Source organism: Lysinibacillus sp. RU7, assembly GCF_057837305.1.
In genome coordinates, this window is the sequence record NZ_JBYQFK010000027.1 from 1 (window position 1) to 57,671 (window position 57,671).

64 protein-coding genes and 1 pseudogene (2 of these 65 only partly in view) are annotated in these 57,671 nt (G+C 37.0%); 20 read left to right on the forward strand and 45 right to left on the reverse strand.

Features of this window, described 5'->3' with window-relative positions; genetic code table 11:
* Positions 1-565 precede the first annotated feature (565 nt).
* The 3 genes from purU to AC3II9_RS17135 form a co-directional block, all read right to left on the reverse strand.
* Positions 566-1,459 (reverse strand): formyltetrahydrofolate deformylase, encoded by an 894-nt coding sequence (gene purU, locus AC3II9_RS17125; protein WP_489157390.1) that lies wholly within the window; start codon positions 1,457-1,459, stop codon positions 566-568.
* A gap of 6 nt (positions 1,460-1,465) precedes the next feature.
* The gene (locus AC3II9_RS17130) at positions 1,466-2,044 is read right to left on the reverse strand and encodes a hypothetical protein (RefSeq protein ID WP_489157392.1); all 579 of its coding nucleotides are present in this window, start codon (positions 2,042-2,044) and stop codon (positions 1,466-1,468) included.
* 177 nt (positions 2,045-2,221) lie between these two features.
* A complete protein-coding gene (locus tag AC3II9_RS17135) occupies positions 2,222-3,205 on the reverse strand; it encodes a diaminopimelate dehydrogenase (protein ID WP_489157394.1) in 984 nt (327 codons plus the stop codon).
* A gap of 253 nt (positions 3,206-3,458) precedes the next feature.
* Between AC3II9_RS17135 and AC3II9_RS17140 the strand changes: the two genes are divergently transcribed.
* From AC3II9_RS17140 to AC3II9_RS17150, 3 genes are all read left to right on the forward strand, one after another.
* Positions 3,459-3,938: a hypothetical protein gene (locus AC3II9_RS17140; protein WP_489157396.1), complete on the forward strand. Its 480-nt coding sequence runs from the start codon at positions 3,459-3,461 to the stop codon at positions 3,936-3,938.
* A complete protein-coding gene (locus AC3II9_RS17145; protein WP_391370618.1) occupies positions 3,926-4,222 on the forward strand; it encodes a DUF2653 family protein in 297 nt (98 codons plus the stop codon). Before AC3II9_RS17140 ends, AC3II9_RS17145 begins: the two co-directional genes overlap by 13 nt.
* Positions 4,223-4,315: 93 nt before the next feature.
* Positions 4,316-4,639, forward strand: coding sequence for a nucleoside triphosphate pyrophosphohydrolase (locus AC3II9_RS17150; protein ID WP_489157398.1), 324 nt, complete (start codon positions 4,316-4,318; stop codon positions 4,637-4,639).
* A 59-nt stretch (positions 4,640-4,698) separates the two neighbouring features.
* Here the strand turns inward: AC3II9_RS17150 and AC3II9_RS17155 are convergent, their stop codons facing one another.
* The 6 genes from AC3II9_RS17155 to AC3II9_RS17180 all read right to left on the reverse strand — a co-directional run bounded on the left by AC3II9_RS17155 (position 4,699) and on the right by AC3II9_RS17180 (position 14,570).
* Positions 4,699-4,956, reverse strand: coding sequence for a hypothetical protein (locus tag AC3II9_RS17155; RefSeq protein WP_391370613.1), 258 nt, complete (start codon positions 4,954-4,956; stop codon positions 4,699-4,701).
* A 196-nt stretch (positions 4,957-5,152) separates the two neighbouring features.
* Positions 5,153-7,384, reverse strand: a complete 2,232-nt coding sequence (locus AC3II9_RS17160) for a 5'-nucleotidase C-terminal domain-containing protein (protein ID WP_489157400.1) — start codon at positions 7,382-7,384, stop codon at positions 5,153-5,155.
* A gap of 599 nt (positions 7,385-7,983) precedes the next feature.
* Positions 7,984-10,692, reverse strand: coding sequence for an aconitate hydratase AcnA (gene acnA, locus AC3II9_RS17165; protein WP_391370607.1), 2,709 nt, complete (start codon positions 10,690-10,692; stop codon positions 7,984-7,986).
* A 318-nt stretch (positions 10,693-11,010) separates the two neighbouring features.
* Positions 11,011-11,844 carry a DUF2785 domain-containing protein gene (locus AC3II9_RS17170; protein ID WP_489157402.1) on the reverse strand — a complete coding sequence of 278 codons (834 nt, stop codon included), beginning with the start codon at positions 11,842-11,844 and terminating at the stop codon, positions 11,011-11,013.
* Positions 11,845-11,912: 68 nt separating this feature from the next.
* On the reverse strand, positions 11,913-13,403 hold the full coding sequence (locus AC3II9_RS17175) for a vWA domain-containing protein (protein ID WP_489157404.1): 1,491 nt from the start codon (positions 13,401-13,403) through the stop codon (positions 11,913-11,915).
* Between the two features lie 54 nt (positions 13,404-13,457).
* The gene (locus AC3II9_RS17180) at positions 13,458-14,570 is read right to left on the reverse strand and encodes an AAA family ATPase (protein ID WP_489157496.1); all 1,113 of its coding nucleotides are present in this window, start codon (positions 14,568-14,570) and stop codon (positions 13,458-13,460) included.
* A 383-nt stretch (positions 14,571-14,953) separates the two neighbouring features.
* Here AC3II9_RS17180 and AC3II9_RS17185 point away from each other — a divergent pair, with 383 nt between their 5' ends.
* Positions 14,954-16,891, forward strand: coding sequence for a right-handed parallel beta-helix repeat-containing protein (locus tag AC3II9_RS17185; protein WP_489157406.1), 1,938 nt, complete (start codon positions 14,954-14,956; stop codon positions 16,889-16,891).
* A gap of 66 nt (positions 16,892-16,957) precedes the next feature.
* Here the strand turns inward: AC3II9_RS17185 and AC3II9_RS17190 are convergent, their stop codons facing one another.
* The 5 genes from AC3II9_RS17190 to AC3II9_RS17210 form a co-directional block, all read right to left on the reverse strand.
* The gene (locus AC3II9_RS17190; RefSeq protein WP_489157408.1) at positions 16,958-17,452 is read right to left on the reverse strand and encodes a hypothetical protein; all 495 of its coding nucleotides are present in this window, start codon (positions 17,450-17,452) and stop codon (positions 16,958-16,960) included.
* A 147-nt stretch (positions 17,453-17,599) separates the two neighbouring features.
* Positions 17,600-18,034, reverse strand: a complete 435-nt coding sequence (locus AC3II9_RS17195; protein ID WP_489157409.1) for a DUF2975 domain-containing protein — start codon at positions 18,032-18,034, stop codon at positions 17,600-17,602.
* Positions 18,035-18,430: 396 nt separating this feature from the next.
* Positions 18,431-18,625, reverse strand: coding sequence for a YrdB family protein (locus tag AC3II9_RS17200; protein ID WP_489157411.1), 195 nt, complete (start codon positions 18,623-18,625; stop codon positions 18,431-18,433).
* Between the two features lie 71 nt (positions 18,626-18,696).
* Positions 18,697-19,122, reverse strand: a complete 426-nt coding sequence (locus AC3II9_RS17205; RefSeq protein ID WP_489157413.1) for a MerR family transcriptional regulator — start codon at positions 19,120-19,122, stop codon at positions 18,697-18,699.
* Between the two features lie 292 nt (positions 19,123-19,414).
* The gene (locus AC3II9_RS17210) at positions 19,415-19,786 is read right to left on the reverse strand and encodes a cupin domain-containing protein (RefSeq protein WP_489157415.1); all 372 of its coding nucleotides are present in this window, start codon (positions 19,784-19,786) and stop codon (positions 19,415-19,417) included.
* A gap of 1,086 nt (positions 19,787-20,872) precedes the next feature.
* Here AC3II9_RS17210 and AC3II9_RS17215 point away from each other — a divergent pair.
* The gene (locus AC3II9_RS17215; RefSeq protein ID WP_489157416.1) at positions 20,873-21,838 is read left to right on the forward strand and encodes a c-type cytochrome; all 966 of its coding nucleotides are present in this window, start codon (positions 20,873-20,875) and stop codon (positions 21,836-21,838) included.
* A 70-nt stretch (positions 21,839-21,908) separates the two neighbouring features.
* Here the strand turns inward: AC3II9_RS17215 and AC3II9_RS17220 are convergent, their stop codons facing one another.
* Positions 21,909-22,595, reverse strand: a complete 687-nt coding sequence (locus tag AC3II9_RS17220; RefSeq protein WP_489157418.1) for a response regulator transcription factor — start codon at positions 22,593-22,595, stop codon at positions 21,909-21,911.
* A 1,149-nt stretch (positions 22,596-23,744) separates the two neighbouring features.
* Here AC3II9_RS17220 and AC3II9_RS17225 point away from each other — a divergent pair.
* Positions 23,745-24,056, forward strand: coding sequence for a YunC family protein (locus AC3II9_RS17225; RefSeq protein WP_391370574.1), 312 nt, complete (start codon positions 23,745-23,747; stop codon positions 24,054-24,056).
* Positions 24,057-24,238: 182 nt separating this feature from the next.
* Here AC3II9_RS17225 and AC3II9_RS17230 read toward each other — a convergent pair whose 3' ends face one another.
* From AC3II9_RS17230 to AC3II9_RS17240, 3 genes are all read right to left on the reverse strand, one after another.
* A complete protein-coding gene (locus tag AC3II9_RS17230; RefSeq protein ID WP_489157420.1) occupies positions 24,239-24,556 on the reverse strand; it encodes a hypothetical protein in 318 nt (105 codons plus the stop codon).
* A 150-nt stretch (positions 24,557-24,706) separates the two neighbouring features.
* The gene (locus tag AC3II9_RS17235; protein WP_489157422.1) at positions 24,707-25,039 is read right to left on the reverse strand and encodes a DoxX family protein; all 333 of its coding nucleotides are present in this window, start codon (positions 25,037-25,039) and stop codon (positions 24,707-24,709) included.
* A 100-nt stretch (positions 25,040-25,139) separates the two neighbouring features.
* On the reverse strand, positions 25,140-25,982 hold the full coding sequence (locus AC3II9_RS17240) for a DUF2268 domain-containing putative Zn-dependent protease (RefSeq protein WP_489157423.1): 843 nt from the start codon (positions 25,980-25,982) through the stop codon (positions 25,140-25,142).
* 105 nt (positions 25,983-26,087) lie between these two features.
* On the opposite strand from AC3II9_RS17240, the gene AC3II9_RS17245 reads away from it, so the two are divergent.
* Positions 26,088-26,348 carry a hypothetical protein gene (locus AC3II9_RS17245; protein ID WP_489157425.1) on the forward strand — a complete coding sequence of 87 codons (261 nt, stop codon included), beginning with the start codon at positions 26,088-26,090 and terminating at the stop codon, positions 26,346-26,348.
* Positions 26,349-26,628: 280 nt separating this feature from the next.
* Here the strand turns inward: AC3II9_RS17245 and AC3II9_RS17250 are convergent.
* Positions 26,629-26,754: pseudogene (locus tag AC3II9_RS17250) on the reverse strand (glutathione-dependent formaldehyde dehydrogenase); the annotation flags it as partial.
* A 143-nt stretch (positions 26,755-26,897) separates the two neighbouring features.
* Here AC3II9_RS17250 and AC3II9_RS17255 point away from each other — a divergent pair.
* From AC3II9_RS17255 to AC3II9_RS17275, 5 genes are all read left to right on the forward strand, one after another.
* Positions 26,898-27,746, forward strand: coding sequence for an MBL fold metallo-hydrolase (locus tag AC3II9_RS17255; RefSeq protein ID WP_489157427.1), 849 nt, complete (start codon positions 26,898-26,900; stop codon positions 27,744-27,746).
* Between the two features lie 138 nt (positions 27,747-27,884).
* Positions 27,885-28,967: a type III polyketide synthase gene (locus tag AC3II9_RS17260; protein WP_489157429.1), complete on the forward strand. Its 1,083-nt coding sequence runs from the start codon at positions 27,885-27,887 to the stop codon at positions 28,965-28,967.
* A gap of 1 nt (position 28,968) precedes the next feature.
* Positions 28,969-29,511, forward strand: a complete 543-nt coding sequence (locus tag AC3II9_RS17265; RefSeq protein WP_489157430.1) for an isoprenylcysteine carboxyl methyltransferase family protein — start codon at positions 28,969-28,971, stop codon at positions 29,509-29,511.
* A 236-nt stretch (positions 29,512-29,747) separates the two neighbouring features.
* Positions 29,748-30,356 (forward strand): Yip1 family protein, encoded by a 609-nt coding sequence (locus tag AC3II9_RS17270; RefSeq protein ID WP_489157432.1) that lies wholly within the window; start codon positions 29,748-29,750, stop codon positions 30,354-30,356.
* Between the two features lie 122 nt (positions 30,357-30,478).
* Complete coding sequence (locus tag AC3II9_RS17275; protein ID WP_489157434.1) at positions 30,479-30,769, forward strand: hypothetical protein; 291 nt, start codon at positions 30,479-30,481, stop codon at positions 30,767-30,769.
* 53 nt (positions 30,770-30,822) lie between these two features.
* Here AC3II9_RS17275 and AC3II9_RS17280 read toward each other — a convergent pair whose 3' ends face one another.
* From AC3II9_RS17280 to AC3II9_RS17300, 5 genes are all read right to left on the reverse strand, one after another.
* On the reverse strand, positions 30,823-31,533 hold the full coding sequence (locus AC3II9_RS17280) for an ABC transporter permease (RefSeq protein WP_489157435.1): 711 nt from the start codon (positions 31,531-31,533) through the stop codon (positions 30,823-30,825).
* Between the two features lie 24 nt (positions 31,534-31,557).
* A complete protein-coding gene (locus AC3II9_RS17285; protein ID WP_489157437.1) occupies positions 31,558-32,436 on the reverse strand; it encodes an ABC transporter ATP-binding protein in 879 nt (292 codons plus the stop codon).
* Positions 32,437-32,516: 80 nt separating this feature from the next.
* Positions 32,517-32,735 carry a hypothetical protein gene (locus AC3II9_RS17290; protein WP_489157438.1) on the reverse strand — a complete coding sequence of 73 codons (219 nt, stop codon included), beginning with the start codon at positions 32,733-32,735 and terminating at the stop codon, positions 32,517-32,519.
* 54 nt (positions 32,736-32,789) lie between these two features.
* Complete coding sequence (locus AC3II9_RS17295) at positions 32,790-33,617, reverse strand: MBL fold metallo-hydrolase (protein ID WP_489157439.1); 828 nt, start codon at positions 33,615-33,617, stop codon at positions 32,790-32,792.
* 28 nt (positions 33,618-33,645) lie between these two features.
* Entirely contained in the window at positions 33,646-34,032 is a 387-nt protein-coding gene (locus tag AC3II9_RS17300; protein WP_489157441.1) for a hypothetical protein, read from the reverse strand.
* 180 nt (positions 34,033-34,212) lie between these two features.
* Here AC3II9_RS17300 and AC3II9_RS17305 point away from each other — a divergent pair, with 180 nt between their 5' ends.
* From AC3II9_RS17305 to AC3II9_RS17315, 3 genes are all read left to right on the forward strand, one after another.
* On the forward strand, positions 34,213-34,626 hold the full coding sequence (locus AC3II9_RS17305) for an acyl-CoA thioesterase (RefSeq protein WP_489157443.1): 414 nt from the start codon (positions 34,213-34,215) through the stop codon (positions 34,624-34,626).
* A gap of 114 nt (positions 34,627-34,740) precedes the next feature.
* Complete coding sequence (locus AC3II9_RS17310; protein WP_489157444.1) at positions 34,741-35,175, forward strand: YugN family protein; 435 nt, start codon at positions 34,741-34,743, stop codon at positions 35,173-35,175.
* A gap of 115 nt (positions 35,176-35,290) precedes the next feature.
* Positions 35,291-36,193, forward strand: coding sequence for a hypothetical protein (locus AC3II9_RS17315; RefSeq protein WP_489157445.1), 903 nt, complete (start codon positions 35,291-35,293; stop codon positions 36,191-36,193).
* A gap of 56 nt (positions 36,194-36,249) precedes the next feature.
* On the opposite strand, the gene AC3II9_RS17320 is transcribed toward AC3II9_RS17315, so the two are convergent.
* Positions 36,250-37,425, reverse strand: a complete 1,176-nt coding sequence (locus tag AC3II9_RS17320) for an FtsW/RodA/SpoVE family cell cycle protein (RefSeq protein ID WP_489157447.1) — start codon at positions 37,423-37,425, stop codon at positions 36,250-36,252.
* Positions 37,426-37,765: 340 nt separating this feature from the next.
* On the opposite strand from AC3II9_RS17320, the gene AC3II9_RS17325 reads away from it, so the two are divergent.
* Positions 37,766-38,251: a DUF4306 domain-containing protein gene (locus AC3II9_RS17325; RefSeq protein WP_489157448.1), complete on the forward strand. Its 486-nt coding sequence runs from the start codon at positions 37,766-37,768 to the stop codon at positions 38,249-38,251.
* A gap of 132 nt (positions 38,252-38,383) precedes the next feature.
* Here the strand turns inward: AC3II9_RS17325 and AC3II9_RS17330 are convergent, their stop codons facing one another.
* From AC3II9_RS17330 to AC3II9_RS17360, 7 genes are all read right to left on the reverse strand, one after another.
* Positions 38,384-39,070, reverse strand: coding sequence for a TraR/DksA C4-type zinc finger protein (locus AC3II9_RS17330; protein ID WP_489157450.1), 687 nt, complete (start codon positions 39,068-39,070; stop codon positions 38,384-38,386).
* A gap of 53 nt (positions 39,071-39,123) precedes the next feature.
* Entirely contained in the window at positions 39,124-39,306 is a 183-nt protein-coding gene (locus AC3II9_RS17335; protein ID WP_489157452.1) for a hypothetical protein, read from the reverse strand.
* A 76-nt stretch (positions 39,307-39,382) separates the two neighbouring features.
* On the reverse strand, positions 39,383-39,838 hold the full coding sequence (locus tag AC3II9_RS17340; protein ID WP_489157454.1) for a GNAT family N-acetyltransferase: 456 nt from the start codon (positions 39,836-39,838) through the stop codon (positions 39,383-39,385).
* Positions 39,839-40,048: 210 nt separating this feature from the next.
* Positions 40,049-44,638: an S-layer homology domain-containing protein gene (locus tag AC3II9_RS17345; protein WP_489157456.1), complete on the reverse strand. Its 4,590-nt coding sequence runs from the start codon at positions 44,636-44,638 to the stop codon at positions 40,049-40,051.
* Between the two features lie 50 nt (positions 44,639-44,688).
* Positions 44,689-45,207 carry a phage tail protein gene (locus AC3II9_RS17350; protein WP_489157458.1) on the reverse strand — a complete coding sequence of 173 codons (519 nt, stop codon included), beginning with the start codon at positions 45,205-45,207 and terminating at the stop codon, positions 44,689-44,691.
* Positions 45,208-45,228: 21 nt separating this feature from the next.
* Positions 45,229-45,729 carry a phage tail protein gene (locus AC3II9_RS17355; RefSeq protein ID WP_489157459.1) on the reverse strand — a complete coding sequence of 167 codons (501 nt, stop codon included), beginning with the start codon at positions 45,727-45,729 and terminating at the stop codon, positions 45,229-45,231.
* A gap of 16 nt (positions 45,730-45,745) precedes the next feature.
* Positions 45,746-46,255: a phage tail protein gene (locus AC3II9_RS17360; protein ID WP_489157461.1), complete on the reverse strand. Its 510-nt coding sequence runs from the start codon at positions 46,253-46,255 to the stop codon at positions 45,746-45,748.
* A gap of 899 nt (positions 46,256-47,154) precedes the next feature.
* Here AC3II9_RS17360 and AC3II9_RS17365 point away from each other — a divergent pair.
* Positions 47,155-47,763 (forward strand): serine/threonine-protein kinase, encoded by a 609-nt coding sequence (locus tag AC3II9_RS17365; RefSeq protein WP_391370499.1) that lies wholly within the window; start codon positions 47,155-47,157, stop codon positions 47,761-47,763.
* 60 nt (positions 47,764-47,823) lie between these two features.
* Here the strand turns inward: AC3II9_RS17365 and AC3II9_RS17370 are convergent, their stop codons facing one another.
* From AC3II9_RS17370 to AC3II9_RS17415, 10 genes are all read right to left on the reverse strand, one after another.
* Complete coding sequence (locus AC3II9_RS17370; RefSeq protein ID WP_489157463.1) at positions 47,824-48,390, reverse strand: hypothetical protein; 567 nt, start codon at positions 48,388-48,390, stop codon at positions 47,824-47,826.
* Entirely contained in the window at positions 48,390-49,181 is a 792-nt protein-coding gene (locus tag AC3II9_RS17375) for a hypothetical protein (protein WP_489157465.1), read from the reverse strand. Before AC3II9_RS17375 ends, AC3II9_RS17370 begins: the two co-directional genes overlap by 1 nt.
* Positions 49,182-49,510: 329 nt before the next feature.
* On the reverse strand, positions 49,511-50,008 hold the full coding sequence (locus AC3II9_RS17380; protein ID WP_489157466.1) for a GNAT family N-acetyltransferase: 498 nt from the start codon (positions 50,006-50,008) through the stop codon (positions 49,511-49,513).
* A gap of 140 nt (positions 50,009-50,148) precedes the next feature.
* Positions 50,149-50,292: a hypothetical protein gene (locus tag AC3II9_RS17385; RefSeq protein ID WP_431026898.1), complete on the reverse strand. Its 144-nt coding sequence runs from the start codon at positions 50,290-50,292 to the stop codon at positions 50,149-50,151.
* A gap of 691 nt (positions 50,293-50,983) precedes the next feature.
* Positions 50,984-51,967: an MBL fold metallo-hydrolase gene (locus AC3II9_RS17390; protein ID WP_489157468.1), complete on the reverse strand. Its 984-nt coding sequence runs from the start codon at positions 51,965-51,967 to the stop codon at positions 50,984-50,986.
* A gap of 75 nt (positions 51,968-52,042) precedes the next feature.
* Positions 52,043-52,420, reverse strand: a complete 378-nt coding sequence (locus tag AC3II9_RS17395) for a hotdog domain-containing protein (RefSeq protein ID WP_489157470.1) — start codon at positions 52,418-52,420, stop codon at positions 52,043-52,045.
* A gap of 592 nt (positions 52,421-53,012) precedes the next feature.
* On the reverse strand, positions 53,013-53,789 hold the full coding sequence (locus AC3II9_RS17400; protein ID WP_489157472.1) for a polysaccharide deacetylase family protein: 777 nt from the start codon (positions 53,787-53,789) through the stop codon (positions 53,013-53,015).
* Between the two features lie 320 nt (positions 53,790-54,109).
* The gene (locus AC3II9_RS17405; protein ID WP_489157498.1) at positions 54,110-54,607 is read right to left on the reverse strand and encodes an IS630 family transposase; all 498 of its coding nucleotides are present in this window, start codon (positions 54,605-54,607) and stop codon (positions 54,110-54,112) included.
* A gap of 9 nt (positions 54,608-54,616) precedes the next feature.
* Positions 54,617-54,805, reverse strand: coding sequence for a helix-turn-helix domain-containing protein (locus tag AC3II9_RS17410; protein ID WP_489157474.1), 189 nt, complete (start codon positions 54,803-54,805; stop codon positions 54,617-54,619).
* A 17-nt stretch (positions 54,806-54,822) separates the two neighbouring features.
* Complete coding sequence (locus tag AC3II9_RS17415; RefSeq protein WP_489157476.1) at positions 54,823-54,987, reverse strand: hypothetical protein; 165 nt, start codon at positions 54,985-54,987, stop codon at positions 54,823-54,825.
* A 255-nt stretch (positions 54,988-55,242) separates the two neighbouring features.
* Here AC3II9_RS17415 and AC3II9_RS17420 point away from each other — a divergent pair, with 255 nt between their 5' ends.
* From AC3II9_RS17420 to AC3II9_RS17430, 3 genes are all read left to right on the forward strand, one after another.
* Positions 55,243-55,662 carry a DUF4183 domain-containing protein gene (locus tag AC3II9_RS17420; RefSeq protein ID WP_489157478.1) on the forward strand — a complete coding sequence of 140 codons (420 nt, stop codon included), beginning with the start codon at positions 55,243-55,245 and terminating at the stop codon, positions 55,660-55,662.
* A gap of 28 nt (positions 55,663-55,690) precedes the next feature.
* Complete coding sequence (locus AC3II9_RS17425; protein WP_489157480.1) at positions 55,691-56,011, forward strand: DUF4183 domain-containing protein; 321 nt, start codon at positions 55,691-55,693, stop codon at positions 56,009-56,011.
* Between the two features lie 319 nt (positions 56,012-56,330).
* Complete coding sequence (locus tag AC3II9_RS17430; RefSeq protein ID WP_489157482.1) at positions 56,331-56,729, forward strand: hypothetical protein; 399 nt, start codon at positions 56,331-56,333, stop codon at positions 56,727-56,729.
* A 298-nt stretch (positions 56,730-57,027) separates the two neighbouring features.
* On the opposite strand, the gene AC3II9_RS17435 is transcribed toward AC3II9_RS17430, so the two are convergent.
* Positions 57,028-57,357 (reverse strand): transposase, encoded by a 330-nt coding sequence (locus AC3II9_RS17435; RefSeq protein WP_489157484.1) that lies wholly within the window; start codon positions 57,355-57,357, stop codon positions 57,028-57,030.
* A 93-nt stretch (positions 57,358-57,450) separates the two neighbouring features.
* Positions 57,451-57,671: the 3' portion of a transposase gene (locus AC3II9_RS17440; RefSeq protein WP_489157500.1), read on the reverse strand. It continues 25 nt past the right edge of the window; 221 of the gene's 246 nt are visible here — the last part of the coding sequence; the start codon falls outside the window, past its right edge; it ends in the stop codon at positions 57,451-57,453.
* On the reverse strand, positions 57,639-57,671 hold the 3' portion of the coding sequence (locus AC3II9_RS17445; RefSeq protein ID WP_489157486.1) for a hypothetical protein. 255 nt of this gene lie beyond the right edge of the window; the window shows 33 of its 288 coding nt (coding positions 256-288); the start codon falls outside the window, past its right edge — the gene reads right to left on this strand; it ends in the stop codon at positions 57,639-57,641. Before AC3II9_RS17445 ends, AC3II9_RS17440 begins: the two co-directional genes overlap by 58 nt.

Here is a 57,671-nt window from a genome sequence, read left to right on the forward strand (position 1 = left end):
TTCAGTTCATTTTGAACGCTAGTTGCCTTTTTTTGATTGTTCATTTAAAAAAATGTAAGTTTTTCAGTGCCCTCATTCTTCGCTCCTACGGGGTCTCAACTTTCTCGCTTTTCCCGCTGGAGTCGCCGCCCTTCACTCCATGTGCTTTTAGAATCCTATATTTTTAAATCAAGAACATATTTTGGTATTGAACCATTATTTACCCTATATTTTTTTCACCGGTGTTGCCTTTTACCTAATAAATTCATGGTTTCCTTCACTATAAGTGGTTTAGATAATCAATAAAACTGTTAATGACATCGCTACAAGTATATTCATAGTTGTATCAAATGAACCATATTTAAAAATAATAATTAGTAGAAAAGTGACTATAGGAAACATCTACAATGTACGAATCATTTTTCTACGATAAGATAATTTTGCATATATCAATGTAAAGACCTTATCCACTTTTTCTCTACCTCTAATAAAAATAAAGAATATTGACATAACTATAGCCTCTTTCAGCTATATACGCTCTCCACTATAAAAAAACACCCTAACAATCCGTTAGAGTGCTGTCATATTATTGGAATACAATTGTTTTATTACCTTCTACAATGATGCGATTTTCTAAATGCCATTTTACCGCTTTTACGAGCACGCGACGTTCAATTTTTTGTCCGATTTTCTTTAATGTCGCTACATCATCACGATGATCGACACGTTCTACATCTTGCTCAATAATCGGTCCTTCATCAAGGTCATTTGTAACGTAGTGGCTTGTTGCACCGATTAGTTTCACACCACGATTGAACGCTCGTGCATATGGATTTGCTCCGATAAATGCCGGTAAAAATGAATGATGAATATTAATAATACGGCTTTCAAAATGCGCCACAAAGTTTGGTGTTAAAATTTGCATATAACGCGCTAAAATTAGAAGATCCACTTTAAACTCTTCCATTAAACGAATTTGCTGTGCCTCTACTTGCTCGCGAATATCTTTGTTTGCTGGAATGTAGTAGTACGGAATACCAAGCGCCTCTACCATTGGACGGGCAACATCTGAGTTACTAATGACCACGGCGATATCCATATCTAAATCTCCGTTTTGCCACTCCCATAAAAGCTCCATTAAGCAGTGTGTCTCTTTGGATACGTAAATCGCTGCACGTTCACGAATCGCCTTATAATGGAAGCTATACGTCATATCATGCGTTTTTGCCAGTTGTGCAAACTCTTTTTCCATCGCATCACGCTTACCTACTAAATTTTCACAATGATACTCGATACGGATAAAGAATGTACCGTTTTCTGGATCACTTGAATATTGATTTGATTCAATAATATTTGCATTATGCGTATGTAAAAATGACGATAATAGTGAGACAATGCCTGGTTTGTCAGGACATTTTACTAAAATGCGTGCACGGTTTTGTAATTGCTGATCCTTTTTTAAAGCTGTTGATGTACTCATTTTCTCTTACTCCTTTTCTGCGATACCAATCATCGGTGCAATTTTCTCCATATCTTTCAAAATATGATCTTGTTGTTTCATGATACCTTCAAACCAATTATTGATAACGGCTACGACTTGTTCAGTTGGTGCATTGCCCGCTGCATGTGCGGCTACTAATTTATTCATCATCGTTGCTCGTTCTTCATAAAACTGCTCACGTTTTTTCATGTCAGTTCCGACATCTTCATTGAAGATTTTGCCTAAGTTTAGAATGCCTGTAACCATTAGTTTCTCGGCAAATAAGGAGGATGTTACAATACGTAGTTTGTACTCATACGATGTGTTTAATGACTCAAAATAATGCTGCATCATATCTTTTACACCACTTACTATCGCACGTAATTTTTCCCCTTGTGTCACTGTTAACACTTTTGTCTGTGTAAACATAGGCATGATGGCATTGATTGAATCAAAATAATCTTTTACCGTTGCCAGTTGTGCACTTTCTTCCTCTAATCGGCCCTTTACTTGTTCTGCTACGAAAAGGCGCTGTACATAGGAGGCTAATAAAAGCATCCCGTTATATTGAATTTTTGCTGTCACGTGAAATGACCACCCTTTCTTCCTCGTCATTTCCACCGAAAATCTGAAGTTTATCGTGTAGAGCGTATCATATTTTCAATATTTTGAAAAGGCAAGCTTGCGTTAGAGTTGAGCGATAAATAGATTTTCTCCATAAAAGGAAAGGCAAAACCGCATCATACGATTTTGCCTTGACCATTATAGTAACTCTTTACGTAAGTCTGCTGGCGATTTTGGTGATAGTAAACCGAATGGAATATCGAATACTGTTTTAGCACCACGGTCGCCTGCTTGTGATAACTTATGCGCTGCACGTGCATACGCAACAAGTACACTGGATGTAAACATTGGGTTAGACTCTAACTTCAGTGAAAATTCAAGAATTTGCTTATCGCCCACACCTGATTCACCAGAGCGAATGACGAATCCACCATGTGGCATACCTGAATGATTAGCTTTTAACTCTTCTTCTGAAATAAAGTTCACTGTTGTGTCATAGTCTGCAAAATAGTTTGGCATTTCTTTAATTTCTTTTTCAATGGCCGCTGCATCTGCACCATCCTCTAATACTACCCAACATTCACGCGCATGCTTTTCACGCGTTGATAATTCTGGATTTTCACCAGCACGTACACGGTCTACCGCCTCACGAATTGGCAGTGTATATTGTACCCCATTTTTAACGCCTTGAATGCGACGAACTGCATCCGAATGGCCTTGGCTTAAGCCGTCACCCCAGAATGTATATGTATTCCCTACCGGAAGAACTGTCTCACCTAGTAAACGATTTAATGAAAATAAGCCTGGATCCCAACCTACTGAAATAATCGAGACTGTCCCGTTTTCTGTTGCTACTTTATCTGCTACATCAAAAAATTCTGGGATTTTTGCATGTGTATCAAATGAATCGATTGTGTTAAACCATTGTGCAAAGTGAGGTACTTGTTCTGGTAAATCTGTTGCCGAACCACCACAAAGAATCATAACATCAATTTTGTCTTTAAAGTTTTGTGCTTCGTCTACTAAATAAACGCCTACACCTTCAGCACCGATTTGTACTGTCGATGGATCACGACGTGTAAATACCGCTACCAATTCCATATCAGGGTTTTGTGAAATCGCCGCTTCAACGCCGCGCCCTAAATTTCCATACCCAACAATACCAATTCGAATTTTACTCATATATTATCCTCCTACATCGGAACTAAAAAAATCACATACTAATGTGATTTCTGAATTCCCACTAAATTTAATATTTATTCTAACGTTTAGTATAAAAATACACAAGTATTTTTCGTCTTATTCGATTCGATATGAAAAATAAATATGAAACTTTTTTTAAGCCCATTCGTACATATAGTAAGCATCTTTCTTAGACTTTAAGTCAAAATTTGCTATACTTAAAAAGTGAAAATTTATTTATTGGAGGAACAACATGAAGAAGTTAACAGCAGTATTTTTAGCCTTTGCACTTGTCTTCTCAAGTGTCGGCACAGTATTCCCTATGTTTGATCATCATCAAGTCGAAGCAAAATCCTACAAATCAGGGAAAAAGGGCTTCAACTCAAACAATAACACGTCAAACATGCAAAACAAAGACAATGATACAAACACAAATAACAACGGTACGGTTACAAATAACAACAACACAACGAATAAAAACAATACAACAGACACAACAGCGAAAAAAGGTGGCTTCTCTGCTGGTGGCTTAATGAAAGGTTTATTCATCGGTGGTTTAGCCGGTTTACTATTCGGTAGTCTATTCAGTAATTTAGGCGTACTTGGTTCGATCCTTGGCTTCCTAATTAATGTAGGTGCGATTCTACTAATTGTCTTCTTAGTAGTAAAAATCGTTCGAATGATTACACGTAAAAAAGAGAAAGAACAAGAGGCAACACAATGGAAAAGCTAGTTTTACAGGAACAAGATTTAATCAATGCTGTTTGCTTCTTCCATGCAAAATTCAAGCAAACACAGCCTGAACACATTGAAGTAGAGCTTTGCTATGATGATGAAGTCGGATATAGTGCAGAAGCATACTATAACGGTGTAATGGACGAGTATAAACAAGCCCATTTCATTACAGCTATTCGTCTTTATATTGACGAACAACTTCATCAAGATTCGATGGCAGCCCGCATTCACCTTGATATTGATGACGAGCTTGGGATGATCGCCCACGTAGAATGGTCATAATTTAACAAGAAACTTATTTTATTAATTTAAAAAGACGTCTTTCAGGCGTCTTTTTTTCATAGTACACTATAGATCAATAAAGGAGGCTATCCCATGGTTGAATTAAATAAATTAGTTCGCGATAAAGTACCTTCACTCGTAACAAAGGATGGCGGAAGCTACTCATTAAAGTTACTTTCCCCTCTCGAACACCAACATGAAATTACGAAAAAAATGTATGAAGAGTTAGATGAATATCATGCAGCCCAATCGAAAGATGAAGCCATTGAAGAATTAGTCGATATGGTAGAATTAATCTATGCAGCTATTAAACTACATGATGTCTCACCCGAAGATTTTGAAGCGATTCGTCTTGAAAAAAAGAAGAAAAAAGGTGGATTTGAAAAGGGAATTTACTTAAATAGTATATCGCAATAAATTCTCATTCTACTCTCCTAAATCAAAGAAGTTCAAAGGTATAAATGCCTTTGAACTTCTTATATTATAGAATCGAAATGCACAAATTCCTTTTTCGACGTTTTTAAATCTTTTAAATGATAGTACTTTACATTTTTTATAAGCATTTCTAAGAAGAAGCTCATTTCTTTATGTGTCTCTAGTGGCCATTCTGCTAATGCTTCCAGTCCTTTGGTCGTTGGAAATTGATATAAACATTCTAGTATTTCCTGTCGATCAAACCGGAATAAGAAATGAGGACCACTATGGAGTTTTGCTAGTAGTACATACCTCGCCATCTTATAAACCCCTTTCATTTATTTTCCCTTATTTTACATTATGTATTATTAAAACAAAAGATTTATACTAGAAATATAAAATAGACTCATAGTTAACTTTTTACTACAAAAGAACAGAATCTCTTCTATAAACTACCTACACATTATCGCCTTAAAAAATCCATTTCGAGAAAATTTCTCGAAATGGATTTCAACCTTATTTTGCTGCTTTGTCAATAATGCGACCTGCGATTTCAGTTGGAATTGTTTTCAAACCTTTTAAATGTTCTGCGAAGTTTTCCCAATCTGATAAACCTAAATCAGTCACACGGCCTTCAGCGTATGCTTTCGCAAACATATCAAAGCCGTCTCCACCTTTAGCGGTAAACGCATTTGTTGCAACTGTATACGTTTTATTTGCTTCAATGGCAGTATACGTACCATCTGCATTTAATAATTCAATGGATACAACTCGTTCACCTGTTGGTTTAGATGAATCGTATGTTACACGAGCACCTGATACGTGCAGGAATCCACCGTTCTCTTTCGGTGCATTTTTCAGCGATACTTCAAATGCCGCTTGTAGCTCGGCACCTGTAGCATCCATTAATGCTAACGTATTACCGAATGGCAGTACTGTAATTACTTGACCAACCGTTACATTACCTGCCGGGATAGCTGCACGAATACCGCCACCGTTTTGAAGAGCCATTACGACTTTTTTATCTGTGAATTTTTGTGCTTTGGCGCGCATACCATCTGTAATTAAGTTCCCAAGAATCGTTTCGTTTGCACGTACGGATTCACCTGGCGTATCACTTTCAGAAGACTGACGTGGATTTGTTAGTTCCGCTTTTAATGTTACACCAATTTCATTAGTTGCTACTTTATCCACTTGCTCTTTGAATGGCGCTAATATTTTTAATGCTTCTTCATCTTCTACTACATCCGCAAGCTTGATTAATTCACCCGCGTATTCTATCACAACGCCTTCTTCATTAAATGTTACATCTAATGTCCCAAGATAGTCGGCATATTGGTACGCTTGTACAATTAATGTTGCATCTTTTGCTACCCCAACCGTATTTGTATCAACGATGATTGGCTCGTCTAATTGTGTATGCGTGTGACCACCCACAATTACATCGATACCTTCTACATTTTTGGCAAGCTCGATATCATTGTCTACTAATGGATTATCATCATAACCGATATGTGTTAAAGCGATAATTTTATTCACACCTTGCGCTTCAAACGCTGCTACTGCTTCTTCAGCTGCTTCTAGGTAATTTGTTAAATCTACATCACCAGTAGATGAAATATCTTCTGTTTCTTCTGTTGTTAAACCAAAGATCCCGACTTTTTCACCGTTTACTTCTTTAATAATCCCTTTGTAAAGGTTCCCATCGACATAGTCAGCCGTATGTTCATAGTTTGCAATATCAGCAAACTTCGCATCTTTTGTAAAATCTGCATTTGCACTTAATACTGGGAAATTCGCACCTTTAATGAAATCTACTAATGCTTGATGACCTTTTTCTGAGCTTCCTAAGTCAAATTCATGGTTTCCAAGTGTCATCGCGTCAAAATTCATTAATTTCATTAACGCTAAGTCTGCTTTACCGTGGAATTCGTTAAAATATAACGTACCGCTAAACACGTCACCCGCATGTAATAATAGCGCATTTTCATTTTGTGCACGATATTCTTTTGCAGCTGTTACAAGCTTCGGTAATTTAGCTACATTTGCATGTGTATCATTCACATGTAGAATGGATAAATCAAATGTGTTTTCCTCTGCCGGTTGCTCTGGTTTTTCAGTTGGCTCTTCTGGTTCTTCAACAGTTGCTTCTAGCCATGCTAAACCACGTACGATAAAGGAAGCTAATTGTCCACGTGTGACATTCGCATCTGGGCTATACGTTTTTGCAGTAGTACCAGTTGTTAAGCCATTTTCATATAGTGCTATAATTGCCTCATAGTATTCGCTAGAAGATGCAACATCCGTAAATGGATTAGTCCCTTTGCCTGTAACTTTTAAAATATTTGTAACCATTTTAGCAAATTGACCGCGTGTAATTTCTTCTGCTGGTTTAAATGAGCCATCAGCATATCCTTTAATGAAACCATAGCTAGCTAAAATTTCAATTGCTTCAGCATATTCGTTCGATGCTGGAACATCTGTAAATGATGCTGTTCCTGGCCCTTTTGTTAAGCCAAATGCATTCACTAACATTTTCGCAGCTTGACCGCGTGTTACAGCCTTGCTAGGTTTAAATGTACCATCTGCATAACCGTTAATAACACCTGCTTCATGTAATGTTAAAATGTTCTCATAGTGTGAGTTTTTCGCATCTACATCTGTAAACCCTGCAGCAGATACACCTGAAACTGCTACTAAACTAGCTGTTGCTGCACCTACTGTAGCAAATAATTTGCGTTTATTCATTGTGAGACCTCCATCTATTTAATAACTACTACTTAATTGTACAAAATTTGACAAATATTATCTATATTTACCTTTATTAATTTTCTGATTACTATGTTTAAGATAGTGTGTAGTTTATTAATAAATTGTTAATGGGTATATTTTCCTTCAAAAACTTATACGTTGTGTCACACGTGTTGATTTCCGCAGGAGTCGAGTCGCCTCCGCTCCAATCAACGAGCAAGCGCCTTTTTATTAATCATCTCACTAAAAAAGCACCCTTAATGATTTACTAGTATTTGTATAATCAATACTAACGACTCCCTTTACTCATGCAATCTAATTGTTGGAAAAGTTCTTTACATAAAAAGGTACCATCAAAAGAAATTTGCAAAGCCTTTTTATCTTACATGTGATTATTTTACAGCTATAACAAGTAATATGATACAGATTGGAAAATTAATAATACCAGTGCATTAGCAGTTAGGAAAATTGGAACACAACCAATGCGGAATCGTTCTATCTAGTTACTACTAGGATGATGTTAGGCGGACAAAAATAGCAAATAAAAAGAAGGCAAAGTCCTTTATTGGACCTTGCCTTCTTTTGGTATGTGCAAATTAAGCTTCTTGAGCTTTGTTACGTAATACCATTTGTAGGATACCACCGTGACGGTAGTAGTCTACTTCTACTTCTGAGTCGAAACGAGCTAATGCTTTGAACTCAGTTACTTTACCTTCTGGAGAAGTTGCAGTAACAGTTAGGATATCACGTGGTTTCACATCGTCAGTTAAGTTAACAGCGATTGTTTCGTCACCTTTTAATCCTAAAGTATCAGCTGATTCGCCAGCCATGAATTGTAATGGTAATACACCCATCATTACTAAGTTAGAACGGTGGATACGCTCATAAGATTGTGCGATTACAGTTTTAACACCTAGTAAGAATGTACCTTTCGCAGCCCAGTCACGAGATGAACCCATACCGTAGTCGTTACCAGCTAATACTACTAAGCCAGTACCTTGTTCTTGGTACTTCATACATGCATCGTAAATGTACTCAACTTCACCAGTTGGCCAGTAAGTAGTGAAACCACCTTCTGTACCTGGTGCAACTTGGTTACGGATACGGATGTTCGCGAATGTACCACGCATCATTACTTCGTGGTTACCACGACGAGAACCGTAAGAGTTGAAGTCACGGATTGCTACGCCGTTTTCGATTAAATATTTACCTGCTGGTGTATCTTTACCGATTGAACCAGCTGGAGAAATGTGGTCAGTCGTAATTGAATCACCGAACTTAGCCATTACACGTAATCCTTCTAAAGTTTGGATCGCACCTGGCTCTTTAGAAAGACCAGTGAAGAATGGTGGGTTTTGGATATAAGTTGATTTGTCATCGAATGTGTATAGAGATTCAGTTGAAGTCTCGATAGCATTCCATTTTTCGTTAGCAGTGAATACTGTTTCATATTCTTTTTGGAATAATTCACGAGTAACTACTTGGTTTAATACTTCGTTTACTTCTTCAGTTGAAGGCCAGATGTCAGCGAAGAATACATCGTTACCATCTTTGTCTTTACCTAAAGAATCTTTTTGTAGATCGATATCTACAGTACCAGCTAAAGCGTAAGCTACAACTAGTGGTGGTGATGCTAAGAAGTTAGCTTTTACTAATGGGTGTACACGACCTTCGAAGTTACGGTTACCAGAAAGTACTGAAGTTACGAATAAGTCGTTACGTTTAATTGCATCTTCGATTTCAGGTAATAATGGACCTGAGTTACCGATACATGTTGTACATCCGTAACCAACTGTGTTGAAGCCGATTTCGTCGAAGTACTTTTGTAAGCCAGAAGCTTCTAAGTAACCAGTTACTACTTTAGAACCTGGTGCTAAAGAAGTTTTTACCCACTTAGCAGGTTTGATACCTTTTTCTACCGCTTTTTTCGCTACTAAACCAGCCGCTAAAAGAACGTATGGGTTAGAAGTGTTTGTACAAGAAGTAATCGCAGCGATTGCTACAGCACCAGCTGGAATTTCTACTGCACCTTCAGCGAATTCAGCAGTTGACGTTTTAGTAAACTCTTCTTCAGTTAAACCGAAGCCTTGTGTACCTTGTGGTGCAACTACTGCATTGCGGTAAGTTTCTTTCATTTGTGATAATGGAATTAAGTCTTGTGGACGTTTTGGACCAGAAAGGTTCGCTTCGATGTCAGCAAGGTTTAATTCAATTACATCTGTGTAAACTGGCTCAAGGCTTGGGTTGAACCACATATCGTTCGCTTTTAAGTAAGCTTCTACTACTGCGATGTGCTCTTCGTCACGACCAGTTAAACGCATATAGTTTAATGACTCTTCGTCGATTGCGAAGAAACCACATGTTGCACCGTATTCAGGCGCCATGTTTGAGATTGTTGCACGGTCAGCAAGTGGTAATTTAGATACACCAGGACCGAAGAACTCAACGAATTTACCTACTACGCCGCGTTGACGTAATACTTGTGTTACTTTAAGCGCTAAGTCAGTAGCTGTTGTTCCGTTTGGAAGCTCGCCTACTAATTTCACACCGATTACTTCTGGAATTGGGAAGTAAGATGGTTGACCAAGCATACCTGCTTCAGCCTCGATACCACCTACACCCCATCCAAGAACGCCGATACCATTGATCATTGTTGTATGTGAGTCAGTACCTACTACTGAATCTGGGAATGCTTCGAAAGTGCCATCAGCAGTTTCTTTTACGTGTACGATTGGAGCTAAATACTCTAAGTTAACTTGGTGTACGATACCAGTTGCTGGTGGTACAGCGCGGAAGTTATCATAAGCAGTTTGCGCCCATTTTAAGAAGTTATAACGCTCAGCATTGCGCTCGAACTCAAGGTCCATGTTCGCTTGTAATGCAGATGCGTTACCGTATTTGTCAACTTGTACAGAGTGGTCAATTACAAGGTCAACAGGGATTGCTGGGTTGATTTTCGCTGGATCGCCACCCATTTCTTTCATTGCTGAACGTAAAGAAGCTAAGTCTACTACTACTGGTACACCAGTGAAGTCTTGTAAAACTACGCGAGATGGTTTGAATGGTACTTCCGCTTCTGCGTCTGCGCCAGCGCCCCATTTTGCTAATTCGTTTACGTGCTCTTCTTTGATTACGTATGCATCATATTGACGTAAAACTGATTCTAATAATACTTTGATTGAGTAAGGAAGGCGTGATACGTTTGCAATACCAGCTTCTTCGATTGCAGCTAAACGGTAGTAGTTGTACTGTTTACCGTTAACTTCGAAAGATGCACGGCTATTGTGTAAATTCTCTTGTGCCATTTGTAAATCCCCCTATTTTTTCATAATTGAAAAGGCTGTTATGTAAGCTTCTTTTCTCCAAAAACTATCATATCTCATTTTTTAACATAAGTAAATTACATTAATATTATCTTTTGCAATAAGTTTAATTTATGACCTAGCACAAATGCGACATTTTTCTACAATAACGAGCAGATTTGGTATAGTAAAATTTTCTTTTTCTAAAATACGATTTCTTATCGTTTGATTTTTGTCTCGTACTACTAAGACCTGTTCATAACAAACACTTTTTTAAATTGCCCATAAAGACTATAAAATATACAATGACTTCGCTTTCATTTAAGAAAGTTTCAGCCAACGCTGGATAAAGATCGATGTCACCCCGCGTAATTTATCGTAGCGATTTGAAAACTTCAGCGTGAAATAAAGATTCTTCATAAAATGCAAAATGTTCGTTCGTACTTTAAACCACTCCTGTGTATAGCCGCCCTCATACGCACTCATTTCTAATCTGTCAAATACTTGTTCCACCCATTCCACTAAAACATCCTCTTCAAATCCTTTTGATATGATGGCTTCTACTATTTTTGTAAAACGTTCTTCCTCATCATCTACAAATACATACCCTTTCCAAAACGCCGCCTTAATCCCTTGTAGCAATTGCGGGGCGCTATGCATACTAAAATCAGGATGTTGAATGAGTGCAACAGCTAAATCACTCACATGGGCTACACTATGTGCCCAGCCATGTGCGTCACTGACAAAGCTACGTAAATCACGCTCTCTTTGGAATAGCTTTACCGCGCTCATCGTAATCGCTTGAATTGTGTCGCTAGACAAAATGCGGAGTTGGCGATCCGCATGTAAAATCGCCGTTAACCAAAGTGCTGCAAATGAACGCGTATACACAGCGTCTGTATTGACTTCCTCTAAACCGTACAACAATCCCGCTTCCTGCACTAATGTTAATGCCATGTTTTGCAATTGTTCATGTGGAATTTGATTAGCGGATAATAGTTCAATAAATAAACGATAATTTAACTGATCCCGAAGCTCACCATTGGGGTCACCAATATGCGCTAACATGTCTTGTAATAGAGTTGGGTGCTCGTTTATGTATGCTTGACGCTCCTCTAAAGATTGGGCAAGCACCATTTGTAATGTTTCTCTCAAAAAATATTCCTCCTCATCAAATCATTATTGTCATTTTAAGAGACAACAACCGATTTGACTAGGAGGAACTATCCGCCGATTGAAAATGCGTCTTCTGCATCTAGTAATGTATTCACTTCAATCACTTTATCCGAAAAGCGTTTCACAAGTTCTACATCTACCGTATTGATTAAATTCGTTAGTATAACAGCTATACATTCAAACTTACGCTTTTGCTTGATTACATTAAATTCCTCTAAAAAACGGCTTGGTAAAAAGCTTGATCCATCTGTTACAAATAAAATATCCGCATGATTAAATTCACTTGTTGTTAAAATATCGAGCGAGGCACGTAAAGGCTTCTCATAATTTGTACCGCCCCCTAAAAAACGACGATTAAATGCTAACACCTCATCCACTGTTGATCGTCCTTTTGGAAACACCATCATTTCCCCGACATCACTAGCAAATGGTACGATGGCTAAATCACGCTTTTGCTTCCGTGCGATTGCTAATAGTGCTAAACAAAAAGCTTTACTCTCTGCTTTGATTAATGTCATAGAGCTGCTTTCATCGATGCAAATAATAATCGGTCCGCGTCCTTTATGCTCTTTTCCTTGTGTATCAAAGACAAGCGTCTGTTGTTCTGCATAGCGGCGTAAAAAGTCAAGCTTTGCATGAGGCATAATAAAATGTGCTAGCTCCATCGGCAAAAGCCTTCCTACTTCTTGACCTAACGTAATGTTTTGACGCTCCATCGTCATTTTATGTTTGATTTTTTGTTTTTTCTTAGCAATACGTTTAAAACGTCCTACTAATTCTGCAATTTTTTGTAACATGTCCTGTTGCCTAATTTCCTCTGCTAGTTGGAACTGCTCCGTTATTGGCACCGTGTTTAACTTTTTACCACATAGAGCGCCCATTTCTGCTACTGTTTGCTTAGTTTCCCTTACTTCTTTTCGCGAATGAGCAAGCATTAAACTCAACTGCCCCTTCGATAAGTCCTGCATCGTATTTTGCAATTCTTTTAATGCTTGTTGCTTTTCTTGTTGTGAAGCCACTAACTGTTTTTCATTCCATTCTATTTGTAGCTGGATACGCCTTTTTTCTTGCACGGAGGCACTCGAATCCCCTTGCAATACTTGAAGCTCTTTTATTCGGTCATGTACACGCTGCTCCATTCGTTCAGCACGTTCTCGCTTCCATTGTGTATCACGTACTGCCCGATTGTCTTTGAACCATGCTTTTAGCTGTTCCCCTATTGATACTGTCGTTAATACCGCTAATAAATCATCCGCTACTGTTAACTGTTGCCATTTTATAAATTCCTCTGTCTGCATGAGATGCTCAACTACATCGTACTGAATAGGAAGTTGTTTTTGCATATTAGACTGCAACTGCGGCTCACATGTATAAAAAGCATACCAAATATCCCCGAGGAGATGAGTAAAGCCCGTATATATTTTTTCACCTTCCTCACAAGTCTCTTGCAGCATTTTAGCTAATCCCATTAGTTCATTAAACCGTTCAAATTGCCGCTCAGAAGGAGATAAAACCGTTTGACTATATACATATTTCATGCTTTCACCTACACAAAAAGGCGCCTACACTAGCCGCCTTAAATTTATGAAAAATTAAAAACCAATCACATCCGTCGTGATTTGTAATAATCGTTTGTGCATATCCTGTTTTAACTGAATGAGCTCTTCCCGATTAGGTGCTTGTCGATGCATCGCTTGCACCTCTAAAAATAGCGATTTCCCTTGTATCAATAATTCACTTACTGTTGCGTGTGAATTAGGTGTACGACGAATCATAGCATTTCGCGCATTGACAATAACGTCCTCAAACTCCGGTACAATTCGTTCAATAAATGCCTCTACTGTATCATGGCAAATATCGTGCAAAACTTCTTCTGTTTTTCCCTTCTGATCAATCGTTTCCCATAATGTATGTTTCAGTAATGTTATATCCGTACGTGTCACTTCAAAACGGCCTTCTAAATACGCTTTCGCTTGCAACAAGGATAGCGACTGTTTGAAACGGCGGTCCGATGGGCGAATGCCCTCATCTCGTAGTTTACTACGTACTTTAGCAAGAGTTTGATAAATGGCATCCGAAATGAACACCGATTTCACACGACTCTGATGAAAAGTGAGCTCATCTAATGTTAATGTCGGCATAGTCATTTCTCGTTCATCTTTTAGCATTGAAATAAAGGAATCTTCCTCTCGAATATACTCTACCTCATACCGAAGTAAAAATCGGTCAAATAATGCTTCTAACCCTTCCTCTTCTTCAATATATTCATTAGAAGAACCAACTAACGTCATAAGCGGTGAAGTAACGGGCACGCCGTTATTATAATAAATACGTTCATTTATAAGCGTTAACAAAGAGTTTAATATAGCAGAGTTTGCTTTAAAGATTTCATCTATAAACGCAAAGTGAGCTTCTGGGAGCATTCCTTCTATATTGCGCTTATAAATGCCTTGCTCTAAATCTTTTAGTGATAACACACCAAATAACTCTTCTGGTGTACTAAAAGGTGTTAATAAATGTTGAAAGTATCGGCTACCTTCTACTATTTTACCAAGCATGGAAGATAAAGCGCTTTTTCCTGTACCAGCTGGACCGATGAACACTATATGTTGGCGTGACAGAAGAGCTGTCATCAGCGCCTCAATTTCAGCCTCACGGTCATAAAACTTACGATTTAAACACTGTTGTATTTGCTGCAACTTCATATAGGACACATTTCGCTCTCCCTTCTTCTAACCTAATTTTATGTTTTATTTTTTGAGAATATCATCGGCGTCCATTATTTCTTATTAGCATCTTTCACTTTTGGTAATTTTTTAAACATTGTTCTGTCGATAATCGTTTGTAATCAATAAATTTTGCTAACACACCTTAAGACTTTGAGAGCTAAATTCATTGCATTAAACTTTCAAAATAACATTTGCCCTAGCCGCATAAACTGCCTCAGAATGGCGCATGCGGCGTTGCAAGTAATGAATTCATCTTACTTTAAATATGCATAATCCATCAGCACGTTTTTATATAGCTACATCTTGTAACTATTTTTTATTATGTAATGTCACTGTGATTATTAGTTAGGAGGGTTTTTATGGCAATCATTAAAGTGTCGACCTCAATTTTTTCTGCCATTAGAACTATTGAACGCGCATTAGCGAAAGCAAAGTTAGATGATGAGATTCAATTAGCATCTGGCTTATATAAAGAGTCGATTCAGTTTGAAAAAACAGTGTCCGTTGTAGGACGAAATGGCGAAGAGACCATTATCGAAGGGTTACTCATTATTCCGAAAAATGTAACGGTGACATTTGAGCAAATTACGTTTATTCCGACTGCTCAAATATATATTGAAGGAAAAGCGATTTTTAAAGACTGTCATTTCCAAGGAAAAAAGACGAGTGCCATTCTCTCGTTAAATAAAGGTAAAGCTGAACTGGAAGATTGTACATTGATGAATGCGACAGATGTAGGGATCGCAATTTTTAATGAAAGCTCTGCAACAATTAAAAATTGTCTACTTGAAAGTAACGGGAAATCTCAAATATTACTCGAATCTTCTCATCTATTGATTGACAACTGTGAACTTACACAAGCTACACACGGTATTTGGCTAAAGAAGAATGCAACCGTTCATAGTCATAACAATTATATTCACCATCATAGTGGTACCCAAATGATCGTTCAAGAGAACTCTACATGGATTGATGCTACCAGTACAATCGAACACGGAGAAGGAAACGGTATTTACGCTTCTAAACATGCGAATGTCGAGCTAAGCAGCACGACTATCCAGCATCACAAGCTTCCACAAATTTGGATGCAAGAAAGCAATCTCTCCCTATCCAACAGTACAGTCAAACATGGGAACGAATCTGGTATTATGCTACGCGAATATGCAACAGCAGAAATCGAACAATGCACAATCGCCAATCATCGTATAGCGAATATCCAAACGACTTTAGAATCTAGATTAAATATTAATAGCTCACAGTTATATAGCTGTGACGGCGTCGGTGTTCAAGTCCGTGAGAAATCCATTGCGAATTTTAACGATACAACCTTTTCCGCACACGTCTTGTCTCAGTTATTTGTCACAGAACAATCGATTACGTCATTAAAAAATTGTACCTTCAAGGAAGGAAAACAAGTGGGCATTTTAATCGAAAAGCAAGGCAATTGCACCATTGTGGAAAGCACGTTAAAGCATCACGAAAACACGGCCATTACGGTAATAGATGGTGAATTAATGATCATTGGTTGCGAAATTACAGACAACGAAGGGAATGGTATTTTAGCTGTCACCAAAGCTACTGTCACGATTGAAAACAGTTGCTTTTATGGCAATGAAATGCCCCATATTGCTGGAAAAAGTGAAGTGAATATTCAACTACATCAAAGTGAATTATATGATGGAAAAGGCTTATACGTACTGGATCAATCTCAACTGACCGTCATAGACTGTAAAATTTATGATGGTGACGGCGTTCAAGTAGAAATTAGCGATCAAACGAAGGCAAAATTCGATAATTGTATCATTTCTGGTGGGAAGACAAATGGATTAAAAGCCTATCGCGATTCTTCCTTGCTCATTCTCAATTGTCAAATTTTAAAACATGCTATGCCACAAATTGTCTTAAATGATAGCTCCCTTATTATGAAAGATACAGAATTACTAGAGGGCGAACGAAATGGTCTTATCGTTGAAAATAATAGCGAGGCATTTATACAAGACACCTTTATCTCAAAACATGCTTTCCCGCAAATCTGGATTGACCTAGAATCTAATGTAGAACTGAAATCGGCACAAATAACGGAAGGCGAAGAATCAGATATTTATGTCCAAAATAAGTCGACTCTCCATGCTTCAAACTGCATTATTCGTAACGACAAGTTTCAATTTAACGTGCAAGCTGTGAATCATTCTAGCATTACACTAGAAGAAACCATTGTTGATAATTATGTAGGTGAAAAGTTTTATAGTGAAAATAATAGTACCATTACAAATCTATTGGATGAAGTGAATGATTAGAAAGGCGTATCTGGACCAAAATAAGCTCCCCTAGCTTTTTATACTAGTGGAGCTTTTCGATTTACTTTAATCATCTGCATGGATTAGCATGCTAAAGTGGAATTTCACACCGAGTTTTTCTAATTCAGTTGTTGCCTCTGCAACAAGCGCCTCTGCTTGTTTCCGTTTCGCCGCATCTAATTCTTCAAACATTTTATCTTGATGGTTTGGCAATACCACACCTAATTCTTTGCATTTTTCAGCGGCTTGCTCTTTTGTTAATTGACCATCTTTCATTTGTTGTTTAATTTCTTTTATTTTTGCCTTTGTCTCTTCATCTAACGCCTCAAACTTATCGTGCATTTCCTCAGGGTCTGGGAATGTTACACCAAGCGTCACTAATTCCTTTTTTAAGTTGATGAGGATGTCATCAACTTTTTCTCTCGTTTCTGCATCAAGCTTGTGCATTTCGTGACCATGCACGAAATAGTCGTTTGCCTGTATGGCCGGCGTCACTGCACTCGCCGTAATGCTCACTGCTAATGCTCCCGCTGCAATATATGTTGTCAGTAATTTTTTCATCTTCTCCGCCTCCTTTGAATAGTTCCCTTTTATTCACGGTAGCATCGATAGTTTTTCCTGTTTGGCATAAAACATACGCAGATGCTATTTGAAGAAGTTCTAAGCGATTAACAAAAAATACAATATATTCAAATATTAAAAGCTACCCTAAATAGAGCACTGCTTTTGAAGCATAGCTGAAATTCGCGCAACGGCAAAAGTTATTAGCATAATTAATAAACCTAATAAAGCAATTCCAGGATGCATTGCATGTTGACTTGTCAAAAAAGCAAAACCGATACTATACAAAATAATGATTGTAATTGCACAAGCTTTTATCATGCTTAATAATTTTACTGCTACAGCTGCTTTTTTAGTTTCTATCGTTTTTATAAATGCTAATGCTTGATAAAGCGCAAAGTAAAATGGGATAGTCGTTGCATACATACCAAGTAACACAGGGTACTTTAAATGGGCATACTCCGGATACATGTTCGCTGAAATGGAAGCCATTTGCGGTAGCCAGCCTATACAGAGTAGGAAAATGATACTACTAAACAGATAAATCCCGGCTTTCAAAATGTTTATACTAATTCCCCACATTTTCATTGCTCCTTTCTTTTTGAAAGTTCTTCCTTTTCACAGTGGACGTTCAATTATTATGTAAGTTTCCATTATTGACCGTTTTTGAGTCTTAACTCTATAGGATGGATGGTAAGCATACCAAGTATTCCTAATAATCAAAATGATTATTACTAACGCGAAACGGCAACGCTACATTTATATCCCCCTAATTAAAAGCAGCTAATTCATCCATGAGAATTAGCTGCTTTTTGCTTTACTTATTACAACAATGATCGTTCAGTAAAACTAATTAAAAAAGTATATTAAGAAACGATTTATACTAACGAATATCACAAACACAATAGCCATTGTTGGTTTTAATGTGGTCCATAATATAACAGCTGCTATGCCAAATATGAAAAACTCCAACGTTAGTCAACTCATCCCCTTAAGCGCTAAAGGAGCTTTAGGCGCACCAAATGTAGCCCAAATACTTATGGTGACAACCAGGAGTCCTACACAAAATAAGATTTTTGTTAAATAACTATTTCCCTGCTGTAAACCCCAGTAGCAAATAATAGCTAAAGTAGCTATCTCTAGAAGAAAACGTAGCAGTAAGTTTAATATCATTTATTTAATCCCCCATCCAAACCATGAACTTTATTAAGTATTCGGACTTAATTTCATTTTACAAATAGACTTTAATCCATTTGCTTTGTTAGTTTTTTGTACATTCCCTCTACTATTTCTTCTATTTGATTCTTGTTCGCTTCGTAATTGCCTTTTCCTATAACATTTGCCGCCATTTTTAATACTTGTAACGCCGCGGTGTAAAATTCAATTTGCTTTTCAACAAAAGTCATTTTACTTTCAAATAATGACACGGTAGAATTGTTACACGCCTCACTTAACGGCTGCTTGTCTAGAGCTAGTAATGATCCAATTTCTTGGAGTGAAAATCCTAGTTGCTTTAACACTAAAATAAATTTGATTGTTTTTTCGCATTGTGCATCATAAAATCGATAGCCATTTTCTAATCGTTGCGGGTGTAATAAACCTTCTTTTTCATAAAATCGAATCGTATCATTTGATAAATCGTACTTTGAAGCAAATTGTTTTATATACATATAGATTCCTCCTAAGTTCAGACTATCATTGGAGTAAACCCTAATGTCAAGGTTATGTATTAATTACTCTATTAACATAGCTGCCCTCTATACGGGAAGGTGGATTTTCCCTCATAAAGCAGCCATTTTAGCACTAACTATTATAAAAACAAATCGAGGCACTATAAAAAGTTTTTAATATGTATGGACATTGAATCATAGTAAACTATGCATAATAACAAATAAAAACCCACCACAACATTACTTGTATTTAGTTGCCATCAACAAGTTTGTAGGTGAGTTTTTACTTATTTTAATGCTGAAGTCCATACTTAATTTCTAAAAGAATTTGATTGTTGTTTAAATCTATACTTTCAATTACAAGTGCTATTAACCCATTATCAGATTTTGTTTCATGCCATTCTCCTGCTTCCCATAAAACCGCTTCTCCTTTAGACAGTTGTACAAAGTCATCTATATCGTTGCGGACATATCCTTCACCGGCTAAAACGACTAACAACTGTGGAACTACTGCTTTATGAAAACCAATAACACCGTTTTCCCTTAATGTAAATAATGATATTTTCGCTTCTGCTTCAAGTTGCGCAAATGGGGTAATAAAAAAATTAGAGTCAAAGTGTGTTACGTGCATACCTAAATCCATGTCAAATTTAAAGAATTTCATTATTCATCTCTCCTTCTATAAATGTATCTATCGTTCTTTACCAAAATTCATGAATGAACTTTAGTAAAATTTATGTATAAGGGCATAGATTGGGCCCTATGTGTGAGCAAACTAACAAGCCCCATCAGGTCAACACAATTGTTAATCACAAAGACTTTGCTACTATCGCTTTGCTTTCATGCAGATAAATTACCATACAATGTGATGATTTTCACATTGTTTCTGTATCGTTACCCGACAAAAGACGCCCACTTCAAGGAACGAGAAGGGTTTAGCCCAATAAATGAGAGTAGTTCAACGTTAAGGTCAACTACATGTTACATCAAAACGTTTTATTCTGTTTTTTTACATTGGAAATACCAACTACTAACCGAAATATGTATTTGATCTTGTATATCTTAATGCATTACTTACTGGTACGTATTATTCAAACATAAAATAAAAATAAAACTATTGTACTTGATGATGATTTATGTATTTTTATACTAAAAATAGCGTCGGATAATCTTATACATATTAGTTGAGTATTTCTAGTATTTAATAAAACTATTATAATACAAACATTAGTACAATAGTATTACTCTTCAATACCTTCTGTAAAGATATTCAACTAATGATATAAATACAATTCTTTATTAAAGTAGGGGAATGAACTTGTGCAAAAGCTATATATTAGGGAAATCCAATGCCATTCTGCATACACACTTGTGATTATAGAGTGTTCATTATAAATGACACAGACTGGATTGGATTACGTTTATTAGTTGGAGGATAATCATACAAGGTAACAGTGAAATCTGTTGAAGTAACCGTAACGCTCCACGGTATGCACTGAGCTATAGATATAAATTTAGCTACTATATCGACAAAATTGAATTCAATTGAATAATAGAGTCTTTGTAAAAAACAACACGTACATTTAATTATATTAAATGAATATGAATGTATGATGAAAATTTCACTACTTTTCTAATATATTCATATACTTACACTTTAGATATGACTATATTGTGTATTCCATGCGCAAGCAAACTAAACGCTGATTTATTATATTAAGATATAGCTAAAGAAAGGAGTGGGAAAATTATGAAACCACTAGCATTCATTTCTTCTATTATAGGTATTTGTATCGCTATTTTAATTGGTATTAGCATTAACAAAAGTGTAATCAGTGTTACTGAGCCGGTGCTTGAAGACACAACACAGGTGAAAACGGAAACAACAAGTCCTCCTCAAGTTGCTTCAGCTAATAGTCAGGTATTCCCTCAAATTAGTATGGAAGATGTACCTGATAGCAAAATGAAAGAAGCCATTATGTATGGCTACAATTTAGTGAATGAAACGCATGTCTATGCAGAGGAGAACGTCGGCAATCAACTTTCTTGTACAAGCTGTCACGCTGGTGCTGGTTTAAGAGATTCAAACGCTTCTCTTGTTGGTGTCATGGCAGACTATCCAAAATATATCGCACGTTCAGGAGATATCGTAACAATTGAAGAGCGTATTAACGGATGTATGGTCCGTAGTATGAATGGTACAAAATTTGAAGTCAATAGCGATGAATTGGAAGCAATGGTCGCATACTTCAAATATATTTCTGAAGGCGTAACAATTGGCGAAGAACGCCCATGGGCAAAATCAGCAGATATGAAAGCTGTCCCTATTCCTGATGTAGCTAATGGCGAAAAATTATTTACTGCCAAATCCTGTATTGCCTGCCACGCCGTTGACGGCTCTGGTACAGGCGCAAACACGGGTCCAGCATTATGGGGAGAAAACTCCTTTAACGACGGAGCAGGTATGGCACGCCTATCAAAAATGGTTGGCTATATTCAAGCATACATGCCTGTTGGTCAAGAAATGACATTAACAGATCAAGAAGCATCGGATTTAGCTGCTTATATTTTATCACAAGACCGTCCTGAATGGAAAAATCATGACAAAGACTGGCCAAATGGCGGTAAACCTTCTGATATTATGACGAAAGAACGCCGTGAACAGGCACAAAACGGGACAATTAATTGGAATGAAGTACTAGCTGATTTCCAATAATCACCTTGAGCTAACACAAATTTTTATGTGTTAGCTCTTTTCTTATACTTAATTTTATAGCTATATAACGTTATAAAGGCGTAACAAATTTATAGCCCAGTCCCCGCACAGTAACAATTCGCTTCGGGTTATGTCGATTTTCTTCAATCTTTTCACGTAATTTTTTGATATGGGCATCGATTGTTCGATCTAAAATTTCCCGCTCGATATTTGGATATAAATGCCTTACTAAATCCTCACGAGACAATATTACATTCGGATGGTCCATAAAGTAATAGAGCAATAAAAACTCATGCTTCGTTAATTTGACTGGTTTCCCGTATAAAAGCACTTCTCCTTTTCTAGGTTTAATACACAATCCATCCCAAATTAGTTTTTGACAAAAAAGCCCTGTCCGTCGAATGACCGCTTCCATATGAGCAAGCAATTCATTGATATCAATCGGTTTTGTTAAATAAGCATCCGCTCCTATTTTCAACCCATTGATTTTATCTTCTACGAGCAACTTGCTGCTAATCATAATAATCGAAACGTCTTGCGTATTTTGCTCACGCACCCACTGACAAAATGCTTCCCCGCTCATACCCGGTAATATTAAATCTAATAAAATCATACATGGATAATTTGCTTTAAATTTTTCAATCGCTTCTTCTGCTGAATACGCTACTGTCACTTCATAACCAGCTTGTTCCACTGCATCTTTCAGTATCGTAGCGAATAACCGATCATCTTCTACAATTAGTACCTTTTGATTCATATTAGCCCTACCCATTCCATTTTTTATACTGAATTTAAACGCACTTGTTGATTATTCATTTTGTATCAAAAAATTGTTTTACTATGTATTGAATTATATTTATGCTAACCGTTACTAGCTTCTCTAGCCTCTACTTACATAATGTAATTTGTCCTGCTGCACAAAATCAGTCGCAGCTTCATTCGTTAATCAACACAATTGAAAGTTTAACATACTTTTTACCGTACAAAATATGGAATACAGCCAATTCACTAGTTATTCAGCTTTATATACTAATTTTCATACATGTTAGCTCATAAAAAACTTTATTTCACGCCTGCTGATGAACTAATTATTTCTATACGTAGGCATGTGGCTGTAAACTGTAATGTCATATCATACTAACAAATATAGTTACTTATTTAAAAATACGTTCGCTTTATGCAACGTCGAATATTCCCGACTTTTTACATATTGAAAATGAAATCGTTCATTTCCGGGGAAATATTTCGAAAATTCCGTTATTTGATGGGTAATTAAAAACTTATAGCTTTTAGAACATGTATCTCTGTTTTTGCCTATCCAATTCAATCGAACATTTCTTTATGTATCCTCAGAGATGACAGGGGCTACTAGGCAACGATATGTGTAAATAGAAAGAAAATGATTTCTTTTAAAAAAGAGAAATATTTTTCTAGCATATTGAGAAGTATTTACTTTTGCCGTAGCGCGCCATCGCCACAGGAGCCGTAACAGGAGATCCAAACAGGCCGCGCCTGTTTTAGCTCCTGTGTAGGCTGTGGCAAAGCGCGGAGGCTATGATACACACCTTCCACTATTTAACTGGTATTGTTAGGATGCAATTTTGCTCATTACGAGTGCATCTCTAACATACCTTACGTTCTATATCATTTTCTTAATGAAAAACGATATTCACACGACCATAATGCTAAATCACTTTCAATAGGTCGTGGAATTGAAAAACTACTCTTAGTTTTTTCCTCATAGGCAAAAGAATTATAAATACTATATAGTCCCTATAGTGTTAACAACGTAACAATTATTTCTCAAAAAATGTGCAATAAAATCCCCCCTTACATTAAACCAGCAACATACTTTAACAACAATGAACATCTTTTTACCTTTTGCCATATGTATAGAGCGAAAGGAATGATGACAGTGGTTTCGATTGAACATCTCGAAATTCAAGGGCAGCCGTTTATGGCTGTTACAGTCCGTTTACCAAAAACAACGTTGCTAACCGTTTCAAATGATAACGGTTATATTATGTGTGGCGCTTTAGATGTAGGGCTTTTAAATAGCCGCTTAGCAGATCGGAAAATCCTTGCAGGTCGTGCTGTCGGTGTAAAAACAATCGAGGAATTATTAGAGGCTCCACTTGAGTCCGTTACGATTGAAGCAGAAGCAATCGGCATTTATCCGGGGATGATTGGAAAAGATGCACTACTCAAAATGCTTTAAAATACGTACGAAATGTTCTATTTCATTATTGTTTTTCATCAAATGAAGAGGCGTATTTGACATTGAATCGAATACGCTTCTTGTTTTTATGTGAACAATCCACTGTCTACATGCTTTCCTGTTGAAATACATAAAACGTACAAACTGAAATTTCACTTTGAAAAATGAACGATTTAGACCTCTCATCCTTTACGTTTTTTCATTCTGAATACTGTCATGATGACAAACAGAAGGATACTATAAATACTTACACCCACAATTAAAAGTAACGCCTCATTCATTAAGTATATTGGTGGGTAACCACTATGTTCATTCATTTGCCATTCTTCTGCTTTATACATGCCCCAAATTGTACTTACCATCAGCATATACAGCCCAAGTACTAAAAAAGATTTCGCGGGAAATAAACGCGATTTCTTTTTAGTTTTCACATCAAATGGGATTAAAAAATAGATGAACAATCCACTATATATGAGTAATATCACTATAACTTCTGACATATTCGCTGCCATTATCCCCTTATTTTTCCTTATAGGACTTGTAAAATGAAGAAAAGGTTCCTTTGTCTATCATCTTACTTATGAAAAAATCCTTCCTTATAGCCAATTAGCTAAAAGGAAGGCTCTTTTTAATAAGATATAAGTTTATTACTAGACAACTAGGAATAATAAAACTAAAGCGAAAACGCCCCCTAAAATAGTAGGTAGTAATTCTCTAAATGTCTGTGTCACACGTACATGTGTCCGTACACGACCAATCGCAAGCACTACTAACATGAGTGCGCCGTACATTACCAGTGTTTCATAATAAAACCCTAGTAGTAAACAAATCACTGCAACCATTTCTATAAAACCTACTGCAATACGGTGCTCATGTTTTGAAAAAGCTCTTTGATACATCTCTATGCCTGCTATTTTTCTAATACTGGTCATACTAAAAACGATTACAAGCAGCAATTGAAGGACTACTATTGCAACCTCCATGCTTTCCTCTCCTTTTGATTAATAACTTTATAATTCCGTTTTTTTCTATAACCACATAAAATGATCGTACAAAACTGATACTAGACTGTCCTATTCTCACTTAATCAGTAGAAAAATCAGAACCTGCTAATAGATCATCAGTAGGTATTTTGCATAAAGTGGATTGCTCTACTGGGCCTTTATTTTTCAAATATGATTGTACGATGTGGTAGCCAATACAGTAGCCAATCCATTTGGGTAGTTGTTTCTTTCGATCACCATATAAGTAGGCGTGATGATTCCCTACTCCTTTGACATTTAATGCTGGTACAAATGATTGTTTCCAAATCATTAGAGCTTCTTCATAGGAATAGCGCTTTGCCCATGGAGATAACGATTTTTCACCGTATAGCTCTTCTACTGCCCATTCTGCCATCCCCTCTAGCACAACGGAGTCCTTTAGCAACATTTCTTGCGGCGTTTTGTTTAAATAAAACAATCGGCAAATATGGTGGTACTCATGGACAAATAAAGTGGTTAATTCGGCTTCAGCTAAATCTGTTGTAACAAATAAAAATAAGGCTTTATTAAAAGCAACACCGTTTTTATTGGCTGTCATGCCATCGAATGTTGGTCTATTGTTTGTTAATGGATATATATAAATTCTTACCTTTGGCCCCTGCCACAGAGGCTTTAGCCTTCTATATTCTTTTTTTACAATGCCCCACACATCTCTTTCTTCTAGCTGCTTTACTGTATCATCTAAAGCCATCCATTCGTGCGGTTTAAATAGGCCACTATTTAACAACTCGTAGTAGAGAACTTCTTGTGGTACTTGCGGAAATAGCTTTAAGAGGGGGGTAACAATTATTTTACGCTGTACTTCAGCTAGTTGATTTTTAGGTTGTTGCTTACACAATTCACTTATTTTATATAGTAACTTCTGTGTAGGAATAACCGGCATCTTCTCACCCTTTTTTCCTTATTATATGTGCTGGACGAATAGCACGTGTCTATTAATTCCCATCACATATATTAGAAGATAGCTATAGGAAAAGGAGGTTAGAAAATGGGGCAATCTAATATGTACGATTTATGCTGTAAATACCAAGGAAAAAGAGTACGCATTACAGACAATCAAGGGCAAGTTCATGTTGGTATGATTACGCGTGTAAATCGAAGAATGGTTTGGATTCAACCCGATAGCGGCTTTGGTGGATTTGGCTTCGGCTTCTGGGGTCCTTACTACGGTCGTGGTAGAGCATTTGTTTATGGTGTTGCACTCGGCACCGTTACGGGTATTGTCTTAGCATCAGCATTCCTTTGGTAAAATGGATGACTCTCTCTTTTCATTAAAGCATCACATCACTCTCAGGCATTTGAAGTATTGATGACACTCCCTCCATTAAGTGAACTGTTTAATGTCTGAGAGACCTTCTCAAAAATAAAAAATAGCTTGTGACGTACTCATCAACAAGCTACTTTTGTTCGGATTTATTTACATTATTACCAACCTTTCATGGTTTTAGTACAAATTTAATACTTTCCTCTTCATGATCATGAAACATTCGGTATGCCTCACTTGCCTGTGTTAGCGGTATACGCCATGGTAAATCTGAGCCACAAATAGCCGTAGTCGTTATGCGAACAAGTATATCATCGCGCTTTTCTAATTTAGCGTCTGGCACTTCTTTTACTTGTACATCTTTCATACCTTGATAAGTTACTGCCTTCATGTTATTTCCCTCCATATTTCATATACATGTTTATTTTGACCAATGACATACTAAAATAACGCACTATCCACAATGATTTTTCTGTGTATAACAAGATTAGTTATTGGAACACTATTTCGTATCGTAAAAATGGAGGTTTTTAGATGAATGAGCAAATGAATTATGGTGAAGATTATAAGTTTATCCCTATGACATCCATATTAAGTATGGTAGGACAAGTTGTCGTTCCTGATATTTATTGTTATACCATTCAGGTTGTAAATATTTGCTTCATCGGCGATCCTTCTAACAATACTGGTTGGACATTGATAGACGCAGGCATGCCAAAATCGGCTAATGCCATTATTCAAGAAGCCGAGAATCGATTTGGTCCAAACACTAAACCTGATGCTATTCTCTTAACGCATGGACACTTTGACCATATCGGCGCTATTATTGAATTAATCAATCATTGGAATGTACCTGTCTATGCACATAAAAATGAAATTCCATACTTAACAGGACAGATGAATTATGCTAATCCAGATCCTACTGTAGGTGGTGGACTTGTTGCTAGGATGTCTCCGATATTCCCAAATGATGCAATCTCACTCGGTAACTATGTGCAACCTTTGCCGGAAGATGGCTCTGTTCCGAACCTAAAAGATTGGCAATGGCTTCATACACCAGGACATTCTCCAGGACATGTATCGTTCTTTAGAGAATTAGATCGGTCGTTAATTGTTGGTGATGCATTTGTGACGGTCAAGCAGGAATCCCTTTATCGAGTTCTCATGCAAGAAAAAGAGTTGAGTGGTCCACCAAAATATTTGACAACAGATTGGGACAAAGCGTGGGAATCAGTAAAAAAATTAGAGGCACTGAAACCTGCTGTTGTCATTACAGGTCACGGCATCCCTATGTCTGGTGAAGAACTCGCACAAAGCTTAACACGACTCGCTACAAACTTTGACCAACTCGCTATCCCTAAGCAAGGTCGTTACTTAAATTAGTCTTTCAAATGAGCTATCAAACGTAATCGTGAGATAGCTTATTTTACTTAAGAAAAGCTTCTACACAACTTATTTGTATATTTCCCCCTCTCCTTCAATACATTGAAAAGAACACTTATTTAAGAAGGAGATGTGCTTATGCCTAAAATTGCTTCGGTTAGTACATATACACCACCTTATACATTGCAACAATCGAACATTGAGGAATTAACGAAAGAACTATTCCAGGATAAGATTCCTAAACTTGAACGTTTACTAACAGTATTTGATAATGCTGAAATAGACACACGCAATTTATGTGTACCTGCTGAGTGGTATCGTCATGAACATTCATTTGAAGAACGCAATCGTCTTTATATTGATTTAGCTGTGAACTATAGTGTAGAGGTCATCGAGCGATGTTTAGCCAATAGTGCTTTCCTCGATCAACCAATTTCGACTGAAGACATCGATGCTCTTATTTTTGTAAGTAGTACAGGCATCTCTACACCTAGTATCGATGCGCGTGTCATGAATATCCTACCCTTTTCTGATCGAGTCGTGCGGATACCGATTTGGGGGCTTGGCTGTGCAGGAGGCGCTGCTGGCATTAGCCGCGCTTATGATTATTGTAAGGCCCATCCGACAGCAAAAGTGCTCGTCGTCTGTATCGAGCTATGTAGCCTCACATTCCAGAAAAACGATTACTCTAAAAATAACCTCATCGGCACAGCGCTATTTGCAGATGGTGCTGCCTGTGCACTTGTTTGCGGTGACGACGTAGCGCTGCCGCAAAATAAACGCATGCCGCATATTCTTGGGTCAGCTTCCAAATGGAGGCCTCAATCTGAAGATGTGATGGGATGGAATGTAAAAAACAGCGGCTTTTACGTTATATTTTCTAAAAGTATTCCTTCTATTATTTCTACATGGCTTGGTCCATTCATTCATGAATTTTTGGAGGAACACGGACTTAGACCAGAACAAATAGAGCAATTTGTCGCTCACCCTGGAGGAAAAAAAGTATTACAAGCTTATGAGGATGCACTACAACTTACTGAGCACCATACCGCTATCTCTCGCAATATTTTGAAACAGCATGGCAATATGTCCTCCCCGACCGTCCTTTATGTGTTAGAGCAATATTTACTAAAAAAACATGTGTCCAATACGTACGGCTTATTAGTGGCACTTGGTCCTGGCTTTAGTGGGGAAGCCGTATTATTGGAATGGAGGGAGTAAAGTGATCTTTTTTGTCCTATTCTCCATTGTTATTATTCAACGATTACTCGAGCTGGTCATTGCCAAACGCAATGAAAAGCGCATGCTTGCAAAAGGCGCTTATGAAGCAGGGGCCTCCCACTATCCATTTATGATTTTATTACACGTCAGCTTTTTTGTTAGTTTACTAGTAGAAGTATTATATTTTAACTTAACACCATCTCCTATGTTTTGGTGGTTACTTGTACTTTTTCTCTGTACACAAGCGTTACGTGTTTGGTGTTTAACTTCTTTAGGGGAATTTTGGAATACGCGAATTATCATTTTACCTGGCGCCAATGTTGTGGCAAAAGGGCCTTATGTCTATATGAGACACCCTAATTATTTAGTCGTTTCTCTTGAAATTGCCCTTCTACCGTTTATGTTCGAGGCGTATGTTACCGCCGTTTGCTTTACCATTTTAAACGGCATCATGCTATCCGTTCGCATTCCTACCGAGGAAAAAGCATTAAAAGCCGCAACAAACTATGAAGAATATGTACATCGTAAACAATCTAACATATAATGAGAAACAGTGTTTTTATTCATTAAATGAATGTCACAATCAATTACGCCTTGGCGTAATTGCGTCTCGGTTCGGCTTTGTGCTTGCACAAAGAACTCCATTCCGAATCCATGACATCCGCCGGAGGGTTAACTTCTTTTAGCGGGTGTTTGAACACACGCTAAAAGAAGTTGATACTGACAAATTCTGTTATTTTTAGTATACTAATATGGATTACAACTTTGGAGGTGCTTCGTTTGAATCCTTTTATTTCCGTATGGTTACATCCTAAACAAACCGCTCGTTATGTCATTGATCATAAACCGATTTGGTTTGCTATCGTGCTTGGCTTAGTAGGGTTTATCGCTACTGGGTTTTCAGTCTTTCAAGACTCCGAGGTATACCCTGACTTTTCATATGTATGGATCTTTTTAATCAGTATCTTTTTAGCTCCACTACTTGGCATTGTGATTATGTTTATTTACGCGGGTGTTATTTATTTAATGGGGAAACTACTCAAGGGGACAGGTGCTTTTTGGGATGTGTTTAAAGCTTCTTCCCTATCCTATATCCCAACAATTATTACGGGTCCATTGTATATACTATGGATGTTTGTCGCTCCTGAAAGCTTCTTCTTTCCAGATGTAACCGATGCCTTTGCTATCATAATGTCTATCATTACGATTGTCACAATGGTTTGGGGGATCGTCATTTCTGTAGGAGCGATTGCAGAAGCGCATCAATTCTCGATTATGCGTGCCATTGTCACAATAATCGTCCCTACGATTTTACTAATTATTTTCTTAACAATCATATTTACTATAATTGCGATTATTTTTGTTGGGCTATTCAGTAGTTTCGTTTAATTATTTTCATATGAAAGGCAAGGGGCTATGCACTTCCCCTTGCCTTTATTTATTGTCTTCATTACCTCATGTTAGGAACTATTAACATTGGATTTCGTATTAAAAAAGGGAGGTGTTGGAGCGTGAATAGAATGATAATGATGATTGTAATTTGTATAATTATTTTACCAATCGCTATAGGTGCTACGTTTGTTTATAGTAAAAAAGTAAATGAAAAAGAACAACTTATTTTAAGTGAAGTCATTGCTTTTATCAAAAAGGAAGAAAGCAGTGTACATATCGAACAATTGACAATTATTAAACCAACCCTTTTTTCTGGATATGATGCATGGTATGTTGAAAGAATGGATACAAATAAAATATACCACTATCAAAATGGACAAGTAATGAAAACTGAATTAAGTAACAAATAAGTAAAATTTACCTCATATCCTATGTTTAAATGATGATAAAATATTCAAACTTACTAAAAGGTGCGCTTACGCTGAATAATAAACAGAAAAACCCCTATAAATAGACTGCCATAGATGAAAATCCAACCAAATTGCCAATAAAATAAGCCAGGTATAGTTTGAATATGATCGCCTGAGGTCATCATTTCTAACGGAAGATGAACAGGCGGCATAAACCAGATAAGCCCTTTTTGTAAGATGGCTGTATTCTTCAATGTCGCCATTACTAAAGACAAAATTAGTATACTCAGCACACCCCACCACGTATTGATACTACTTTTAACAATTTCTCTCGTGAAAAGAGCAGACAATGTAACAGCTAAAAATGAGAGACTAAAATGTGATAACAAGCCCATCATTATATGTACTGGACGAGCTTCCACGCCAAATGCGCCAAAAACAATTGGATAGGCTACCGCCACTACACTTAAACAAAAGGCAATGCACGTAGCAATTATAAAAAGTGATAAATAATATTTCCCTAAGCTTCGAGCATGCAATAACGTGATTTGCTTTTGTCCCCTTTCCTCCACATGAAATAAGGTGACTGTAAACCATCCCGTCATAAAAAAGAGCAAAAGAGAAGTAAACGAGTAACTATCTAATATCGGATTCGGTATATAAGTATAATTCACGATTAACCATATAATAAAAATGGATAATGGAGGAATATATTTATGGGATCTTATGTAACTGCTAAATTGATAGCTTAGTAAGCCTTTCATTAGTATTTCACCTCCTCCCCACCTCTAAAAGTTTTGGTAGAACGACTCTTTCTTTGTATTGATAGGAAGCAATTGCTTAATTGATGCTTCTTTTAAAATAAGCGCCTGTATTACTTTATCGGTGTTCTCCTCTTTTACGATTCCCTCTACCCTATTCACCATAGCGCTCAAACTACTTTTTTTCGTAATTTCTATAAAGGGAAGTAATTCTTTAAATGATTGTTGTGTCGAAATTTCAAAAATCAATTCATTGATTTGCTCGGTCGTTCCCTCTGACACATTTGTTTCGACTAATTGACAATCCTGAATGAGCAGCACCCTATCTACTACATTTTCAATTAATTTCGTCTCATGGCAAGTCAAGATAATACTTAATCCTCTTTCTTTCAAAGTTAACAGAAGCTGCTCTAAATCTGTTTGGGCTGTCGGATCAAGTCCAGAAAGTGGCTCGTCTAATATTAGAAGGTCAGTCTCTTCTAGCATCGCCTGCATAATCATTATTTTTTGCTTCATCCCCTTAGAGAAATCGTTCATTCTTGTTTTAGCATCATTTTGTAAATGAAATGCGTGGATTAGCACATCTATTCGATTTCGCAGTTGCTGCTGATCCATGCCTCTAATCGTCCCCATATGAAGCAAGTATTCTTCAGGCGTAAATCGTACATCTACAGGCGTTACTTCAGGGACATAGCCTATTTTTAGCGGCTGTATGCACTGCTTTAGCTCACCTCGGTCCGGCTTTGTTAAACCGCCAATTATTTTTAATAACGTACTTTTCCCGGAACCATTCTTTCCAACAAGTGCTACAATTTCACCTTGAAAGATGGATAACGAAATATTTTCTAACACTTTTTTATTTTTGTATTTCTTATGTACATTCTTCAATTGCATAATCATCGTCATCTATATAACAGTCCCCCCTTTACTAAAAACTAAACTATTGCTTTTTGCTCTTACAAATATGTGATCCTCAAGTGTATTCATTACTGCATCATCTGAGTATATAGGTAAAAGTGATAAATAACCGGTATGAGTAATGCGACTGCTAGGCAAAACACTGCTGCAAGTGTAGATTGTTTAATGAGCCGCTCATCCCCATCTTTCAAATGTCGAAAGAACATGAGTGTGCAATAAAAGCATAAAATTATGAATACACGCGGTAAAATATCGACCCATATAGCCGAACCATATATATTTTCCATCTACTCACCTCCCCCATTAAGTAACTCCCTATCAACATTTATAAAAAGTACACCTTATTCTGCAATCTCTATTGTTTTTCCTGTCAGTAAACAATCTAATTTTTCTTTTAAAATTGTTTGTAAAATGGTGTAACCTTTTGGACCTGTACAATGGCACGAGTAAATCCGAGTAATCGGTAGCTCATTTAACGTATGCCCCATTGCAATGATTTCTTCTTTTGTTTTTCCTAATGTATTAATAATTGGAAGCCCTATTAAATGAAATCCACCAATGATGGCGGCGATCTGCTTATTCGGAAACTTATTCAATACTGTTTTAGTCATGTGTACAATCCCGTGATGACTACATCCGCTAAATAACACTAATCCTTTTTCACTTTCTATTACTAACATAATCTCATGATTAAAGTCGTCTAACGCTTTCTCTTCCCCCTTATACAGGTTTTTCGTATACGCACCTGTCGGCTGTAAATGCATAATATGAATGCCTTCTGCTATTTCCATATCTTCATTCACAAATTTCATCCGATGGCTGTAAGCATGATTCACTGCAGGAGTTGCGCCTACTTGGTGATAGTACGACCCAAGCTTTAACCAATGAGGGTCTAGTGCATGTGGTGATAAGTAAATGGGGGCATGTTGATTTACTTTACTTAAATAATTTAATCCGCCAATATGATCAGAATGCCCATGTGAAATCACTACTGCATCAGCTTGATGTAAATCGATATTTAACAGTTGTGCATTTTTTAAATACGAGTCATCTGGTCCTAAATCAAAAATAATATTTGCCTGCTTCGTCTCAATATACAAAGATAAGCCATGCTTCGCTATGAATTGTTGATGATGTTTTTTATTTTCTAAGATTGCTGTAATTTTCATAAGATTCTCCCCTTACTAAATCAGCCCTTTATTCTCTATAATGCGCTGGAACCTTTACAAGTGCATATCGCCCGGTCCACATTTCGGTCGTGACAATTAACCGTTCATCGTCCTTTTCAAAAAATAACCCACCGCCTTCCTGTTGCTTAAATTCCCAGCCGTTTAAATGAAGCATCTGTTGAATGTTTTCATTTACACCCAACATGCCATTGTCATCAAGCTTTGTTATATACCAAATGATGTCTCCTTCTGTTGCTAGCTGTACCATTTTTTCATCGGATACATCAATTTTTTGCAATACCTCTTTTGCGGTAACATCATTTATTGGAAGTGCTGGGTAATGCCATTTGTTTAGAAACATATACAGCGTAGCTACTACAATACAAGCTATAAAGCCAAGCACTATTTTTTTCACAAACCATCTCCTCCTTAAAAGGCTATACTATTTGTACGAAAGATTAATGAAAATGTTTCAAATTAGTCCATAAATAGGCATTAAAGCACATGAAACAACAGGGTGATTCCTGAACGAATTCCAATTTTTATATTCTATCACCATCACCCTATTTCATATATTCACAATATGGAGGTGGAAATGATGATATTAGAAACAACCTATATCATTCAAGAACAAGATATAGACGAATTAGGTCACATGAATTACATGAACTATTTAAAATACTTAGAGGATGCTCGGTTTAAATGGTTTGAACAAGCATGGCTTTCCTTAGAGGAACTAGTTGCACAGCAAAAAGGCATTGTCGTATTAAAGTTCGATATGTCTTACTTAAAAGAAGTACGGTTAGATGAAACGATCACAATCCGTACGATCCCTACTAAATTAGGGAATAAAAGCTTTACACTGAAACAGGCAATCTATAATGAACACGGAGATGTAACAAACGAAGCAACATTTATTTTTACGATTATGGATTTAATCGAACGAAAAAGCATCCCTGTACCGGATGAAATTAAAAAACAATTTACTGAAGTAAATAGTGGCTATTAAAAACAACGTTCAATCAACTTTCAACTAACCGTGCTATATTTCACATTCAAAATAGTATGTATTGTCTTCTATTAGGATAAACTTTCCGTATAAACAACTTTAGGAGGCAATCATATGCTAAGAGTTCAATCTGACATCATTGGAAAATATGCACATTTCGGGCAACTACGTGAACGCATTGAAAAACACGGTTTCTCCATCGGCGGGAACTGGGATTATGATAAGGGCAGTTTCGATACGACTTTGCACTGTAACCAAGAAGAGGGAGAAACGATTTATTTACGGATGCCGTTTGAGGTGACTGAAGGAGAATTAGATGGCTATAATACGGTGATTCGCTTCCAAGAGCCATATGTCATTAAACACGTTGTCCATGTTGGGCTAGATTATGATGGTAGCTCTTTAATGGATACAACGGGTTTTAGTCAATTCCAATCACCTGTTGATAAAGATGCCCCAATTATCGATAAAAGCAAATGGGTGCACATGAGTGAAGAGCTTGTATCACAAGAAGTTCTACCTTATATCCAGGCAGAAAATATTTATTAATATACAACAAACTAGCCCTACATATGAGTATGGCTAGTTTTTTCGGTCATCGAACTGTAAAAAAAATACATATAAACCGATAAACACTATATATACTTTAATGGAGGATGATCACATGAAAGTCAATGCTTCCCAAAATACTTCTACTACTGTGTATTCAACCACAACGAATAAAAGTATTCATTTTGAAGAAGTATTAATGAATACACAAGTACTTACAAAGGAAAATGAACAGGCTTCAAATGAGGTTTATAAAAAGCTTTCAACACAATACAATGTAAGAAATGCCACATTCGAGGAAATCGTCGATATTGCCCATGCTTTATATGAAGCAGGTGAAATGACAGGGAAAGAAGTGACTATTTTAACATTTGATTATGAAAGAGCGACAAATTACATGAAACAACATGCACCTACGCCCGTGTCAGCCGACTTTAGTATGTATGAAACTGACGCCAGCACAAACGGTAAACGAGATTGGATTGAAGAGCTTCAAGCAAGAGCGGCTAAGGCTTTACAATATGGAGATTTGATAGGTTATGAAGCTAGGCAAAAAATAGCGAATACATTAAAACAAATAGATGAATACGAGCATTCAACCATTTCTACATTTGACGACTTACAGAACAGCAAACTAACCGTAGAAGAAGCAAATGCAATGGTCGACGAAGAAACAGCCATTCGAAGTGGACTATTACCAGAAGATGCACCGAAAGAATTGCATGAGTATATGCATTCGCTTTCTTTACGAGAAAAGATGCATTTATTTATAATGCTCGCAGTGCAAGATATAAAGGCAAATGCATATAAAGATCATAATGGGCATTGGAAAGTGTACTCCCCTGGCGATTCAAATTATGTAGATATATTTAAATTACCTGACTTTAGCTATACAAAATTAGCAGATTTGATGTTAGACGATTTAGAGTTCCAGCGAAAATACATGGAAATAGACGAATATGAACTAGGGTTATCCGTGTTAACTCACTTCAAGTTGATTGCAGAAAGTAAAGAATAGTATAGATACTACAAGAAGAACGTATATTCTAAAGTTGTCATATACGTTCTTTTAGTTTATGAACTACTGACCTCTTCATACTCTATTTTAATAAAAGCTAGCATTATGCCAATCAGCATGAAATTGGATAATAGCGAGCTCCCACCGTAACTTAAAAACGGTAATGTCACACCCGTCACTGGTAACAGCCCCATTGTCATGCCAATGTTTTGACATATTTGAAATGCAAACAGCCCAATGATGCCAGCCCCCGCTGCATATACAAATGTCGAATTCGCCCTGACGATAATCAACAGAAAACGGTAGATTAATAGAAAGTACAATAAAATGACGAGCGCTCCACCAATAAACCCTAACTCCTCTGCCACTGTGGCAAAAATGAAGTCTGTATGTTTCTCGGGCACATACACATTATTTCCTAAAACCCCTTTCCCTGTTACTTCACCAGACCCAATCGCTAATATCCCTTGTCTTGTTTGATACGCCGAATCCTCATGTTCAAACGGATGCAGCCAGCCATTGATTCTAGAAATTTGGTGTGGTGACAACTGCCCTACTAGTTGATCTGAATAAAAATGAGGAAATTGAAAATACGCAATGATAATTGCAATGAGGAGTGTTACAGGTATTAACGCGAATGAAATTAATATTTTTTTGCTAATTGCTGAAAAATAAAGCATCGGTATTAATAATGCTGCATAAAGCATAATCATCCCCGTATCGGGCTGTTGATAGACGAGCAATATAGGTGGAATCGTTACAGCAGCAATTTTCCCTAACAAGAAACAATCTGACAGAAATGTTTGATTGTCTATTTTTTCATGATGGCTCTCTATGAGCTTTGCTACGACTAATACAAACGCAATTTTTAGAAATTCAGAAGGCTGAAACGAGCCAATCCATTTAATTTGATACCATGCCTTCGCCTCATTCACGGGCTTCGCAATACTTTCCGGCGCAAAAATTAGTCCGACTAACAATAGAACAATTAAAGCATAAAAATACCAATCTATTTTCTTTAAATGTTCCATTTTTAAAAAGGCAATCCCTATCATGAAAGTAAAGCCCATGACGTAAAAAATAATTTGCTTAGTCACAAATGAACCTGAATATTGGGCAAATACCTTTGTACTAGAGTAAATAAAGACACAGCTAATTACTCCCAAAATCCCTATATACAACAGGATATACTTATCAATATAGCGCTCAATCCCAACGCTTGTCCTCCTCATCCTTGACCTTATTACACACAGTATGTTTACCTGCAAAAGCTTATGTGTATCACAGTGTTATATAGTAAAGAGTCGTTACTAACACTAGATTCTTCAACAAAATTCAAAGTTGAAACCTAGCAATTGTCCACTTCCGTCCAAGAAGATCTTTTCAGCGTAAATAGGTGCCCTTCTTTCCTCACTTGAAAATAATTTATTTCAAAAATTACCCTTATGTTATGCAGATAAATAAAAGTTATAAGAATTAGAAAATACATAATCCATTTTTATCAAATAAAGGAACTATATTATCCTATTATCCGTCTGAAGATAGAGCGAGATTTACATAGGAGGCACTCTATTGTTTAAATATGTTGTTCAAATTCTTATAGGTATTTTTATATTTTGGGTTTCGGTGTTCGTTTCTTGGTATGAAGGAAGTAGTATAATCGAAAACTCACTCGAATGGAGCTATTCAACGCCCTTCACAAATAGTTTAAACATTGAAATTATTACAGGAAAAGAAATTGTTCCTTTAGATTATTTTATTTATGCCGCGAAGTTTCAACCTGTATTCCCCATATTGATGTTGCTAAGTCTTATTTATATAGCGGCTATAGTTATTTTAGTTGTAGCTAAATTTAACCGTCATAAGTGGGCAACTATTATCACAATAATCATTAGCTTATTTTTAGTAAGTTTTAATATTACATTAACGGATGCAACGACAACTGGCGGGAAAGCATTATTCACATTCACTTTAATAGGCACGTTTTTTCTGATTTTTCTCCTTATAATGAGCTTACGAAAAAAATCAGTTTCCAAGCATTTGTTAACGAAAACCTAAATAAAAGCATGTCTTCTGAAACACTCTACTTGTTCATCAAAAATTAATCCAATTCCCAAATATACTGACCTATATAAATAAGCCGCTACTCTATTTGAGTAACGGCCTATGATTTTTTATGCAGGATAATTGTTATTCATCTAAATAATCATATTGTCGGGCTCGTTCAATTTCCATTCTGGAGACTTGCCCTGTTAATTCATCAATTTCAGAAATCGGTAAAGATTCAATTTCTTCATCCATTCCAATTTCTTCTGGGTCATCATACAAGTCATTGTAATCATCAAAATCCCCTTCAAAATCGGACGGTGTTTCGGACGTTCCATAATGGGCAACTTCTTGGAATGAGTCTTCATAGTCATGAATATCGTCTTTATCGTCCCGACCAGCGAAGGAATTATCAACAGCTGGCAGTATCACTTGTTCTTCAACGGGACGATCCGTTGGGACACTTCTTGCCTCTGCATGTTCTATACAAAAAAATGTATATGGAACTGCACTTAAACGGTCATATGGAATATCTTTTTGACATTTAGCACAAACTCCATATGTTCCATCTTCCATCGCTTGTAATGCTGCCTTTACTTTCGCTAATTCATCATCATTATGCACCTTTAACGCCATGTCTTTTTCACGTTCATATAACTCTGTTGCTAAATCGGCTGGGTGGTTGTCGATCGTCGACAATTCATCGACGGAATCGCGTAAACTGCCTTTGTCTAAAAGGTCGTCTTCCCCAACAATCCCTTCTAATAAATTTTTTCGTTCGATTAACATATGTCGTAATTTCGTTTTCTGTTTTTCAGTTAGAATGGCCATCACGTCCTTCCTTTCGTTTGTAGTATGAGCGGATTGACGTGAAGTTATAAATATTATTCGTTTTGCTTGCTATGAATTTGACGCGCATTGATGAAAAATGCCGTTCCTAAAATGAATAATATTAAACAGATCCAAAGCGAAATACCTGCATAGTTATTATGAAAAATCGTTACATTCGTCAAGTTTACGAAGAGCATTAAGCCCATCACGACATACATAGCTTTGATAAATTTCATTAGTTATCTCCTCCTTTTTTCTTAATGGCCCATTATAAATTTTTTATATTATAATATAGTGCCGGATAATATGTTTTTATGCTAAATCCAACGAAAACCGTACCATATCTACACATTGAATACCATTTTCAAAAATCGGTGCTTTATAACGGCGGGTGAAAAAATCTTTATCGATATGTGTCATACGAAATCCACACTTTTGATAGAGTGCTATTTGTGAAATACTAGAATCTCCAGTTCCTACCTCGATTGTCTTAAAACGAGCTAGCTTAGCAATCTTTATTGCTTCTTCCACAAGCAGTTTCCCTAGCCCTCTTCCCTGCTTTTCTTCTGCTACAGACACATTGACTAATTCTACCGTTCCTGGCCTTGTTGGTATTAACACAAAAACACCGATTATGTTATCATGTTCTTCTAATATGTAGCATTTCCCTCTTTGTATATATTCTTTAATTATTTCCTCAGACGGATCGGCTTGGAGTAATAAATCCATCGGTAATGGTTCGTCGTTTTTTAATAATCGGATATCCATGTCATTCCTCCCTCTTCTTTCTCTACTAACTTGTGAAAGCGCACTGTCATTACTGTTCTTCTCATTTTAACTCATTAAACATCAAAAAAGGCATAAGTCCGATACGATACCGAACTTATACCTACATAACGTTGAATAAAGTATATATAAAGGTTTTTTATATTACAACTACTTCATGTTTCACCATACACTTAAAATGCCTGAGCACCGTTAGTTATTAGTTTCCTTATTATCATTGATTAACGTAAGAGCTCTATGCAGGAAAGCTACGAACTGCGCACGTGTTAACTGAGCCTCTGGGTTAAAATCACCATTACTACCGAGCGCAATGCCATGTGCTTTTAACGCTGCAATATATTCAAATGCCCAGTGTGTAGGTGATACATCGTTAAATCCTTCGGCGCCTGTTAATGGTAATTTTAGTGCGAGCGCTAACAATTTTGCCATTTGACCACGTGTCATTGGAACATTCGGATTGAAATGACCATTCACTCCATTAACAAGACCTGCTTGCTGTACCAACATGATTGCTTCGTAATACGGATGACTCGTCGGAACATCATTAAAGGCTATAGAATCCTTTTTTGATTCTAATTGTAGTATGCGTGTCAATATAACGGCCACATGTTGACGTGTAATCGGCTCATTTGGTCTAAACTGCCCATCCGGATACCCTGTTATAAACCCTTGTCTTGCAAAATCGGCAATTAGTTCACTTGCCCAATGATCTACTGGTATATCCGAAAATGTCACATTGTCTATCGGTTTTTCTGGTTGTTCTGGTTCTGGCTTTGGCGTTGGTGTCGGATTTGGCTGCTCCGGCTTTGGTGTCGGTGTTGGATTTGGCTGCTCCGGCTTTGGTGTCGGTGTTGAATTTGGTGGTTCTGGTGTTGGATCTGGATTAGAACCGCCACCGGATGTATTATCTAGTGTCCATATCGCATACAACATCAAATCAGTCGTCCCTATTGGCATAGTTTGTCCTTCTCTATAGGTTGTACCTGTGCCATCCTGTTTCGTATTCCAACCTAAAAAACTATAACCTGCCTTTGTCAACTGCCCTGTATTACCTTTAATCGTTACGATATCTTGTACTTCATAACGATTAGCATCCATTGGTACTTGTCCACTTGTTGCACCATTTCCATCATACGTAACAGCTAAAAGCAAACCTCTTATTGTAAATGAGATTGTTACATTATTACCCGCACCGTCCGTTACGACTAATGTATAACTTCCCTTATTACTAATTGTCGTACCACTTGTAAATGGCTTACCATTTAGCGTTGCCGTTCCTTCATTGTAAGTAACTGTTACATCCTTATTATAGACTTTATTATTTTCCACACCTATCACTACTGGTGGGGTTTGATCTATTTTAAATGATACGGTTGTCGTATTCCCGGATTCATCTGTTACAGTTAAAATGTAATCCCCGTCAGTGCTTACTACAGTTCCACTTGCAAATGGCTTACCATTCAATGTTGCCGTTCCCTTATTATAAGTAATCGTTACATCTACATTGTATACTTCATTATTTGCCACACCTTTTACGATAATAGGCGTCTGCTCTAATATAATCGTAGCAGAATAAGCCGATGAACTATTACCAGCTGCATCCTTTAACTGCATATAGACTGTTTTTGTCCCCTCGCCAGCTGGCAATGTATACGGTTTAGTCGAAGCAAATGGCTCCCATCCACTCCATATTATGTTATCGGAAGAAAAACGCATTTCAATTGGTCCGTTTGCATCTGTTCCTGTTAACGATAACGTTACATTTTCTGTGTTTGTATGAGAGGCGCCATTATTGATTGTAATTGTTCCAATCGGCGGGGTTGTATCGGTTGGCAATGGTGGATTACTTTTAGATATTGTAAATAAAGTTGTTGTCGTATTTCCTGCCACATCTGTTACAACTAACGTGTAGTTCCCATTAGCGCTTACTACAGTTCCACTTGCAAATGGCTTACCATTCAGCGTAGCGGTTCCTTCATTGTAAGTAATCGTTACATTTGCATGATAGACTTCGCCATTTATAATACCTGTCACTACTGGTGGTACTTTATCAATGGTAAATTTGATAGTGACTGTACTCCCTGCTGTATCTGTTACAGCTAAAGTATAATCCCCGTCAGTGCTCACTACATCTCCACTTGTAAATGGGTTGCCATTCAGTGTTGCCGTTCCCTTATTATAAGTAATTGTTACATCTGTATTGTATACTTCATTATTCACCACACCTGTTACGATAATAGGCGTCTGCTCTAATATAATCGTAGCAGAATAAGCCGATGAACTATTACCAGCTGCATCCTTTAACTGCATATAGACTGTTTTTGTCCCCTCGCCAGATGGCAATGTATACGGTTTAGTCGAAGCAAATGGCTCCCATGCACTCCACGACGTATTGTCATTAGAAAAGCGCATTTCGATTGATCCATTTGCATCTGTTCCCGTTAGCGATAACGTTACATTTGTTGTGTTTGTACCGGTAGCTCCGTTATTGATGGCTAACGTTCCTGTCGGGGCTGTTTGGTCTAGCATAATGCTATCAGAGAAAGGAGATGTATTACCTGCTGCATCCCTTAACTGCACATAAACCGTTTTCGTCCCTTCACCTGCTGATAATGTCCAGCTTTTGCTTGAACTAAATGCCTCCCATCCACTCCACGACGTATTGTCATTAGAAAAGCGCATTTCAATTGGTCCATTTGCATCTGTTCCCGTTAATGATAGCGTTACATTTTCTGTGTTTGTACCGGTAGCCCCGTTATTGATAGAAAGGCTTCCTGTTGGCGGTGTTTTATCGATTTTAAAGGACACTGTTGTCGTATTCCCCGCTGTATCTGCTACAACTAATGTGTAAGCTCCATCAGAACTTACTGTAGCTCCACTTGTAAATGTGGTTCCATTTAATGTTGCGGTCCCTTCATTAAAAGAGATTGTAACGTCTGTATTATACACTCCGCCATTTACTACACCTGTCACTACGGGTGGGGTAGTATCTAAGTTAATTGAACCTGAAGTTGTTACTCCTACATTCCCTGCCCTATCCCTTAACTGCATAGAAACCTTTTTTATTCCATCACCTGCTGATAATGCCCAGCTTTTACTTGAATTAAAGGGCTCCCATGCACTCCATGTCACATTATCATTAGAAAAGCACATTTCGATTGGTCCATTTGCATCTGTTCCCGTTAGTGATAACGTTACATTTCGTGTGCTCGTACCGGTAGCCCCGTTATTAATGGCTATCGTTCCTGTCGGGGCCGTGCTATCATATGTGATGGTAAAAGATGAACTTGCCATATTTGTTGTACCATCACTAGCTGTTGCTACACCTTCTGGGATCGTCATGGTTACGCTCCCGTCAGAACTAGGGGAAACGTTGACAGTATAATTGCTTCCGCTACCTGACACACTTCTAACATTTCCATTTGATACTTGTATACTAGATACAGTAAGTCCGGTAACTGGTTTACTAAATTGTATTGCCCATATCATCGCACTTGCATTTGTTAGTAATGGTGGACTTGATGTAATCGTTACAGTAGGTCGAGCATTGACAGTCATATTCATTGTGTAAGATGATGAACTCTCATTTTTTCCATCACTTACTTTGAATGTAAAGGATGAAGATGTACCATTTGTCGTTATATACTTTAGCTTATTTGCATCTAAAACTGCTTTCGTCACAATTCCTCCAGCAGTGATGCTTTCACCTGTATCCGCCTGATTATTACTATTCATATCATGAAATAATGTGCCATGACTAGCCACATCTACAACCTGTATGTGATGTAATGTATCTCCACTATCTTCATCACTAAAAGCAAAGTCAGAAGTAGCAAAGGTATAGACTTCTCCTTCATTTATCGCCACTGTTTTATTGCTCGATGTTGGTAATTTGTTCGTCGTAAGTGTTGTAACAGACTGCATCGTATAGGCACTTTTACGTCCAGCAGCATCTTCCACAATAATGTTAAAATAGTTTTGTGTATTAGGGGTAAGACCAGTTATCATATAAGTATTACCACTAACCGTCCCTAAAAGTGTGCCGTTTGCCTCGATATTACTTACTGTATCTATATTATTACTACTAGATTGATACACTTTATATTGTAAATTTGTTGTCCTATCATCTGTTGCTTGTTGCCAATTGAGCGTTACACCGGAAGTAGTGATATTGTTCGTGTGAATGGTTACATCTGACACTACTGGGGGCGTTAAATCTGGATTCGCGATTGTGAATTCAGAAAAATTAACATTCGACACAGTATCGGTAGGAGTAGTAATAACAGTAATAGTGAAATAACTAATCGCTTTAATATCATTTATATCAATCACATAATACTTTTGATGCTTAATAGAGTTAATAGTACGTTCCCCTTTAAGCGTATGTTTGGAATCATATCCCTTAACCGTGATTTGATATATATCATCAACAATCTTTTGATCACCATAATACGCATCAAATTTTATTTGCGTTAAATCAAAAACCCCTCCAGTAAACGCTTCGTCTGCTGAAATGGTTATGGATTTAGGACCATTGCCAGGGTCATTTAAATAATAGCCTGTTGATATTTCATCGGTAGCATATTCAAATGGCGCGTCGCTTTGCGTTACAACAAACCCATTACTTGAATTGGAGAACCAGCCAGGTTGTGTTAAATCCTGCGTTAAATTAGGGTAGGTAGCTGCTTTTACTTCAACAGGCGAGCTAAATGAGATTATTTGTAATGGAGAACATAATACAAGTATAAAACATAGAAAGAGTTTGACTATTTTTTTATTCATTACTTACAAATTCCCCCACCTTCCTTTATATGATTTTGTTTGAAGTGTATTCAACTTCGAGGTGGAAACTCTCCTTTCAAACAAATAATAAAAGTTAATCCCAAGTACGGTTGCATATTATTATGCGGTTGATTTCCTCCTGTCATGTCTAAAGCTAAGGAATGCATTGGACTATCTATATGTGTTGCATAAAACGCTTTGCTACCTCTACCACTTTTTCCTGACCAAATCGCATTTTGTGGACCCAATGTTTCTGATGTATTATTACAATTAGGGGTATGCCGATGGTTAGGCATTTCAATGATCGTTAGTGTGACGGAAGAAGTACCACCGCTTTCACCAATCCCTCTAGGTGTTAGACCCGTTCCTGCTCCTTGATGCATAGCGGTTCTACCTTGTAAATTCGGTAGCGCAAAGGTCGTTTTTCCATCTCCGCCATACTTCGTACCTAAAATCGAATATAACTCTGGATTTTGTGCAATCGGTAATAATTGTCCATTACATAAAGCCCATCCTCGTGGTGCAAAATTCCCCGTAAATATTCTAATTTCTCCAGTATAAACATCCATTTATTTGTCGCTCCTTTCATCCTAATTTCTCGAAGGGTACATCCCCTGTATCGCAATACAATAATTAGCTACATTATAAGGTTGCATATTAGCATGTGCTTGTGAACTACCAGTAGTCGATAAAACTTGTCCACTCATCGGAATATTCGGCTGATTTGCTGTATAGAAATTCTCGTCCGAAGATGTCCCCCATACGTTTCCCGCTGCTTCTGCTAATGTTGCGATTTGTGAACTTCCAATCACTTGATGTGTATGAGCAGGCATTTCATTGACTGTCAACATATGTGACTCTTCTCCATCGCTTTGCCCTAATACAATACCATTCCCAATATGAACAGGTATGCGACTTCTTAAATCTGGCAACGCAAAGGTTGTTATACCATCTCCACCATACCTAGTACCCAAAATTGAATATAACGCTGGGTTTTGATTAATCATTAGTAATTGACCATTACATACTGCCCATCCTCTCGGAGGAGACCCAAAACTAAATAATCTAATTTCTCCTAAAATAGCTTCCATTTTTCAACACCTCCTATTAGTCCATTGGTGGAAATTCGCCGTGAACAGCGATAATATAACTAATGGTTAAATACGGCATCATGTTATTGTGCGGTCGACTATTCCCTACACTACGCACACTCGCTGGGTTCATTGTGCCATTTGAAGGTTGAACGGAATATTTCATATTTTTTGCCCAAACATTATTCAACGGACTATTTGTTGATCCTCCCTCGCTATAAGCTAACACTTGATGTGTATGAGCTGGAAGTTGCTCCGTTGTTAACGTAACCGTTTCTGAGCCACCTTTTTGTCCCATAGCATACGTCGTACCAGTTATTGAATTTATCCCTTGATGCATCACAACTCTACTTTGATAATCAGGTAACGCAAATGTCGCTTGCCCATCTCCACCATACGTCGTACCAATAAGAGCGTATAATAATTCATTTTCCACTATCGATAGTAATTGACCATTACAAAATGCCCACCCCTGGGGTGCATAGTCACCCGCAAACAAACGAATCTCTCCAAGATACGCTTCCATTGTCAGAACCTCCATTTTCCGGAAAAATATATTTTTAAACATACATCTCTCACTTAAATTATCTTGCTAACGACTCCATGCTCACGTGTACCTCACCCATATCAACCTTATTGTTTATTTCCTTATTCTGATATTGTGGCAACAACGTCATATCTACAATGATGAGTTTGCGTTCAAAAATCAGCTGAAAGTAAGCGCCCTACCTTCTCATTCCCACACATGAGAATTTCCATTTCTAGGGTACTGCATTTCATAGAAACGTTGCTGATATAAAAATTATGTAGAAATTAAGTGACGCCTATTTTTTCTGATCCCCACGATTCTACTTTGGCTTTTCTTGAACTTGCATACACATTAAACAAAAAATCTTCATTTCCAGTAATTTTTTTACACTATGAAAGTCTTCAATCACCTCCACCGAAACTATAAAAGGCAAATATTAAAATTAGGTTAAACTGGATAAGATATTTTAAAAACGGTAAATATTACCCCCTTTCCATGGGCAAATCAACACAGCCACTGAAAGCAGCAGCCACTGAAATAGTAATATATGTTTAAGAATTTACTCATTCGAAGTTGTATATTTGGATCGAAGTAAAAAATGTTATTCTCCCATCTCAATTGATGAAAGAATAATATGTGACTGCAATTGAACTTAAAATGGTTTAATATCCTCCCGTCCTTCATTAGACCACGGACAAATAAATCCCATTTCATTTTAGAATAAAGGTAATGTAGTGACCATTTCTTCCATTCTTCTATAATCTAAATAAAAGGCATTATAAAAAAATTTTGCTATAATAATAACGACTGTCTAAACGAAAAAACCTATTTTAAAGAAATCGAGGCTAGCGCTACATTTATTTAAAATGGTTTTTGTTTAAAATGAGGTGTTCTGCATGAAATATCAAAAATTAGCCGCTAGTGTAGTAATGTCAAAAAAAGGGAGAATACCGAAGTTAAAAAGTTATAGTGAAGAGCTGCAATTGATTGGCATCGGGAGAAGCGCCTATGTGTTCAAAGTGCAACATGAACAAGTGGCTTTAAAAGTGTTCTTCCCACATAAAGCACATATCGCCTCTGAAGAAGCTGCCATTTATCGAAAACTTCCGTCCGGCAACTATTATCCTACTTTATATGATGTGGGAATGAACTATATTGTAATCGATTACCTCGAAGGACATACGTTATTTCAATGCTTAGAAAATGGCATTTATGTATGTGAAGAAAAAATACATGCAATTAATGAAGCATTGGAAATGGCAAGAGAAGTAGGACTAAATCCTTCAGACATCCATCTAAAAAACATCATCATTACCCCAAAGCAAGAAGTGAAATTAATTGATGTAGCACGTTTCCGCCAAACGAAAAAAGACCGCCAGTGGGACGATTTACAAAAAGTCTATTTCAAGGGCTATGTAAAATCGTATTTTCCGAAGCGCATTCCTAAATTGATACTGAACTGTATAACCGTCATCTATAAAACGGGACTACGTTTTGTAGAGTAAGAAGCTATAGAAACAAGTAAAAAATGAGCTGACTCTACACTATGTTAGAATCAGCTCATGCTATGTGTTCATCTCAGGAGGTTGCTTTTTACAGCGCTCGTACATCTTCACTAAATAACCAACGAATGATATATATACAAACAATATAATAACTAAAAATAGTGTCCCAATCATCTCTAGCCCATGCTGGACTACATGTGGTGAAAGAATTTGAATCCAAACGAGTAGGCACTGTGTACCGACTAAAAAATAAGCCATCGACTTTGTACCATTCACTGCTTCTTTACTATACAGTACGGCAATTTGCTTCGCGACTAAAAAGAAATAATAATAAAATACCACTATCAAAATGCCTACCGCTAAATGACCAACGTAAACGATGATTGTTGGCATATGTGTATCCACATACAGCGCTATATCTTGAATCGCAAAAGGGAGATTGACAATGGCTAATACCGTGGCCAACACTTTTGCCTGCTTCGCCCCGCTAAACTGCTGGACTTTTGCTGAAAAACTAGTCGCAATGAGCATCCAGCCAAACGCGTCTGGCAATAAATCAAACCCTACCCAAATATCGACAAAGATTAAAATCCCCCCAAAAATCATATGCGAAAATAAGCGCTCCATTATGCACCAGCCTCCTCTAGGAAATCCTTTAATAGCTCATCTGTCATCCAAACATAGCTATCAATGTGTTCATAGATCACAAGTGACTCCCCCTGTGCATTCATAAGCTTAATTGTGACGCGAATCGGGCTGCTATTTCCATAGGCATAAAGATGGTCAAAATCGATTGTAAATGTTTCCGCTGCTTTTAATGACAGTGGAAACGTAATGCCCTGTTCATTGTGCAGGAGTGTTGTGTGAGCCATTTTATGCTCAATAATTACATCTTCAATTGTCACGTCTTCTGTCACTTTAAATGTTGTACGTCCTTTCACTGATTCACGCTCATCGAATGTTTTTATGATACTTCGGGGGCTTTGCTGTACTACTGTACCATGCCATTCGATTGAATCACTCACTGCAATCGGTGAATACCCCTCAAAATATACTTCTGCCTCATCACCTAAATGCAAACTCTCTTGTAGCCCTTCCCATTGCCATTCGTCCAGCCCGACACTAGCAGAACGTACTTCATAATAACGACGGATAGAATGAACACCATCCTTACGCGCATTATTGTAGAACATCGCTGCGTCAGCAAAGAAAAAATCACTATCTCCAAACTCAATTCCATCTACATAAGTCTCGCTATCCGAATTGACTACATAGGTTATTTCGATTTTTTGGGCGCTTTCTTCTATGGCCACTTGTAGCACGACAGGTCGTGCCAATTGCTTTTGTTCGTAAATAATGGAACTCATGATCGCCGCGATAATTGTTACCGTTAAAACAATCATAAATCGTTTGCTCATCTCTCCTTCCCCCTCGATAAAATTAAATTGAATTTGTACTTTTTAGTATAGAATCCGCTCAAATGTAGATTAATGATATTTAAAAACTTCAAACGTTGAATCATTTCTACTGCTTATAGTGTAGTAAACTATCAAATACAAAAATGGGCTGCTAGTAGTTTCGGTGACTGTGGAGATGGAGGTGATTGACTTTGCTAGTCAATTAAAGAATTGCGATGTTCACCATGTCCTAGCCCTCCTATGTTTTGTGCGTAGATTTCTTATATTAATACAAAAATAGAGTTGATCTAACGAAATATAGAATCAACTCTTTACTAGGCACTATCATTTTAAATTAACTTGGCCATATAGTACTCGTCCACATATCTTCCGTCAATACAAAGGGAGCTTCGTTTCACCCCTTCCATTTCGAAGCCCATCTTTTTATACAAATGATACGCAGCATCATTATACGTAATGACCGTGAGCTCTAGGCGCTGTAACCCTACTTCTCTTGCCCATTCCTCCACATGTGAAAGCAGTGCCGTCCCAACACCTTTTCCGCGACTTTCGCTGTGGACCCCGATCACAATATACGCTCTATGTGCAATGCGGTTAGGCGTATCCCCCTGTACAATGATATAGCCATAAATCTGGTCTTGTTCAACAGCAACAAAGACGGCTGAATTATTTTTGTTGTTAATGGCTTCAACTACTTTTTCAAATTGTGTTGCTGTTACGTTTCTTTCTCCTGGATTAAACAGCATCAAGCCCGACTCCTCAGCATTTTTCATTACTTCTACAATTTGTCCTGCGTCTTCAGTAGTTGCTTGGCGAACGTCCATCATCTTTTTCCCTCTCCTCTTAAAATGTTTAAATTAAGTGTTACAAAGCTTTCCTTAAGCATGGCTCATCATACAATAGAATCCTGTCGTGACTAATAAACGGAATGATATCCACTTTCAATGTTCTGTTATCTTGCAAATGCTCATGATGTTCCCTCTTTGTCTCGAATCTCTTTGAGCAGCTGGATCATTTCTTCATTTTGTTTTTTTATTGCTCCTAATAATTTCTCCACTGCAATGACAGAAAAGATAAGAATCGCTAACAAAAACATAATTATAATTAACATTTACTTTCTCCCTCTCAACAGTTTATTTCTTTAGTTGTTTGTAACGTAAAGACTTTCGCCAACAGCTCTAATACAAACAGAAAAACAATTTGTATACTACTTTGAAAAATCGAAGTGACACTACCAATATGCCATATACCGCATTCCTCATCATGCTAAAAATATGTAAATTGTAAATTTTATTATTATATACTATATATTGTACATAATTGTTAGACGAAAAATTTATAAATATAATATTTTTCAAGAATATTGCCGTTAACAAAGGAATATTGTTAATTTCTACATATTTATCTATAGAAAAATATGTTGAGTAATTGGATAAACTATTTTCTTCTTTACTGTACAGCGTCTTCTATTGTTTTTTGTGTCTCCTCCTACTTTAGCGTTTCAATACAAAAAGCCTACTTTCAATTTAAATAGATAGTAGGCTGTCAATTTTTACTAGATTCTATATAAATCATCTTAAAAATGTCGACAGTTAACAGTATAAAAGCTATGGTATACGGGCAAAACATCGCTGCATTCGGTCTAAACCTTGCTGTATCCGAGCAAAAGCCCGCGGTGAACGGTCTAAAAGCTACCGTATACGAGCAAAACGTCGCTGTATCCGGTCTAAATCCCCGTGTATGAGCAAAACACTACCGTTATGCTGGAACATTAAAATGCACATATATATAACTACGTTGAATTATGTGAGCAATTCATATATTTTCCAGTCTCTTGGCTTTATGTTCTTATCCGCCCAGCTCTTTTGTGGTGCATCGTATGGCGCAGTTGCAATTAAATGATCATTGTGCCAACTTGCTGCTCCAGAACGAACCATTTCATCGAGTAGAATGTGTACAAAATCTTCCGGTTGCATTTGAAAAGCAGAACGTGCAAAATCTTGGAACCAGCCACACTTTAGTAAGTAGCGATCGATTTCTTGTCTTGCCAATCCATTTTTCATGATTAATGTGAAGGCAAAAATCCTTTTGCAAGCATGCCATGCAATTTTTTCTGGCATGGTGCTCCACTTTTCTAGTCTCTTCCTTGCTGCATCAATGGCAACTAACGGATTTTCTATTTGTGGTCCATGCCCTGGATAAGCTTTCTGAATTCGAAGCGTGGATAAATCATCTAAACTTTCAATGGAACGTTGAATGGCATTCACACCTTCTCTAAACATATTTAACCAGCCAATATCATTGTTGTGAAAGAGATCCCCGCAAATTAATAGCTCTTGTTCAGGCTCATATAAAGAAATATGACCTAACGTATGCCCGGGTGTATGCAACACTTTCAACGTGCTATTCCCACTATTAATCTCATCATTATGTGCAAGCTTTGTATCTACTCGGTAAGGTTCTACAGGCTGATCTAACCATTCTGCACTACAGGCTTCAGCATCGCCCGTATTGATTAAATGGGCGTCCCATTTATGTGCCGCAATTCGTACACCGTAATTTTGTTGCAGATGAAAATTGCCACCTACATGGTCACTATGATAATGCGTGTTCACAATCAGGTGTAATGCTTCGGGTGAAACACCTGCGTCTTTTATTAATTGCTCTGTCTTTTTTGCATCACTCCCAAAACCAGTATCAATAAGAATCGGGCGCTGATCTTGAATCAAGACCATATTGGCACTCGGAAATTTTCTTTCAAAGAAAATAATATTGGACTTTTCCATAAATAAACCCCCCTTACATGCAATGGACTAAACAACAATGACTGAGCGTTCAATCAGTCAAGCTTATAGAAATACTCAAAGAATTACACCTGAAAAATTCCCCTTTAACACTTCTTTTTTATGCTGATTTTTACATAAAAAAGAGGTGTTAATCGCTACTCTATTCTTTTCTTGCCTTTCGTATTTTTCAATTTTCACTTCACAAATGATTGTATCGCCTGTAAACACAGGTCTTAAAAACTCAAAATTCATCGTACGTGCAAGTACATTATGATCTCCACCTATTTTTGTTGGTAACGTTGCTGTTAACAACCCTTGAATGACTAGTCTCCCCTGTTCATCTGGGGTTACATGATGAATGCCTTCATCAGCGGAAACTTCCGTAAATAATTCAACATCCTTTACTGTAAAAGTCCGTTCAAACGTAATGATTTCTCCTACTTTTAGTACCATATAAGTTCCCCCTCCAGTTTCATACTTCAATATTAACAATAATCAGATTATTAAATCAATAAAGATTAGTATTTAATATAGAGGCTCCTCATCTCTCACCAATTGAGAGATGAACTCAGGCTAAGAACTCCACCTCGTGTAATAACGCCGGAGTGACCAACGTTAAATCGCTAGCTTATGTGTTCCCATATACTTTTAAATAACCGAATAATCATTCTAGGTATATATAATACAATCCTTACAATCACTTCACTCACAATGGATTCGATTATTTCAACACCAAAGTCTTTTATTATGTCACGTCGTTTGTGTTTCCTCTTTACTGCTTTTTTCAATTTGAACCTCCGATTATTTACAACTTACTGCCTATCCCTATAATAAGACTATGTTCAGAAAATCGGAAAGAAAAAATATCGTGACTTTGCATATAAAAGGGACACACAGCTTGAGAGTACTATTGCCTCTACACTGTGTGTCCCCGGTTGTTCTAATTAAACAGATTATTTGTATTGCAATACCCCACCATAAAACAATGCATCTGTTCACTTTCCCTCATTATGCCTTACCGATGATAGTGCATATGAATGTTTATTTAGTTCTGAGATGGCTCGATATATGTTGAGCTATTATTATTTTGAGTAGTTGCATTTTGTATCTTTAGTAATTCCGAAATCGTCACGAATTTATAGCCTTGCTTTTGAAGTTCAGGTAGAATTTCTTCTAATGCTTGAACCGTTTGCTCTCGGTTCCCACCGCCGTCATGTAATAACACAACACTCCCTGGCTTTGCACCTTTCAATACAGTATCTACAATTTTTTTCTTCCCAGGTCTTTTCCAATCAAATGTATCTAGATGCCATGACCACATCACTACTTTATATCCTTCTTTTGCAATAGCTTCTATCATCGCATCCGTATATTGCCCTTCTACAGGTCTAAATAAAACTGGTGAATAGCCACTTATGCCAAAGATGGTTGCATGTGTTTCTTTTATTTCCTTTATTAAATTCGACACATTCGTTTTTAATGGATGGGTATACGTATGAATGGCTAATTCATGCCCTTCTTCATGCACACGCAAAGTAAGATTCGGATTTTTTTCTGCATATTCACCTACAATGAAAAACGTCGCTTTTGCATCATATCGTGATAATACCTCTAAAATCTCAGATGTATATTTTTTATGAGGTCCATCATCAAAAGTCAAAGCAATCACTTTTTCATCCGTTTTTATTTCCCATACTATTTTGCCGGTTTCCTCATAATATCTTCTACCCTTATCTGCATACGAATTTTCATTTCCCCAAAATATTGAGGCGATAAACAAGCCTAATGCTAATAATACAAGAACATAATATTTCCTCACCATTTCACATCCTGCCAAATAATCTGTTTACACATTATTATTTGTGGATTTATAAAAAAAATGCTCTTATTTTTAACTCTTCATCAAAATGCGTACTTGGTTGCACATTTCGCCTCGTCCATCTCCATGTACTTTTATCTCTTTAAGACAGAACAGATTGTTGCGTTGCGTCATGAAACTTGTTACAAAAATTACGCTATACAAGTTTTCGCTTTTACAGTATAGGAGACTGAGATATTTTTCTTTTATTTCACATTAAATTATATCTATTTTCACATCTATATAGAAGGTGAAAGAAAATTAGCTTTTTAAACAGAGCCTTTTCATCGTATTTTCGGGTTCATCTGAATAAATCCTTGCACTGCGCTACGAATCTTTCCAACATTCGAAAAAAAGACATTGTGAATCACCGTTGCTTTCATCCATTTCCATAGTCCTTCCATTAAATTTAAATGAGAGCTATACGGCGGCAGGAACAGAAATGCAAGATAATCTTGATGCTTTTCTAAAAATGGTTGGATTCGTTTGGCATGATGAATACGCGCATTATCTACTATCATGACAATACGCTCATTCGGATAACGGGCGATGACTTTTTCTAAGGAGCTTAGAGATTCGACCGCTGTATATTGTTCTTCTTGCACACAAAATACATCGCCTGTTTCTTCATCTAATGTACCAATCAGCTCTACACCTTGATGTTGGCCATATGTGGGAATGATTTTTTGTTGACCTTTTGGAAACCAAGTATTCGCAATGGCTTGGTAGTCACGGATCATCGACTCATCTTCAAATAAAATGCGATCAATTTGGCCGTTGATTAGTTTTTTTCACCTGTTCAAATTCTTCAAGGAAAGCAGCTTGTTTGAGTGGGTCCGCTTTTTACAATATATAAGCTTAAAACCAAGACGATACAATAAATCACGTGCCCCACGCACAGAAAAAGATACTTCAAATGTGCGTTCAATCCATTCACAAACAAGAGGCGCTGTCCTATTCGTTTGAGCCGGAAAACCCACATCTTTTGGTGTCTAGTTCACGTATAGTCGACAATTTTTTCGTAAGATTCGCCCGAAAGTAACATATAAATCACTTGATAGCGAACAAATAATTTATTGTCTTTCTGTTCTTTCATCGCAAGCTTCAATTGTTCTAAAGCAGCAGAGATTTTTTCTTCAATAATTAGTACAACTTTACACATCATTTTTCTCCGTTTCACATCTGTTAGGACTAGTATACAGGAAAATGAGAAAAAGAGGGTTGATTCTAAAATTTAATCACCTTATATATAGATATTTTCATACTAATTTATTTCCCCTAAAACTTTTTAGTAAAAAATTTTTTTAGCCTTAATAGACAAATTACCTATATGCTTCCATAGAAAATTCATAAATTAATATAAGTAATCTCTAAAAGGATTACGTTATAAAATATATATTGATAAGGAGGTCCTATAATGTCTAATAATAAAAAAAACTTTAAATGTTTCTCTAGTGATGGCTGGGAAAATAGATTTTACTGGCACCGTATAAGAGCTATACCTATATCTTCTATCCCCTCTGTTATTAAACCTAATGGTGCAATTATTCCAACCGTCAATAGATACTTCTATGTTGTTACTACAAACATTAATTTAACAAATGGTGCAACCCTTCTAGTAAATTTATTTTCAAATGATTACGGTAATCCGGTAACGAACTTCAAAATATTCAATCCTAATGGTTATGTCAATGTCTACATAAATGGTGTGATGCAAGAGGGTGGAGTATATACAGTAACCCAAAATGCTTTAATCATTCATCCATATAACGCAACCATTTTTGCTAGGACACCAATCATTATTGAATCTTTAGGATTCACACAAAATACGGTATAAAGCGAGGAACTAGAAAGGAGGTGAGTACATGGCACTTTCAATTATTAACATTCATGTAAATGTTACAGGAAGCTCCACAAGGTTCTTTAATGTATTAGGCGCTAACTTAGTAGTTACTGATGGTACTACTGTTGCTGCTACTGCATTTTTAGACGATAGCGGAGTTGCTGCTACTGGCTTCCCAGTAGTCACAAATGGTTACTATAACCTCTACATTAACGGCGTAATGCAAGAAGCTGGATCTTACACAATTTCTGCAACAGAGTTAACTTTCAACACTGTTACAGGTACAATTACAGCTGGAACACCTTTAGTAGTAGAAGCTGTAGAATTTGTTACTGAAACATAGAGAAGTTTATGTTTAACAGCCATTCTCTTAGAAGCTTCATTCAATAGGGCTAGTTCTATATTAATCAATGTCTTGCTTTTTTGATTAAGGGGCACTATTATAGTGTCCCTTATTTCATTTTTTAACGTTATACTTGGTAAAGCCCCTAAAGTATTTTAATCATTTCTTTCATCCCCTACAAACTAAGCATACCTGTATTATTTAAATAACATGATCAAGGGCATTAAAGTAATAAACTAATTAAAAGTTCATACAATGTTAATGAATCATGCAGTGAATAATTATTATTTATACAGAAATATAACAAAGGGGCATAGCTATGAGCATTGAATTTATTACACTATCACCAACATTATTTCATGTATTTAAAGCGGGAGAGTCGAATCCCCAAAAAATAAAGCGCATTGTTTATGGACAAGCCACGTCAGACGTAAATGGAGTAGCTACATTTTATTTTACAGACAATGCATTAGATAACGGTAATCCACTACTATCAACTATTGACTATGCAGTGGCCAGCGTATATTCTACAAATCCATCAATAAATTTAAGACCGAGAGTACAAATGAGAGAGAAGAATATCACTGCAAAATATGTCTCTGCCAATGTGACAAATATCAATGGTGTAACAGTATTAGGGATTAGTGTGTTAGGTTCCGAAAATCCAGTCAATGGAGTAATTGTAGATTTTATGATTTTAGGCAGTCTTGATAGTTAAGAGAAAGAGACAAAAAATTGTAATATCTATATTTTTTAACTATATTTACCAATTCAATATTGTACAATTTATTTATTATATTCAATACACTTAGTCCTGAGAAACCCAGTTTCCCTCTTGAGCAATCTACAAAAGACCAAATTAATTCAATAAACAACTTACAACAAATAAACATGCTTCGACTCCAAAGTTTAAGTAATAAGCGTAATAAAGCATTTGACGTTATAACAAGCTTTATAAAAATGCAGGACAGTCTTCCAAATATGTGGTTCATTACCCAAATCCGGGGATGACAAAATCAATGACCTGTTTCCAAACGCAAGCGGAGGAAAAGATGGTCATCATTTCGGTAGCCAAACCCACGCCTCTTGATGAGTTTAATTTTTTTATTGGTGCCTTCCATAATGCCGTTTGAGAAAGGTGAGTGTATGATATCTACCATGGCTTTCTCACGGACAATCACGATTTTAACTATCTTTGAAACGACACCACTTGTGTGAAATTGATAGCGTTTGAGCCAGTCTTTTAAGCACTTTTTGCTTGTGTGTCTGTTGTAGCTTTTAACACATAACGCATATGATTCAATACTTGATAGATATGCTTTGTATGGAAATCTTCCTGTAGCCATTCACGCACAAAATCACGTTCTTCCTCTGTTAACTCTTCCGGTTTTCGCGCTAAACAGCGGTCTATAAATCAGGATTTATGCTGCTTTTTTGCTTCACCTAAGTAATGTCGTCTGCGTTGCTGGGCATCGGTAAAAAATTAATCCAAATGAAAGCGACCCCATACATGAATAGCTGTTGGGTAAAACGGCTTGAATAGGCCCAGTTACTTTCTTTAAAACAGATTCAATTGCGTCTTGATCTCTGTGAGGAACAACCGCCAAAATATGCCCTGTCTCAGCATTTAAGACACTCTTCGCATAATTGTGACCTTTGG

Excerpts from the sequence above, each read along its gene's own strand:
- AC3II9_RS17320 (WP_489157447.1), bottom strand. The coding sequence starts at position 37,425 with ATGAGGAGGACAAGCGTTGGGATTGAGCGCTATATTGATAAGTATATC.
- AC3II9_RS17195 (WP_489157409.1), bottom strand. The coding sequence starts at position 18,034 with ATGTGGGGAATTAGTATAAACATTTTGAAAGCCGGGATTTATCTGTTT.
- AC3II9_RS17350 (WP_489157458.1), bottom strand. The coding sequence starts at position 45,207 with ATGGATGTTTATACTGGAGAAATTAGAATATTTACGGGGAATTTTGCA.
- purU (WP_489157390.1), bottom strand. The coding sequence starts at position 1,459 with ATGAGTACATCAACAGCTTTAAAAAAGGATCAGCAATTACAAAACCGT.
- AC3II9_RS17220 (WP_489157418.1), bottom strand. The coding sequence starts at position 22,595 with ATGAATCAAAAGGTACTAATTGTAGAAGATGATCGGTTATTCGCTACG.
- AC3II9_RS17155 (WP_391370613.1), bottom strand. The coding sequence starts at position 4,956 with ATGGCGAGGTATGTACTACTAGCAAAACTCCATAGTGGTCCTCATTTC.
- AC3II9_RS17355 (WP_489157459.1), bottom strand. The coding sequence starts at position 45,729 with ATGGAAGCTATTTTAGGAGAAATTAGATTATTTAGTTTTGGGTCTCCT.
- AC3II9_RS17235 (WP_489157422.1), bottom strand. The coding sequence starts at position 25,039 with ATGGAGGTTGCAATAGTAGTCCTTCAATTGCTGCTTGTAATCGTTTTT.
- AC3II9_RS17315 (WP_489157445.1), top strand. The coding sequence starts at position 35,291 with ATGAAAGTCAATGCTTCCCAAAATACTTCTACTACTGTGTATTCAACC.
- AC3II9_RS17215 (WP_489157416.1), top strand. The coding sequence starts at position 20,873 with ATGAAACCACTAGCATTCATTTCTTCTATTATAGGTATTTGTATCGCT.
- AC3II9_RS17385 (WP_431026898.1), bottom strand. The coding sequence starts at position 50,292 with ATGTTAATTATAATTATGTTTTTGTTAGCGATTCTTATCTTTTCTGTC.
- AC3II9_RS17205 (WP_489157413.1), bottom strand. The coding sequence starts at position 19,122 with ATGTATATAAAACAATTTGCTTCAAAGTACGATTTATCAAATGATACG.
- AC3II9_RS17185 (WP_489157406.1), top strand. The coding sequence starts at position 14,954 with ATGGCAATCATTAAAGTGTCGACCTCAATTTTTTCTGCCATTAGAACT.
- AC3II9_RS17140 (WP_489157396.1), top strand. The coding sequence starts at position 3,459 with ATGAAGAAGTTAACAGCAGTATTTTTAGCCTTTGCACTTGTCTTCTCA.
- AC3II9_RS17395 (WP_489157470.1), bottom strand. The coding sequence starts at position 52,420 with ATGGTACTAAAAGTAGGAGAAATCATTACGTTTGAACGGACTTTTACA.
- AC3II9_RS17180 (WP_489157496.1), bottom strand. The coding sequence starts at position 14,570 with ATGAAGTTGCAGCAAATACAACAGTGTTTAAATCGTAAGTTTTATGAC.
- AC3II9_RS17260 (WP_489157429.1), top strand. The coding sequence starts at position 27,885 with ATGCCTAAAATTGCTTCGGTTAGTACATATACACCACCTTATACATTG.
- AC3II9_RS17150 (WP_489157398.1), top strand. The coding sequence starts at position 4,316 with ATGGTTGAATTAAATAAATTAGTTCGCGATAAAGTACCTTCACTCGTA.
- AC3II9_RS17345 (WP_489157456.1), bottom strand. The coding sequence starts at position 44,638 with ATGAATAAAAAAATAGTCAAACTCTTTCTATGTTTTATACTTGTATTA.
- AC3II9_RS17330 (WP_489157450.1), bottom strand. The coding sequence starts at position 39,070 with ATGGCCATTCTAACTGAAAAACAGAAAACGAAATTACGACATATGTTA.
- AC3II9_RS17415 (WP_489157476.1), bottom strand. The coding sequence starts at position 54,987 with ATGTGTAAAGTTGTACTAATTATTGAAGAAAAAATCTCTGCTGCTTTA.
- AC3II9_RS17340 (WP_489157454.1), bottom strand. The coding sequence starts at position 39,838 with ATGGATATCCGATTATTAAAAAACGACGAACCATTACCGATGGATTTA.
- AC3II9_RS17295 (WP_489157439.1), bottom strand. The coding sequence starts at position 33,617 with ATGAAAATTACAGCAATCTTAGAAAATAAAAAACATCATCAACAATTC.
- AC3II9_RS17375 (WP_489157465.1), bottom strand. The coding sequence starts at position 49,181 with ATGAGCAAACGATTTATGATTGTTTTAACGGTAACAATTATCGCGGCG.
- AC3II9_RS17190 (WP_489157408.1), bottom strand. The coding sequence starts at position 17,452 with ATGAAAAAATTACTGACAACATATATTGCAGCGGGAGCATTAGCAGTG.
- AC3II9_RS17430 (WP_489157482.1), top strand. The coding sequence starts at position 56,331 with ATGAGCATTGAATTTATTACACTATCACCAACATTATTTCATGTATTT.
- AC3II9_RS17175 (WP_489157404.1), bottom strand. The coding sequence starts at position 13,403 with ATGAAATATGTATATAGTCAAACGGTTTTATCTCCTTCTGAGCGGCAA.
- AC3II9_RS17365 (WP_391370499.1), top strand. The coding sequence starts at position 47,155 with ATGAAATATCAAAAATTAGCCGCTAGTGTAGTAATGTCAAAAAAAGGG.
- AC3II9_RS17230 (WP_489157420.1), bottom strand. The coding sequence starts at position 24,556 with ATGTCAGAAGTTATAGTGATATTACTCATATATAGTGGATTGTTCATC.
- AC3II9_RS17380 (WP_489157466.1), bottom strand. The coding sequence starts at position 50,008 with ATGATGGACGTTCGCCAAGCAACTACTGAAGACGCAGGACAAATTGTA.
- AC3II9_RS17360 (WP_489157461.1), bottom strand. The coding sequence starts at position 46,255 with ATGGAAGCGTATCTTGGAGAGATTCGTTTGTTTGCGGGTGACTATGCA.
- AC3II9_RS17240 (WP_489157423.1), bottom strand. The coding sequence starts at position 25,982 with ATGCCGGTTATTCCTACACAGAAGTTACTATATAAAATAAGTGAATTG.
- AC3II9_RS17400 (WP_489157472.1), bottom strand. The coding sequence starts at position 53,789 with ATGGTGAGGAAATATTATGTTCTTGTATTATTAGCATTAGGCTTGTTT.
- AC3II9_RS17425 (WP_489157480.1), top strand. The coding sequence starts at position 55,691 with ATGGCACTTTCAATTATTAACATTCATGTAAATGTTACAGGAAGCTCC.
- AC3II9_RS17370 (WP_489157463.1), bottom strand. The coding sequence starts at position 48,390 with ATGGAGCGCTTATTTTCGCATATGATTTTTGGGGGGATTTTAATCTTT.
- AC3II9_RS17255 (WP_489157427.1), top strand. The coding sequence starts at position 26,898 with ATGAATGAGCAAATGAATTATGGTGAAGATTATAAGTTTATCCCTATG.
- AC3II9_RS17290 (WP_489157438.1), bottom strand. The coding sequence starts at position 32,735 with ATGGAAAATATATATGGTTCGGCTATATGGGTCGATATTTTACCGCGT.
- AC3II9_RS17310 (WP_489157444.1), top strand. The coding sequence starts at position 34,741 with ATGCTAAGAGTTCAATCTGACATCATTGGAAAATATGCACATTTCGGG.
- AC3II9_RS17280 (WP_489157435.1), bottom strand. The coding sequence starts at position 31,533 with ATGAAAGGCTTACTAAGCTATCAATTTAGCAGTTACATAAGATCCCAT.
- AC3II9_RS17285 (WP_489157437.1), bottom strand. The coding sequence starts at position 32,436 with ATGACGATGATTATGCAATTGAAGAATGTACATAAGAAATACAAAAAT.
- AC3II9_RS17145 (WP_391370618.1), top strand. The coding sequence starts at position 3,926 with ATGGAAAAGCTAGTTTTACAGGAACAAGATTTAATCAATGCTGTTTGC.
- AC3II9_RS17135 (WP_489157394.1), bottom strand. The coding sequence starts at position 3,205 with ATGAGTAAAATTCGAATTGGTATTGTTGGGTATGGAAATTTAGGGCGC.
- acnA (WP_391370607.1), bottom strand. The coding sequence starts at position 10,692 with ATGGCACAAGAGAATTTACACAATAGCCGTGCATCTTTCGAAGTTAAC.
- AC3II9_RS17335 (WP_489157452.1), bottom strand. The coding sequence starts at position 39,306 with ATGAAATTTATCAAAGCTATGTATGTCGTGATGGGCTTAATGCTCTTC.
- AC3II9_RS17245 (WP_489157425.1), top strand. The coding sequence starts at position 26,088 with ATGGGGCAATCTAATATGTACGATTTATGCTGTAAATACCAAGGAAAA.
- AC3II9_RS17305 (WP_489157443.1), top strand. The coding sequence starts at position 34,213 with ATGATGATATTAGAAACAACCTATATCATTCAAGAACAAGATATAGAC.
- AC3II9_RS17160 (WP_489157400.1), bottom strand. The coding sequence starts at position 7,384 with ATGAATAAACGCAAATTATTTGCTACAGTAGGTGCAGCAACAGCTAGT.
- AC3II9_RS17200 (WP_489157411.1), bottom strand. The coding sequence starts at position 18,625 with ATGATATTAAACTTACTGCTACGTTTTCTTCTAGAGATAGCTACTTTA.
- AC3II9_RS17210 (WP_489157415.1), bottom strand. The coding sequence starts at position 19,786 with ATGAAATTCTTTAAATTTGACATGGATTTAGGTATGCACGTAACACAC.
- AC3II9_RS17420 (WP_489157478.1), top strand. The coding sequence starts at position 55,243 with ATGTCTAATAATAAAAAAAACTTTAAATGTTTCTCTAGTGATGGCTGG.
- AC3II9_RS17390 (WP_489157468.1), bottom strand. The coding sequence starts at position 51,967 with ATGGAAAAGTCCAATATTATTTTCTTTGAAAGAAAATTTCCGAGTGCC.
- AC3II9_RS17225 (WP_391370574.1), top strand. The coding sequence starts at position 23,745 with ATGATGACAGTGGTTTCGATTGAACATCTCGAAATTCAAGGGCAGCCG.
- AC3II9_RS17435 (WP_489157484.1), bottom strand. The coding sequence starts at position 57,357 with ATGGCTACAGGAAGATTTCCATACAAAGCATATCTATCAAGTATTGAA.